This is a genomic window from Kitasatospora sp. NPDC051984 (assembly GCF_044593455.1).
Lineage (GTDB): Bacteria > Actinomycetota > Actinomycetes > Streptomycetales > Streptomycetaceae > Kitasatospora.
This window is the reverse complement of the sequence record NZ_JBIUCB010000010.1, coordinates 92,422-149,439: the sequence shown is the minus strand read 5'-3', so window position 1 is coordinate 149,439 and position 57,018 is coordinate 92,422. Positions and strand designations below refer to the sequence as shown.

The window sequence follows — 57,018 nt, the reverse complement described above, 5'->3', positions numbered from 1 at the left end:
GACCAGTGGCACGGTCTCCGGCGCGCTGTCGGAGATCCTCGATCGCGCCCTGCATGCGGCGTGAGCGCCGGGCCGGCCGCACGGGGGCGCCGGACTCGGGGATGGTCACCGCCGAGACAGCGGTGGCCCTGCCTGCCCTGGTGCTGCTCGCGGCGATGCTGATCTGGGGAGTGGTTGCCGCCGGTGCCCAGATTCGCTGTGTGGACGCGGCCCGGGCGGGCGCCCGGGCCGCCGCCCGCGGGGACGGCGACGCGGCAGCGGTTGCCGCGGCAGCCGCCCCGGAGGGCGCGAAGGTTGCCGTCGCGCTGGACGCGACCACCGCCCGGGTCACCGTCGAGGCCCCCTGCCCGGGCCCAGGCCGCCTCGCCGCCCTCCTGTCGGTCCGCCTCACCGCCACCGCGGTGAGCGCCCGCGAGGACGTGCTGACCGACGAAAGCTGAAGTCGAGAGGAGGTAGCTGCCGTGCGAGAGCGACACCGTCTGCCTGCCGAGGCCGCCGCGTCCGACCGTGGGTCGGCGACGGTGTGGCTGGTCGCGCTGGGCCTGCTGGGCGTGGTGGTTTTCTCGGCCTGCCTGATGGTGGGTCAGGTCGTGGTCGCCCGCCACCGTGCCGAGTCGGCGGCCGACCTGGCCGCGCTGGCCGCCGCCGACCGCCTACTGCTCGACCCGGACGGCGGCTGTGGCCGGGCAGCCGAACTGACCCGGGCCCAGGAGCGAGCCGACCTCGTCTCCTGCCGCGTCCTGCCGGACCGGGACGCGGTGGAGGTGGTCGTCCAGGTCCCGATCCGGGGCCTGCCCGTCCCGCTCGGGCCGGCCCGAGCCCGCTCCCGGGCCGGCCCGCTGTGGGCCTGGGGCGACAACGCCGCTGAAACGGACGGGCCGTCAGTCGAGCGGGCCGGCCGCGCCGTCGCCGGAGGCATCGGGGGCGTCGGAGGGGCCGAGAGTGTCGGTGCTGTCCGGCCGGTCGGGAGCGTGGGCGAGGAGAGTGGTGAGCAGGCGGATGGCGGCGGCCTTGTCGAGGGGATCGTTGCCGTTGCCGCACTTGGGGGACTGGACGCAGGACGGGCAACCGCGGTCGCACTCGCAGGCGGCGATGGCGTCCCGGGTGGCGGTCAGCCACTCCACCGCGCGGCGGAAGCCGCGTTCGGCGAAGCCCGCGCCGCCGGAATGGCCGTCGTAGACGAAGACCGTGGGGAGGCCGGTGTCGGGGTGCAGCGGTACGGAGACGCCCCCGATGTCCCAGCGGTCGCAGGTGGCGAACAGCGGAAGGAGGCCGATCGAGGCGTGTTCGGCGGCATGGGCCGCGCCGGGGAGCTGGTCGAACGGGATGGTCGCGTCGAGGAGTTGGTCCTCGGTGACGGACCACCAGACGGCGCGGGTGCGCAGGGTGCGGGGCGGCAGGTCGAGCTTGCTCTCGCCGAGGATCTCGCCGGTGGAGATCCGCTTGCGCAGGTAGCCGACGACCTGGTTGACCACCTCGACCGAGCCGAAGCTGAGCCGGGCCTCGCCCCACTCCTCGGTGGTGTCGGTGGAGAGGATCGAGATCGAGGTGACGTCCCGAGCGGAGGTGGTGTACGGCGGATTCGCGGGGGAGACCAGTGCGACCGAGGACTCCAGGTCGAACTCCCGGACCAGATAGGTGCGTCCCTGGTGCAGGTGGACGGCGCCGGTGTGCACGGTGGTGTGCGCGGCCTCCGCGTCCACGGTGCCGAGCAGCCGTCCGGTGTCCGCCTCGACGATCTGCACGGGGCTGCCGCCGCTGCCGCGCAGGTCCACGCCGTCCACGGCGCGCTCCCGGCGGGTCCAGTACCAGGAGCCGTCGCTCCGGCGGCGCAGCAGTCCGCGTCGCTCCAGTATCGGGAGCAGCGGCTCGCTGGACGGGCCGAACAGTTCCAGGTCGGCGTCGGTGAGCGGGAGTTCCGCGGCGGCGGCGCACAGGTGCGGGGCGAGCACGTGCGGGTTGTCGGGGTCGAGGACGGTCGCCTCGACGGGGGTGGCGAACAGCGCGTCGGGGTGGTGGACGAGATAGGTGTCCAGCGGGTCGTCGCGGGCGATCAGCACCGCCAACGCGCCCTGGCCCTCGCGTCCGGCGCGTCCGGCCTGCTGCCAGAGCGAGGCCCGGGTACCGGGGTAGCCGGCCAGCAGGACGGCGTCCAGGCCGGAGACGTCCACGCCGAGTTCCAGTGCGGAGGTGGACGCCAGGCCGAGCAGGCGCCCGGTGTGCAGGTCGCGCTCCAGGGCCCGCCGCTCCTCGGCCAGGTAGCCGCCGCGGTAGGCGGCGACCCGGGCGGCGAGCGGTTGGCCGAGCTGCTCCTGGGCCTGCAGGGCGACCAGTTCGGCGGCCCGGCGGGAGCGGACGAAGACCACCGTCCGGGTGCCGCCGTGGACCAGGTCGGTGAGCAGGTAACCGGCCTCGGCGGTGGCGGAGCGGCGGACGGGCGCGCCGTGCTCGCCGACGTTCTCGGTCAGCGGCGGCTCCCACAGCGCGAACACCATCGGGCCGCGTGGCGAGCAGTCCTCGGTGACGGCGGTCGCGGGCAGGCCGGTGAGCCGCTGCGCGGTGACGGCCGGCTCGGCGGTGGTGGCGGAGGCCAGCAGGAAGGTCGGCGACGCGCCGTAGCGGGCGCACAGCCGCCGCAGCCGGCGCAGTACCTGGGCGACGTGCGAGCCGAACACCCCGCGGTAGGTGTGGCACTCGTCGATCACCACGTACTTCAGCGCCTTCAGGAAGGACGACCAGCGTGGGTGGGCGGGGAGTATGCCGCGGTGCAGCATGTCGGGGTTGGTCAGCACGTACGACGCGTACTGGCGGACCCACTCGCGCTCCTGCGGGGGCGTGTCGCCGTCGTAGAGCGCCACCCGGACCCGGTCGGGGACGAGTTCGGCGGCGCGCCGGCGCTGGTCGGCGGCCAGCGCCTTGGTGGGGGCGAGGTACAGCGCGGTGGCGCCGCGCCCGTTGCGGGCCTCGGTGCCGGTCAGCAGGTCGCTCAGCACGGGGGCCAGATAGCCCAGCGACTTGCCCGAGGCGGTACCGGTCGCGATCACGGTGGTCCGCCCGGTCGCGGCCAGATCCATCGCCTCGGCCTGGTGCGCCCAGGGCAGCAGCACGCCGAGCTGGGCGGCGGCCGCGACCACCTCCTGACGGATTCCTTCCGGCCAAGGCGCATAGCGCGCCTCGCGTGCGGGCAATTGCTCCGTATGGGTGAGGCGATCCGACCTGCCGCGCTCGGTGGAAAGCGTCGCGAGCAGGGCCTCGGGCTGGTGGTGACGGGGCGGCATGAAGACCCAGTGTGTCACCGGCGTGACGGAGAATCGCTGTTAACCATCGTGCGCCCATGGTCGCAAGTGGTTGAATGAAGCCCGTGACGGCCGCATGGCCGAGGGCCGCAGAAACCGAGGCTCCGACCTGCCGGTTTGCCGCGCCCTGGGCCTGCGACCGCGTGGTCGCAGCCGTGGGGCTGAAGATCGCAATGACGTAGCAAGGCAAGGTGCTGGAGGTTCCGTGGACCTGTCCCTGTCGACCCGTACTGTCGGCGATCGCACGGTCGTCGAGGTTGGCGGCGAGATCGATGTGTACACCGCCCCCAAGCTGCGCGAGCAGCTTGTCGAGCTCGTCAACGACGGCAACTACCACTTGGTCGTGGACATGGAGGGCGTGGACTTCCTCGACTCCACCGGCCTCGGTGTGCTGGTCGGTGGCCTGAAGCGGGTGCGCGCGCACGAGGGTTCGCTGCGCCTGGTGTGCAACCAGGAGCGCATCCTGAAGATCTTCCGGATCACCGGTCTGACCAAGGTGTTCCCGATCCACAACTCGGTGGACGACGCCGTCGCGGCGACCGACTGACCTTCCGTTCGGTCCGCCGTTCCAACCGAATCTTCTCGATCGACCGCCGCCGGTCGGCCGGGCACTGCGCCCTGCCCGGCCGGCGCGGTCGGTGTTCCCGCCTCCGCCGTGCGGGCCGGTGTGCCCGGCGGTGGGGAGCAACCCCGGAGGGGAGACATGGCAACCGTCGAACTTCGATTCAGCGCACTGCCCGAGCACGTGCGGACCGCCCGTTTGGTGGCCGCCGCGGTGGCCAGACGTGCGGGGGTGGACGAGTCGGTGCTCGACGAGTTGCGGCTCGCGGTGGGCGAGGCCTGCTCCCGCGCGGTGGCGCTGCACCAGCGCAACGGCGTCGACGGGGCGGTCCGGGTCGCGTTGATCGAGCAGGAGAAGCGTTTTCTCATCGAGGTCGCCGACGAGGCCGGCCCGGCGCACGCCGCCGGTGCCGCGGGCGGCGGCTCCGAGGACGAGGACGCGCTCGGCCTGGCGGTCATCACCGGCCTGGTCGAGGACGTCGAGGTCGGCACCGGCGACGACGGCGGTGTGATCCGGATGAGCTGGTCGGTCGCCCCGGCCGACGCCGACGCTTGAGGCCCGCCCGGCGCCTGAGATCCGCCCGACGCCTGAGACCCGTCCGTGCGCTCCCGCCTGGAGTCCCTGCGCCGGGCCGGGCCCGCTGAGCTGCCCGGATGTCGCTGGCCGCGGCCTTCCGCGCAGCCAGGGGCGGGCGGCCGTGTAGGTTCGCTGGTCGATGCCCGGGACCGGGTGTCAGCGACCGAAAGGGCCCCGGTGAAGAAGCGACTGGTCACCGTCTCCACGCTCGGCGCGCTGCTCGCGCTCGCCGCCGTCGGCTGTTCCGCCGACGATTCGGCGAAGAAGCTCGACGGCTGGGCGAAGAACGTCTGCGATGCCGCGCGGGACCCGATCTCGCAGTCCCGGGCGGCGCTCGCCGACACCGGGAACGTCAAGGACGGCGAGTCCCCCGTCGACCTGCAGAAGCGGCTGTCCACCGACCTGGCCGCGCTGGCCACCACCAACCAACAGTTGGCGGACGCGGTGGACAAGGCCGGCGTGCCGAAGATCGACAACGGGGCGAAGGTCCAGCAGGACGCCGTCAACGAGCTGAAGCAGGTCGCCCAGGGCTACCTGGACGCGCAGAAGAAGCTGGACGGGCTGACCAACGCCGATCAGGCCAAGTTCGCGGACGGCCTGCGCAGCGTCGGCGACCAGGTGCAGCGCCTGTCCCAGGTCTCCACCGGCGCGCTCGCCACCCTGCAGAGCGGCGACCTCGGCGAAGCGATCAAGAAGCAGCCCGGCTGCAAGGCGGCCGGCGCCGGCGCACCCGCCGCCGACCCGTCCGGCAGCGCCAACCCGTCGTCCGGCGCCAACCCGTCCGGCAGCGCCAGCCCGTCCGGGTCCGCGTCGCCCGGCGGCAACGGTGCCCCGTCATCCGGTGCGCCGTCCTCGGGGGCGCCCGACCAGGGCGCCGGATCGGCTTCGCCGAGCAAGAGCTGACGACCGGTCGGCCCGTCGCCGGGTGCGGTGGACGGGCCGCGCCGGTGGACGGGGGAGAATGGCGGGGTGACGAACAGCCCCGTTCTTGATACCGCCCGGACGGCGGAACTGCGGGAGGCGCTGCTGAAGGCCTCCTTCACCGCCGATGGATTGCTCGACCTGCTCGGCCCGGCCGCGTACGCGGCGCTGGCCCGCAGCGAGGCCGTCCCGGCGCTGCGGGCGACCCGCGGCGGCTCGCCGCTGGAGACCCTGGTGCGGCTGTTCCTGCTGCAACAGCCGGTGCCGGAGGCCGCAGCCGCAGCCGCCCTGCCCGTCGAGGGCCTGCTGACCGACGGCTGGCTGGTGCGCGACGGCGCCGAGCTGCGCGCCACCGTGGACGTGCGGCCGTACGCCGACGAGGTGGCCGGCCTGCCCAGCGCGGACGCCTGGGTGGTCTCCGACCTCGGCTGCGCCGTGGGCGGCGCGGGCGGCATCGGCTCCGGGCGGACGGACGCCGGCGTCGAGCGCCGCGACCTGGTGCTCGGGGTGGGCGGCGCGTCCACCACGCTGGCCAACCTGACGGTGCGCCGCCCGGTCCGCGAGGTGCTGGACCTGGGCTCCGGCTCCGGCGTGCAGGCGCTGCACGCGGCCCGGCACGCCCAGCGGGTCACCGCCACCGACCTCAACCCGCGCGCCCTGCACTTCACCCGGCTGACCGCCGCGCTGTCCGGCTTCGACAACGTCACCACCGCCGAGGGCAGCCTGTACGAGCCGATCGGTGAGCGGCGCTTCGACTTGATCGTCTCCAACCCGCCGTTCGTGATCTCCCCGGCCGGCCGGTTCACCTACCGGGACGGCGGGATGGCCGGCGACGAGCTGTGCCGCAGCGTGGTGCGCGGCGCCGCCGACCACCTGGAGCCCGGCGGCTACTGCCAGCTGCTGGCGAACTGGCAGCACGTCAAGGGCGAGGACTGGCGCGACCGGCTGGCCGGCTGGGTGGCCGGCACCGGCTTGGACGCCTGGGTGGTGCAGCGCGAGGTGCAGGACGTCGCCCAGTACGCCGAACTGTGGCTGCGCGACGGCGGCGACCACCGCGGCGACGAGTACCGCACCCGGTACGAGGAGTGGCTGGACAGCTTCGAGGCGGCCGGCGTGGAGGGCATCGGCTTCGGCTGGATCACCCTGCGGGCGTCCGGCGCGGCCGACCCGGTGGTGCGGATCGAGGAGTGGCCGCACCCGGTGGAGCAGCCGCTCGGCCCGCACATCGAGGAGTGGTTCGCCCGCCAGGACTTCCTGCGCGGCCACGACGACGCCGGGCTGCTGGCCGCCCGCTACCTGCTCGCCGACGAGGTGGTGCAGGAGCAGATCGGCGCACCCGGCTCCGAGGACCCCGAGCACGTGGTGCTCCGTCACAACCGGGGCATGCGGCGCGCCACCAAGGTGGACACCGTCGGCGCGGGCTTCGTCGGCGTCTGCGACGGCACGCTGGCCGCCGGGGAGATCGTCGACGCGATCGCCCAGCTGCTCGGCGAGGACGCGGCGCAGCTGCGGGCCCGGGTGCCCGAGTCGCTGCGGCTGCTCACCGAGCAGGGGTTCATCGAGCCGGTCCGCTGAACCGGCCGAGGCTGAACCGGCCCTGAGCGGAGCCGGTTGAGGCTGAACCGGCCCTGAGCGGAACCGGCCGAGGCTGAACCGGCCCTGAGCGGAGCCGACCGAGGCTGAACCGGTCGTTGTCCGGGCGGTGACATTGGTCACCTGAAGTATCGGCATGACACGTCCGCGTGGTCGGTGCTTCGGGTGACCTGTGCGGTCCGGCCGCGTTGGACACCGAAGGCCCCGGTCGGCGGCCGTGTTCACCCGGGCGTTCCCCGGGGGTGGCCCCTCGGACGCCGGGAGTCCGCCGCAGGTTGTCCACCGGGTGCCAGGGTGCTGTCCACAGGCTGTGGGCAGTGCGGGGGAGGACCTGGTGGAGACGCCGACGACGCTGGTGGGCGGGGTGGTCCTGGTGGTCTTCGGGAGCGCGCTGCTGCTGTGGTGCGCCGTGGAACTGCGCCTTCGCCACCGTCTGCGCCGGTACGGCGCGCCCGCCACCGCCCAGGTGGTCGCCGACCGGGACCGGACCGACGCGATGGACAGCAGCCCGCTGCTCTCCTACTCCGTGGACACCGCCGGCGGGTTCGTCGAGGCCGGGCTCGGCACCGTTCACGAACTGCACCCCGATCCGCTGGGACACCTGGTGCTGGCCCGTCCGCGCGGGCACACGCCGCTGCGTCGCCCGCCGCAGCTGGCCGTTGGTGCGGCCGTTCAGGTCGCGTACGACCCGAGCCGGCCGGAGCGGGTGGTGCTGGCCGCGCACCAGGAACTGCCCTCGCTGCCCGCCGACCTGTTCTGGGCGCTGCTCGGCACCTCGGCGCTGGCGGGTGGCCTGTCCCTGCTCGCGCTCGCCCTGCGCTGACCCCGCCCTGCGCCGACGAACCGGCGAGGGCCCCGCCCGATTACGGAGCGCACTGTTCCGCTCCTCTTTTCTCCGCCGCCGTCCGGTCCGCTTTCCGCGGTGCCCGGAGTGCGCGGAAACCCGCCCGGACCGCCCGTGGACGCGCCGGTCCGGGCCCGGTGGAAGGCCTGTTTGCCCCGGAAAGACATGCCCGAAGAGCGGCCATCGGGTTACCGTTCGAGTGGCGTCGGTCGGCCTTGCCGGTGAAAAAGCGGCATCCGTCCGTTTGACAAGGGTGGCCAGGGTACGGTCACACTCCGCTGGTGGGACCGTCGCGGTGCGACAGCCCAGGAGCTTTGGTTTACGACCGGGAGAGAAGAGCGAAGGTGTCCCCGAGCAGCGAGACCGCGCACGGCAAGCGACTCGTCATCGTCGAGTCGCCGGCCAAGGCCAAGACGATCAAGGGCTACCTCGGCCCCGGCTACATCGTCGAGGCCAGTGTCGGTCACATCCGCGACCTGCCCGGCACGGCCGCCGAGGTTCCGGACGAGTACACCGGCGAGGTGCGCCGCCTCGGGGTCGACGTGGACCACGACTTCGCGCCGATCTACGTGGTCAACCCGGACAAGAAGTCCCAGGTCACCAAGCTGAAGTCGCTGCTCAAGGAGTCCGACGAGCTCTTCCTGGCCACCGATGAGGACCGCGAGGGCGAGGCGATCGCCTGGCACCTGCAGGAGGTGCTGAAGCCGAAGGTGCCGGTGCACCGGATGGTCTTCCACGAGATCACCAAGGACGCCATCCAGGAGGCCGTGCGCAACCCGCGCCACCTGAACAAGCGCCTGGTGGACGCGCAGGAGACCCGCCGCATCCTGGACCGCCTCTACGGCTACGAGGTCTCCCCGGTGCTGTGGAAGAAGGTCATGCCGAAGCTGTCGGCGGGCCGCGTCCAGTCGGTCGCCACCCGCCTGGTGGTCGAGCGCGAGCGCGAGCGGATCGCCTTCACCTCCGCCTCCTACTGGGACCTGGTCGGCACCTTCGCCACCGGCCGCACCGCCGCCGACGCCGCCAACCCCGAGAACTTCGGCGCCCGGCTGGTCTCCGTCGACGGCAAGCGGGTCGCCACCGGCCGCGACTTCGGCACCGACGGCCGACTGAAGAACGCCGCGAACACCCTGCACCTGGACGAGCAGGCGGCCCGCACGCTGGCTGCCGCGCTGGAGCAGACCGCGTTCAGCGTCCGCAGCGTCGAGTCCAAGCCGTACCGCCGCTCCCCGTACGCGCCGTTCCGCACCACCACGCTGCAGCAGGAGGCCAGCCGCAAGCTGGGCTTCGGCGCCAAGCGGACCATGCAGGTCGCGCAGAAGCTGTACGAGAACGGCTTCATCACCTATATGCGTACCGACTCGACCACGCTGTCGGAGACCGCGATCGTCGCGGCCCGCGCGCAGGTCACCCAGCTGTACGGGGCCGACTACCTGCCGTCCGCGCCGCGCACCTACGCCTCCAAGGTGAAGAACGCGCAGGAGGCGCACGAGGCGATCCGCCCGTCCGGCGACCGGTTCCGCACGCCCGCCGAGACCGGGCTGTCCGGCGACGACTTCCGGCTGTACGAGCTGATCTGGATGCGCACCGTCGCCTCCCAGATGAAGGACGCGGTCGGCCAGTCCGTCACCGTCAAGGTCGGCGGCCGTTCCGCCGACGGCCGGGACGCCGAGTTCTCCGCCTCCGGCAAGATCATCACCTTCCACGGCTTCCTGAAGGCCTACGTCGAGGGCGCCGACGACCCGAACGCCGAGCTGGACGACCGCGAGCGCCGGCTGCCGCAGGTCGCCGAGGGCGACCCGCTGGCCGCCGAGCGGCTCACCCCCGAGGGCCACGCCACCAAGCCGCCGGCCCGCTACACCGAGGCCTCGCTGGTCAAGGAGCTGGAAGATCGCGAGATCGGCCGCCCGTCCACCTACGCGTCGATCATCGACACGATCATCAACCGGAAGTACGTCTTCAAGAAGGGCACCGCCCTGGTGCCCTCCTTCCTCTCCTTCGCCGTGGTCAACCTGCTGGAGAAGCACTTCGGCCGGCTGGTCGACTACGACTTCACCGCGAAGATGGAGGACGACCTCGACCGGATCGCGGCCGGCCAGGCCGAGTCCGTGCCGTGGCTCAAGCGCTTCTACTTCGGTGAGGGCGAGGCCAACGGATCCGCCGCGGCCGGCGCCGCCGACGCGGGCAACGGCGACGGCGACCACCTCGGCGGGCTGAAGGAACTGGTCACCGACCTCGGCGCGATCGACGCCCGGGAGATCAGCTCCTTCCCGATCGGCGACGGCATCGTGCTCCGGGTCGGCCGGTTCGGCCCGTACGTGACCCGTCCGGCCGCCGTCGAGGGCGAGCCCGAGCAGCGCGCCGACGTCCCCGACGAGCTGCCGCCGGACGAGCTGACCGTCGAGCTCGCCGAGGAGCTGTTCGCCAAGCCCAGCGGCGAGCGCGAGCTCGGCACCGACCCGATCAGCGGCAACCCGCTGGTCGCCAAGGCCGGCCGCTACGGCCCGTACGTCACCGAGGTGCTCCCCGAGGGCACCCCGAAGACCGGCAAGAACGCCGTCAAGCCGCGCACCGCGTCGCTGTTCAAGACCATGGACCTGGACACCGTCACGCTCGAGGACGCGCTGCGCCTGCTCTCGCTGCCCCGGGTGGTCGGCACCGACCCCGAGGGCAACGAGATCACCGCGCAGAACGGCCGCTACGGCCCGTATCTCAAGCGCGGCACCGACTCGCGGTCGCTGACCAGCGAGGACCAGCTGCTCAGCATCACCCTGGACGAGGCGCTGGCCATCTACGCCCAGCCCAAGCAGCGCGGCCGGGCCGCCGCGGCCGCCCCGCTGAAGGAGCTCGGCAACGACCCGGTCAGCGAGAAGCCGGTGGTGGTCAAGGACGGCCGGTTCGGCCCGTACGTCACCGACGGGGAGACCAACGCGACGCTCCGCAAGGACGACGAGGTCGAGACCATCACCCCGGAGCGGGCGTTCGAGCTGCTCGCCGAGAAGCGCGCCCGCGGACCGGTGAAGAAGGCCGCCAAGAAGGCCCCGGCGAAGAAGACCGCCACGGCCGCGAAGAAGACCACGGCGGCCAAGAAGACCGCGGCGAAGAAGACCACCGCGGTGAAGAAGACCGCGGCCGCGAAGAAGACCGCCACGGCGAAGAAGACGGCGGCGAAGGAGTCCGCCACCGCGGAGAACACATCCGAGGAGAGCTGACGGACGCTGCGTAACGGGCCTGTTCGAATCCGGGCGGGCCCGTTAAGGTCGGGGCCGCGTACTCGCTACGCTGACGGTATGACGAGCGAGGAGCTGCCCCCCACCGCACGCGCCGCCCAGGTCGCCCCCGCGGGGACACCCGGTGAACGGGCCCGCGCGCTGCTCCGGCTGCGGCCCTACCGGAAGCTGTGGACCACCCAGCTGCTCGGCGGTGCCGCCGACCGGCTGTCCGTTCTGGTGCTCGTTCCGCTCACCGTGGTCGCCGCCGTGCTCGGCGGGCAGTTCGGGCACGGCTACCGCTCGCTCGCGCTGGCCGTCGCCGCCCTGTTCGCGGCCCGGCTGCTCGCCTCCGGCCTGTTCGGGGCGGCCCTGCTCGGCCCGGTGCACGCCCTGGTCGGCGGTCGGATCGACCGGCGCTGGAGCCTGCTCGGCGCGGACCTGGTCCGCGCCCTGCTGATCGGCCTCGCCCCCTGGTGGGTGGTCTGGTCGCCCAGCTCCGCCACGTGGGCGCTGCTCGGCTCGGTGTTCGTGGCCGGCGCCGCCGAACGGGTCTGGACCATCGGCAAGGAATCCGCCGTCCCCGCGCTGCTGGCCGTCCCCGAACAGGCGGGCCCGCCCGCCGCCGCCTCGCTGGACGCCGTCCGCACCCTCGACCTGCGCACCGGCTGGGCCGCCCTGCCGCTGGCCGCCACCGGCCTGATCGGCTTCACGCTGCTGAACAACGTGCTCGCCGCGGTCGGCCTGCACTGGCTGCGCGGCCACCAGCTCACCGTCGCCGCGCTCGGCGCCGCCGTGCTGTTCGCCGTCAACGCCGGGCTGCTGTACTTCCAGGAGCTGCCCGCCGGCGCCAACACCGCGCCGCGCTCCCCGTTGCAGGGCCTGCGCGCGCCCACCGATGCCACGCCCGGCCCGTCCCTGAAGAAGGGCCGTACCGGCTCCGCCCCGTACTTCACCTTCTCGATCGCCGCCGCCTACGCCTCGATGGCCGGCGTTGCCGCGCTCGGACTGCTCACCGCCACCGAGCACCTGGCCGGCCCGATCGGCTACGGCCTGGTGGTGCTCGCCGCCGCCGGCGCGCCCGCCGTCGGCATCCGGCTCAGCCGCGCCACCCTGCCGGGCCTGTCCCGCCGTCGGCTGCTCGCCCTCGGCCTGGTCACCGCCGGTGTGGCGCTGATCCTCGCCGGGCTGGTCCTCGACTTCGTCCTGGTGCTGCTGTTCACCGTGCTGGCCGGCCTCGCCGCCGGCGTGGTCATCGCCACCGGACGCGGGCTGCTCGCCCAGGAGATCGAGGAGATCCGCCTCGGCAAGGTCACCGAGCACCTGTACGCCGTGCTGCGGGTGGTCGTCGCCGTCGCCCTGATCGGCATGCCGCTGCTGGCCGCCGCCTACGGCGAGGTCTCGCTCGGCCACGTCGGCACCGGCAGCTTCACCTTCATCCACGGCGGCGCCGCGCTCGCCGTCTCCACCGCCGGACTGCTCACCCTGGTGCTCGCCGCCGTCGTCCTGCTGAAGACCGACGACCAGCGCGGCGTGGTCCCGTTCGGCCGCGAACTCGTCCAGGCCGTCCGCGGCGGCGCCGGGGCCGCACCGCACCGGGTGGCCGGCAAGGGCTACTTCATCGCCCTGGAGGGCGGCGACGGCGCCGGCAAGTCCACCCAGTCGCAGGCGCTCGCCGAATGGATCCGCGCCAAGGGCCACGAGGTCGTCGTCACCCGCGAGCCCGGCGGCTCCCCGATCGGGCAGCGGCTGCGCGCCCTCGTCCTGGACGTCGGCAACACCGGCCTGTCGCACCGCGCCGAGGCGCTGATCTACGCCGCCGACCGGGCCGAGCACGTCGAGAACGTGATCCGGCCGGCCCTGGAGCGCGGCGCCGTCGTCATCACCGACCGCTACATGGACTCCTCCATCGCCTACCAGGGCGCCGGCCGCGACCTGGCGGCCACCGAGGTCGCCCGGATCTCCCGCTGGGCCACCGGCGGGCTGGTGCCCGACCTGACCGTCGTCCTCGACGTCGACCCCACCGCCGCGCGGGATCGTTTCACCGAGGCGCTCGACCGGCTGGAGTCCGAGCCCACCGAGTTCCACCAGCGGGTCCGCTCCGGGTTCCTGGCGCTGGCCGCCGCCGACCCCGCCCGCTACCTGGTCGTCGACGGCAGCCAGACGCCCGCCACCGTCACCACCGCCATCCGGCACCGGCTCGACCGCGAGCTGCCGCTCTCCGACCAGGAGAAGGTCGCCAAGGCCGAGCAGGAGCGCAAGGCCCGCGAGGAGGCCGCCCGCAAGGCCGCCGAGGCCGAAGCAGCCCGCAAGGCCGCCGAGGAGGCCGAGCGCAAGCGCCTCGCGCTGCTCGAGGAACTGCGCGCCGAGCAGGCCGAGAAGGACCGCCTGGCCGCCGAGGAAGCCGCCCGCGCCGAGGCCGAGGCCGCGCGCAAGGCCGCCGAGGAAGCCCGCCTCGCCGCCGAGAAGGAAGCCGCCCGCAAGGCCGAGGAGGAGGCCGAACGGCAGGCCGCCGAACAGGCCCGCCTCGCCGCCGAGGCCGCCGCCGCCCGCCGGGCCGCCGCCGAGGAGGCCGCCCGCGCCGAACTCCAGCGCCAGCGCGACCTGCAGCGCGAGGAGCAGCGGCGGCGCGCCGAAGAGGCGCTGCAGCGTGCGGAGGAGGCCCGGAAGGCCGCCGAGGCCGAGGCGGACCGGACCGCGGTGCTCCCCAAGGCCGAGGAGCCGGCCGCCGAGTCCGACAGCGAGACCACCCGGGAGCTGCCGAAGCCGGTGATCGACGAGACCGCCGTGCTGCCGAAGGTGGACGAGACCGCGGTGCTGCCGAAGGTCGAGGACGCCGAGACCGCGGTGCTGCCAAAGGCCGAGCCGGCGCCCAAGCCCACGGCCGAGCCGGCGCCCAAGCCCAAGTCGGACCCGGGGCCCAAGCCCGAGGCCAAGCAGGTGCCGCCCGGGCTGTTCCGCGACGAGGACGACTCCTCCCGCACCCGCGAGCTGCGGCCCCGGCCGGACTGGGCGGAGGAGACCCCGCTCGACGACCTGCCCAGCCTGACCGACAGCCTGCTCGGCTCCCGCGAGGAGTGGGCCCGCTGGGAGGCCGAGGCCCCCGGGACGGCGCAGGACGAGCAGCCGAAGCGGGGCTGGCGCCGCCGTAAGGACTGACCACCGGCGGCAGGATTCGGTAGGGACGCGGGGAGCCGCGCGGCGCAGGACCGGCCGCGCAGCTCCCCGCGCCGCGTCCGGGGGGCGCCGTCGGTGTCTCCGCGTCGCCGTCGGTGTCTCCGCGCGGTCCGCGTCGCCGTCGGTGTCTCCGCGCGGCGTTAGGCTCGTCGGGTCGGTGTGGGCGAGGAGGAGCGCGGCGTGAGTGTGTGGGACGACCTGGTCGGACAGGACCGGGTGGTCGAACAGTTGCAGGCGGCCGCGCGGGCGGCCCGGGCCTCCGTGCTGGCGGGCCGCGGGGAGGCCCCCGAGGGCAACGCCTCGCTGATGACGCACGCCTGGCTGTTCACCGGACCGCCCGGCGCGGGGCAGGTGACGGCCGCCCGGGCCTTCGCGGCGGCCCTCCAGTGCACCAGCCCGGACCTGGACCTGGGCGGGACGCCCGGCTGCGGGTTCTGCGACGGCTGCCACACCGTGCTCTCCGGCAGCCACGCCGACGTCAAGCAGGTGCGGACCGACGGCCTGTCGATCGGCGTCGGCGACATGCGCGACCTGGTACTGCGGGCATCGAGCTACCCGACCGGCGGCCGCTGGTCGGTGATCCTGGTGGACGCCGCGCACCGGCTCACCGAAGCGGCCGCGAACGCGCTGCTGAAGGGCGTCGAGGAGCCGTCGCCGCGGACGGTGTGGCTGCTGTGCGCGCCGTCCGTGCAGGACGTGCTGCCGACCATCCGCTCGCGCTGCCGGCTGCTGGTGCTGCGCACGCCCCCCGCGGAGGCCGTCGCCGACATGCTGGTCCAGCGAGACGGGGTCGAGCCCGAGGCGGCCCGGCTGGCCGCGCTGGCCGGGCAGGGCGACATCGACCGGTCCCGGCGGCTCGCGGTGGACGAGCAGGCCCGGGCCCGCCGTGCCGAGGTGCTGCGGATCCCGCTGGAGGTCGCGGACCTGGGCGGCTGCCTGGCCGCCGCGCAGCGGCTGGTCGACACCGCGAAGGCGGACGCCGAGGCGCTGGCCGAGACCCAGGACGCCAAGGAGACCGACGACCTGCGGGCCGCGTACGGCGCGGCCGAGGGCAGCCGGGCGCCGCGCGGCATGGCGGGCGCGGTGAAGGATCTGGAGAAGCGGCAGAAGAGCCGGGCCACCCGGACCCGCCGGGAGACGCTGGGTGTGGCGCTCGGCGACCTGCTGGGCTTCTACCGGGACGTGCTGGCGATCCAACTGGGCTCGGGCGGAGCGCTGGCCAACGAGGACCAGCGGACGGCCGTGCAGCGGGTGGCCGGCGAGGGCGCGGCGGAGAACACGCTGCGCCGGATGGAGGCGGTGCTGGCCTGCCGGCGGGCGCTGGACCGGAACGTGGACCCGCTGCTGGCGGTCGAAGCGATGACGGTGGCGCTGCGGGCCGGCTGAGCTGCTGTGGTGGCTGTGGGGCCGGTTGTCGTGACCACGGACTCGGTTGCCGTGACCACGGACTCCGTTGCCGTGGCGATGGGCTCGGTTGCCGTGGCGATGGGTTCGGTTGCCGTGCCATGGGCTGAAGGCTTCGGGGGCCGTTGCCGTTAGCTCGTTCGAGTGAAGGTGGGGAGTCGCCCGTACCGCCCGGCGGTCCGCGGGCGCGCGGTCTTGCACCCTGTGCACTGGCCACGCGCCCGCGTCCGGCCGGTCCTTCCCCGAGGTGGTGCGTCCCCCATGCCCCGATCGCTCCTCTTCCTGTTGTTGCTGGTGGCTGCGGTGGCGGGCGGTTGGCTGGCCCGGTCGGCGATGTCGCGCTGGCGGGACCTGCGGGCCGCGCAGACGTACGAGCTGGCGGCGGAGGCGCGGCCGGTGCTGGTGCGGGCCGGGGCGGCGGTGGTGTGCCTGATGTGCGTGAGCGCGCTCGGGGTGGCGGTGCTGCCGGGGGCGGGCTTCGGCCGGGTGGCGGTACGGCAGGCGGGGGCGGTGGTCGTCGCGGAGCGGTCCGTCCCGGCGGCGCCCCCGGTGTCGGCTCCGGTGTCGGCTCCGGCGGTGCCGGCGTTGTTCAGCAACGTGAGCCGTCCGGCGGGCGGCGAGTTGCTGCAGGGCGAGGTGCCCGGCCCGGACGGGCGGCCGCGGGCGGTGCGGGTGTGGTTGCCCGCCGAGTACAAGGAGGAGCCGGCGGCCCGGTTCCCGGTGATCGTGGTGCACTCCGGGACGGCCGGGCGGACCGCCGACGAGGACGTGCCGGGCGTGTTCGACGGCGTGGCGTCGGCCGTCGAGCTGGGCAGGGCCCGCCCGTTCGTGCTGGTCGCCCCCGAGGCCCCGAGCGGCACCGGCCACCCCTGCGACCTGGTGGCCGCCGCCCCGCAGGCGGTCGCGGACGACGCGGCGCTGCGGGCGGCCGTCGGCGCGGTCTTCCGCACCCGGCCGGCCGGCCCCGACAGCTGGGCCGTGCTGGGCGTGGACGACGGCGCCCCCTGCGCTGTTGCGGCCGGACTGACCAGACCCGACCTGTACGGGGCGGCTGCGGCGGTGTCCGGCCGGTACGACGGGCGGGCGCTGGCGAGCGCCGCGGGCGAGGCGCCGGCCGGGTCGTCGGCGCGGCTGCTGCTGGCCGCGGCCAGGCGGGACTCGGGCGGGCTGGAGTCCGCCCGGGCGGTGCGGGAGGCGCTGCGGGACGCCGGGGTGCGGGCGGAGGTGCGGATCTCCGACATCGTCCAGGACTTCTCGGCGGACGGGGAACGGATGCGGTTGGTGCGGGTCGCGGTGCAGTACCTGGCGGAGCAGCTGCCGAAGCCCTGAGGGGCAGTTGGTCAGTGTGGTGATCGGATTTTGGGCACGGCGGCCGGTCGAGGTGGCGGCCGGGCGGCGTCCCGGGTGCGGTGGTTGCGGCCGCTAGGCTCGGGTGTTCCGGCGACGGCCGGGACGGTCGGCTCCCGGGTCGGCCCGCTTCCAGGGGAGAGGACCCACGTTCATGAGAGTCGCCCGGCCCCGCCGGCTCGTGCCCGCCGCCGCGCTGGCCGCCGCCGCGTCCCTGCTGCTGGCGGGCTGCACCTCGGGCCACCCGGCACCCACGGCGGGCGGCCCGTCCGGCCAGCCCGCCCCGGCTCCCGCGAACGGCGCCACCCCGCTGGAGCCGCTGCCCACCGACCTGCCGGCCGGCCTCGCGCCCTACTACGCGCAGCAGCTGAACTGGAAGCCGTGCACCACGGACTTCGAGTGCACCACCTTCAAGGTGCCGCTGGACTACGCCCACCCCGGCGACGGCCACGACGTGGAACTGTCCGCGATCCGCAAGCCCGCCACCGACAAGGCGCACCGGCTGGGCTCGCTGATGCTCAACCCCGGCGGCCCCGGCGGCTCGGCGACCGAGTACGTGCAGGCCATCGCGTCGCGCTACGACCCCGGGGTGCGGGCGAGCTACGACCTGGTCGGTTTCGACCCGCGCGGCGTCGGCAAGTCCGCGCCGGTGACCTGCCTCGCCGACGACCGGATGGACGCCTACGCGGCCGCCGACATCACCCCCGACGACCGGTCCGAGATCGACGCCCTGGTGGCCGTCGACAAGGAGTTCGCGGCGGGCTGCTCGGCCCGGGCCGGTGAACTGCTCGCCCACGTCTCCACCGTCGAGGCGGCCCGGGACATGGACATGCTGCGGGCACTGGTCGGCGACCAGAAGCTCCACTACGTCGGCAAGTCGTACGGCACCTTCCTCGGCGCCACGTACGCGGGCCTGTTCCCGAGCAAGGTCGGCAAGGTGGTGCTGGACGGCGCGATGGACCCCTCGCTGGACGCCCGCACCGGCAACCTCACCCAGGCCGGCGGCTTCGAGACCGCGTGGACGGCGTTCGCCAAGGACTGCGTCAAGCGCGACGACTGCCCCGTCGGCCACACCGAGCAGGAGGCCGGCGACCAGCTCACCGCGCTGTTCAAGAAGCTCGACGCGCAGCCGATGCCCACCGACACCAACCGCCCGCTCACCGAGGCCCAGGCGCTCACCGGCGTCGCCGAGGCGATGTACACCGAGGCCCTGTGGCCGCACCTGCGCACGGCCCTGGCCACCGCGCAGGGCGGCAACGGCAGCGGGCTGCTGCGGCTCGCCGACGAGTACTACAGCCGCTCCGAGGACGGCACGTACGAAAACCTGATGTACGCCAACATGGCCGTCAACTGCCTCGACCTGCCGGCCTCGTTCACCGACCCGGCGGCCGTCACCGCCGCACTCCCGGACTTCGAGAAGGCCGCGCCGCACTTCGGCCGCGACATGGCCTGGATGGCGCTCAGCTGCGCGTACTGGCCGGTCAAGCCCACCGGCGCCCCGCACACCGTCCGCGCGGCCGGTGCCGACCCGATCGTCGTGGTCGGCACCACCCGCGACCCCGCCACCCCCTACGCCTGGGCCAAGTCCCTGGCCGGGCAACTGGAGTCCGGGCGGCTGCTCAGCTACGACGGCGACGGGCACACCGCGTACGGGCGGCACAACACCTGCATCGACGACGCGGTGAACCGATACCTGCTCGGCGGGGCGGCGCCCGACAACGGGAAGGTCTGCAAGGACTGACGCCTGGACCGACCTGCCCTGCCGTCCGGATGATGGACGGTCACGTCAGGGGCGTATGTGACTGAAGGGGCTGGAGCTAACATGGCGCAGCCCCTTCGGCGTTCCTGCCTCCCGGACACCTTGGAGACCGCAGTGCTCGGCGTCCACGACCTGACCACCTACGTCCTCGGCGCACTGGTCATCGTCCTGCTGCCCGGACCCAACTCCCTCTACGTGCTCTCCGTCGCCGCCCGCAAGGGTGTCCGCACCGGCTACCGCGCCGCCTGCGGAGTCTTCCTCGGCGACCTCACCCTGATAAGCCTCACCTCGCTCGGCGCGGCCTCCCTGCTGCGCGCCAACCCCGCCGTCTTCGCCGTGGTCAAGTTCGGCGGCGCGGCCTACCTGCTGTGGATCGGCCTCGGCATGCTGCGCGCCGCCCGGCAGATGTGGCGCGAGCGGTCGGCCGTCTCCACCGCCTCCGCCGCCGACCCCACCGACGAGGACACCGAGCGGCCGTTCCGCCGCGCGCTGGTCATAAGCCTGCTCAACCCCAAGGCGATCCTCTTCCTGCTCTCCTTCTTCACCCAGTTCGTGGACGCCGGCTACGGCGCGCCCGCCCTCTCCTTCGCCCTGCTCGGCAGCGTCCTGCAGACCTTCTCCTTCCTCTACCTCTCCCTCCTGATCTTCGCCGGTACCTCCCTTGCCAACGCCTTCCGCCGCCGCAAGCGCCTCTCCGCCGGCCTCACCTCCTCCGTCGCCGTCCTCTTCGCCGGCTTCGCCGCGAAGCTCGCCGTCTCCTCCGCCTGACCCGCCCACCCAGCACCGCGTACGGACCACCCCCGGAAACTGTGTAGACTGACCCGCGTTGCCAATGCGACCCTGGGCCCACCGGCCCGGTTTCTCCCGGCAGCGGTGCCGCCTTAGCTCAGTTGGCCAGAGCAACGCACTCGTAATGCGTAGGTCATGGGTTCGAATCCCATAGGCGGCTCAAGGTGAACCCCAGGTCAGGCCTCTGACCTGGGGTTTTCTCGTTTCGTTGACCATGGGAATCGGGCAAATCGGGCACCTGGATTCGATGCATCGCAATGCGTAGGTCATTGGTTCGTTGATGCCATCGATTCCGCAGGTCATGCCTGTGACCTGTGGTTTTGTCGGCGATGGCGAGGCGGTCCACTCGGTGTCGGAGCGCCTCGGTGGACAGCTGGTGGACAAGCGTGCATTGGTGGTGCAGAAAGTGATCCTCGGCGGCCACAGGACTGCGGCCGGGACTGTCCGTTTCCGACAAGGCAGAGTCCATTAGCGTCAGAGGAAGTTTGGAGTCCATGTTGTGGGTCCCCAGCCATCGATGGACGGGTCGAGCCGCTGCTTGAACGCGGACGTTGAGATGGGGCGGACAGTGGTCTGATCATCGGCGGGTGATCGACGCGATCGTCGTAGGGCTGCGGCCCGGCGTGGAAGGACTGCTCGTAGGGGCTGAGGTCCTCGGAGCGGGCGAGCACGTCCAGGGGCTTGGCTGGCGGGGTGGACGGAGTGGGGCCGTGCGGCTGGCTCATCGACCTCCTCGACGAAGCCGGGGTGTTCGCTTGGGCACGGCGCGCGAGCGGTAGCGGTCTTCCGGCTGGGCTGGGCTGCTCGCCCTCTATTGCTCCTGTCGAAGGCTGGCGCGCGCAGGGTGCTGTTGCGTCAGGTCCAGCCGATACGCGTGGGCTTGCTGGCACCGTGTTGCCATGCGAGCAGCTGCTCCAGCTCCCAGGACGCCATAGTGGCTCTGGGGGCCGGTCCGTATTCCAGCCACAGCCGTACCCGCACGTTGCCGCAGTCGATCTGCTCCTCGATGGGGCGGTCGGCCTTGAACAGGGCGTGCGCGGCTTTGTCAACGGCGTTGGCGGCGAGCGAGCGCGATGGGCGGGTATCCCCGGAGTAGCCGCGTGCCAATTGGATGGTGGCGGAGGCCAGAGCGGCGGACTCGCTGTGGTAGCCGGTGGTGGTCAGGTGCAGCATTATCAGGTCGAGGAGGCCGAACGTGGTTGAGAGCTTGCTCTTTGCGTCCTCCCTCTGGGCGGTCCGTGATGCCGCGTCGGCAGCTGCCTGTGCTGCCTGCTGCGCGAGTTGGTGTCCGTTCGCCGGGCAGCCCTCGCCCACGCATGTGTGCCGTTTGGCCTTTCTGGCGATGCGCCAAGCCTGATGCAGCGACGGCACTGCGACTTCCTCTGCGTGTGTTTGCTTGCGGAACCAGGTCACAAGGTACCTCTGGCTTTCGGGAGTTGGGTCTGGCGCACGGCCATGTCCGATTACGGAGTGGTAGCGGGTACTTATCGGAGGCGCTGCGCCGGGGGCTGAACCAGCGAGCGGAATCCGCGCATGGGCATGCTGAAGCGCTCTCGATTCAAGTGGGACGAGCCTGCGACGACAACCGTGCACTCGGCAGTCGATCGGTCAGCTCCCCTCCAACGCATGGGGTTCAGGTGAAGACGCAGGATCGAGCACGCTCCCGGCCACCCGCGAGACGGGCACCGGATCAGCCGTGGCCACCACCGCAGTGGTGGAGGTGCTGAGCTCCGCCGACAACCGCGTGCCGAGGGCCTTGCTGAGCGGACCCGTGACGGTGAGGCCGAGGTCACGGGCGAGCTCGGCGGCATACCGCCGCACCATGGTCTCCTGGAGTACGGCGTTGGTCGCGGCGGCAGTCCGGAGCCGATGACGTGCGGTCAGGGCAATGCCCACGGCCAGCGGTGCGGCGGGCCACCACCAGACGGCCAGCATTGCGTAGAGGGCGGCCCAGCCGCCGAGCGCGGCGGCCCGGGAGAAGTCGGCACGTGCGGCGGTCAACTCGGCGCTTGCAGAGGCGGGAAGCGAGGGCCACAGCGCCGGCCACACCACCGGAAGGTACACGCCGGTTTCACGCTGCAGCCGGATCGCCGTGGCGTTCAGCCGGTCGCCGGTCCAGAACGGGCGGTCGGGCCGCTCCACCGCGATGTCGGACCAGGCGCGGTAGGCGTCCTCGGAGCCCCGCTCGGATCCCGCGCGGTATCGCGCACACGCCGCGTTCCACCGTCGCAACCGACGGTTCATCAGGTGCCCGGCCAGCGCCCGAGCGGGCCGCCACCAGTCGCGCCAACCCACCGAGAGCGCCACTACCTCCAGCGCCGAGCCCAGCGCCTGGGCCACCAGCCCAGCTGCTGCCGCGCCCAGCAGAAGCGCCACCAGCAGCACCGCCTGGCCGGCCGTACCGCTCGCCAGCGGCGACCGGGCCCAGGCCTCGACCTGGCCGACGAGCCGTCGGCCGTCCAGCGCGTGGGCGTGGCCAAGGGTGCCGGCCACGCCGAAGGCCACCGCCAGGTACAGCGCGCCGGGAACGGCGAGCATGGCGATCCAGCGCTCGGCAAGCTTCTTGCCGAGCTCCCCCAGGAAGTCGGCCACGGCTAGACCTGGACCAACTGGAGACTCAACCCACTGAGTCCGCAGACTGGGTCCTCGGAGCCCCGCTGCCAGGGACGTCCGGAACAACGCAGCTGCGGGCAGCGGTACACGAACTCGACCCGGCCCAGGCGGTGCCCGAGCGGCGCCACCTCCCGGGTGCTGCCGCCTTCCGCGTAGCCGAACAGCCCTTCAGGGTCCCCGGTCGCCTGGACAGCGGCGTGCAATGTATCCAGCGCGTCCGCCAGTTCCGGGCTGCCGGGCGGGAGGCCGATCACCCGCTGGAGCGGTGCGGGGTCATCCGCGAGGTCGTCTCGGATGTGCTCGTGCTGGTGACACACGATGGCCATCATCCGTTCGCTCCGACGGTCCCGATCGTCTGCCATCCAGACTCCTCATGGTCTGTGACGTGCACTCAACTCAGCGCTACTATCCCATAGTTGACGCTCCGCTGAGTGGAATTCGAGTTGGGGGACTCACGGTGAACTACGGCCCAACGGGGAAGGGCTCCGGATGGTTCGCCCGATGGCGGAGCACCTCGGAGGTGGTGTCGCATGCGATGGCGAAGCGGTACGAGGAAGCCGTCCGCCTGATGCGGCAGTGCCACGAGGACGCTTCACCGGAGCCGGCGGCGGCCGCCATCGCCGCCGTCCGTGACGTAGTGGACAGTGGCCTGTTCGATCGGGTGGTGGACGGGGACCACCTGCGGGCCTTGTTCATGTGCGAGCTGTGCTCGCTGCTGCGCAACCGGTTCGAGCACACAGGCAACGCCGACTACCTGACCGAGGCGGTGGAGTGGGGACGTGCCGGGACGGCTGGCGCACGCCCCGGCCGCATGCCCTGGGCAGCCGGCCCCGCAGTCCTGTCCCAGGCGCTCCGGGCACGGGCCGAACTCACTGGAGACCGAGCCGACCTCGCTGCAGCGGTGGACGCCGCCCAACTGGCCGTCGATCGGGCGGACCGCAACAGCGCCGAGCGGATCGACTACCTCGGCATCCTGGGCAACGCCCTGCAGGCCAGCTTTGAGCAGTCCGGCGCCGCCGCCGACCTCGACGGGGCCATCACCGTCCTCCAGGAACAGAACGCCGCGCCCGCCACCGGGATCGAGCGGAGTCGGCGGGCGAACAACCTCGGCAACGCGCTGCGCTGCCGTCACACCCTCACGGGCGACGAGCAGGCACTGGCCGCCGCCGTCGAGGCGTTCGATACGGCCGCCAAGTCCGCCCCGCTGGACCACAGCCAGCGCCCGCTGTTCCTGTCGAACCTCGCCTTGATTCTCTCAGAGCGCTTCGACCGACACGCCCGGACGGTGGACCTGGACCGCTCGATCCGGCTCCAGCAGGAGGCTGTCGATACCACCCCGGCGACCGCGGCGGCCCGGGGCAGGTACCAGTCCAACCTCGCAGGAGCCTACCTGCGCCGGTACGCCCGGCTCGGTACCCCTGCCGACCTGGACCGGGCGATCGACCTCGGCCAATCCACCGCCGCTGCCGCCGGCGAAACGCACCCGGACCACCTCGGTGCGCTGGTGAACCTCGGGGTGGCGCTGCACTGGAGGTTCGAACGCACTGGCAGTCAGGCCGACCTGGACCGCGCCGTGGAGTGTTACCAGGCCGCGGCGGCCGCAACACCCGAAGGACACCTGAAACGCCCGGAGCGCCTGGTCAACCTCGGCTCCGTGCTGCACGAGCGCCACCGGCGGATCGGTTCCACAGCGGACCTCGACGCCGCGATCAAGATCCTCAGGGCCGCGGTCCGGATCATCCCGGATCAGCACACCAACCGCGGCACCGGCCTGAACAACCTCGGCACCGCTCTACAGACCCGGTACTTCCTGGACTTCGACCAGGAAGACCTGGAGGAGGCATTCAACGCCTTCGAGGAGGCAGTCAACGCCGTCTCCGCAGGCCACCCCAGCCTGCCGATGTACCTGTGCAACCTCGGCGGCGCAGCCCACGCCCGGTACGGCCGCACGGGGGACCCGACCGCACTCGACATCGCCGTCAACGCCATCGAGGCGTCCATCAAGGCCACACCGCCCGACGACCACAGCCTCGCGATTCGGTTCTACTCCCTCGGCAGCGTGCTGCACTCCCAGTACGTGGTCGACCAGGAGCCGACCACCCTGGACCGGGCGATCGAAGCCCATCGCGGTGCACTCGCCGCCACCGCGGACGGCGACGGCGCCCACGCCCGACGGGCCGCCGCGCTCGGCCGAGCCTTCCAGGACCGGCACGCCCGGACGGGCCGTACTGAAGACCGCGACCAGGCCATCGCCGCCTTCGAGACGGCCGCCCGCAACGGCGCGGCCGGGGCGATAGTCCGGACCGAAACGGCCCGCCGGGCGGCCGGGCTACTGGCGTCCGACCAGCCGGCCCGGGCCGCCGACCTGGCCGAACTTGCGGTCCGGCTGCTGCCCGAGGTCACGCCCCGCCGACTCGCCCGTGGCGACCAGCAGCGGGCGCTCGGGGAGTTCGACGGGCTGGCCGGGGAGGCGGCGGAGCTCGCCCTGGCCTGCCCCGGCATGCCGGTGGATGCCCGCGCGGCCCGCGCGCTGAGGCTGTTGGAGGGCGGCCGGGCTGTCCTGCTCGGCCAGGCCATCGACGTCCGCACCGACCTGAGCGACTTGACGGACCGCCACCCCGCCCTGGCCGAACGCTTCACCACCCTGCGCGACCTGCTGGACGGGGTCGATACACCGAGGACGAGCGGCCCCACAGAACAGGAGGCGCGGGGCGGGTCAGTCGGCCAGCCCCGGCTGCCCGACGTCGACCCACGGCAGCGGCAGGCCGTCGAACTCGCCGCCGTCCTCGCCGAGATCAGGCAGTGCGACGGCTTCGCTGCCTTCGGCCTGCCGCCCACCGACGAGGAACTCGTCGCTGCAGCCGCGCACGGCCCGATCGTGGTGCTCAACGTCGGCCGGTACCGCAGCCACGCGCTGCTGGTGACACCGTCCGGGATCTCGGCGCTGGAGCTGCCCACGCTCACCCGCTCCGGGGTCCAGGCCCACAGCCGCGACTTCGCCGCCGCATTGGAGGCCTCCACGACGCCCGGACCGGCTGCCAAGGAAGGCCGGAAACGGGCGCAGACCGACATCCACGCGACCCTCGCCTGGCTCTGGGACTCCGTGACTGGCCCCGTACTGGCCACCCTGGGATTCCACTCAACCCCCGCAGCCGGGAGTCCCTGGCCTACCGTCTGGTGGATCCCAGGCGGTCTGTTCGGTGGGCTGCCGCTGCACGGGGCCGGGCACCACGCCGACCCGGCCGACGCCCTGGACCGGCGTGCCGTCCTTGACCGCGTCGTCTCCTCGTACAGTCCAACGATCCGGGCTTTGCGCCACGCCCGCCGTCCGCGCCGCTCCGCCGACCCCAGCGGTGCCGTCCGAGCGCTGGTGGTGGCCATGCCCAAAACCCCGGGCCAGTCCGATCTGAACGGTGTGGAGCAGGAAGCAGACCGGCTGGTGGACCGGCTCCCCGGAGCCGTGCTCCTGGCAGAGCTGCCCCAGGGCACCGGCCACGCACCAACCAGGGCCGCCGTGCTCGCCGCCCTGCCCGACTACCCGATCGTGCACTTTGCCTGCCACGGCTACAGCGACCCGGGTGACCCCTCCAACAGCCAACTGCTGCTCCAGGACCACGCGGACGCGCCGCTGACGGTCGGCAGCCTGGCACCGGTCAATCTTGAGCGCGCCGAACTCGCCTACCTGTCCGCCTGCCACACGGCGACGGTCAACTCCGAGGGCCTGCTCGACGAGGCGATCCACCTCACCTCCACGTTCCAACTCGCCGGCTACCCGCACGTGATCGGGACGCTCTGGGCCGTGAACGACGACCTCAGCGCGGACGTTGCCGACCACTTCTACGCGGCGCTGCTCGACGACACCGGCCCACCGGCACCCGGCCGGGCCGCGTACGCCCTGCACCAGGCCGTGCGCGCCGCACGAGCGGCCCAGCCCGCGCCCTCGCGCTGGGCCGCCTACCTGCACGCTGGCGCCTGACCGCACTGGCTCGTCCAACCTCGAGAGCGAACACCGCATGTCCGAGTCCCCGTTCCGGCCGGACGGACCGCTCGCGCGCGGCTTCGAACTGAGCGCCCGGGCCGAGGAATTCCTCACCGCCGGCCGCCGCAGCCGGGGCCCGCAAGGCCCGCGCCGCGTGGCGGGCGCTCGCTGCTGTTGTACCCTCCGGCCAGCCCAACGTCGCGGGAGCCGCGCTGGGCACGGCCCGGCGCGGTACTGTTCCAACTCGGTCACCTGGCCGAGGCGCACCAGGCATTGGCCACCGCGGCCGCCGAGATGAACCGGGCCCGGGACGCGGCACCGGGCGAGGTAGCGATGCACGCCTCCACTGCTGAGCTCTACGCGCACGCCTATCTGGTCGGCAAGCGCAGCGGACAGCCCGTCCCGGTGCTCATCGACCTGGTGGAGAACGCCGTCGACGCGCTCAAAGCCGCCGAACGCCTCGGTGCGGGCGACCCGGCCGGGCTGGCGCACACGATGTACGACCTGTCCGGGCTGCTGGAGGACGCCGGGCGGGCACCCGCCGCCCGGCACATCCTCGAAGAGGCACTCGACCACGCCCCCGACGACTCCGCCGAGCGCTGCCTGATCCTGGCGGGGCTCGCCCACGTCCACGGCCTCCACGGCGACGAGGCCGCACTCGGCTTCGCCAAGGACGCCGTCGACCTCGCCCCGGGCGTCGGGTGGCATGGTCACCGCCTACGCCGAACTCGGCACCGCGTACGACCGCCAGGGCGACCTCAGCAAAGCGTTGACGTGGCTCGGTATCGCCCTCGCCTCCTACGACGCCGAACCCGAGGCCTGCCCGGGCACCCGACGCGAGGTGCTGGAAGGACGGTTGCAGGCTCACCTGGCCATGACCAGTCCCGTGGACGCGGCGCTCACCATCATGCTCCAGCCAACCTTCGACGCGCGGCAGTGCGTGGACGCCGCGAAACGCAGGCTGCGCTCCGAGGACATGGCCACCGCCTGGGGCCTCGCCAAGCGCGCACCGGCCCGGCTGGACTCGGCCGAGTTTCCGGTGCCCGGTGCCGAGGAAATCCGGAAGGGCGCCCGGCTCCTTACACGATTGCCCGACTAAACCCGCCACCGGGCGGCTGCGGCTATGCCTGGTCGAAGCCCCGGCCGAATGGGGCCAGCGGACAGAACGGGCGGGGCTCGGGCGCATGATGTCCTCTCCTGGGTGACGGGCACGCGCGCCGCAGCCCGCGGAGCGGGCCTATCCTCGCCATAGCGGGGCGCATCACCAGGGAGGTCGGCGGCCTCCACCGGACAGAAGTCTGCTCCGTTTCCAGTCCCGCCGCTTCAAAGCGTGCATGCAGTTCTCGCACACACGGTCTTCCGACATCGTTCACCAGCTGGCATGGACCGTCGCCCCACGTACGTTCCCGGTGAGGCAGCGATCGATCGATCTCGCCGATTCGCTCAGGGCGGCGGAACTGTGTCGGGCGATCTGGTGAGCCTGAATGGGGGCCGCACCGTGCAGACCGTGGTCGGCATTGTATGGCTTTGACAATCCCTGAAACTGGGCTTCCGGTGCGGTCGGTGGCCTTCTCGGTGGACAGTCGGTGGACGGATGCCTTTGGACGGTGCAGCATGGGGCGGCATGGGCCAACCTGTTAAACGTGCTCTGATCAGGCAAAACGTCACGAGACAGCACGGCGCGGCACCACGCAACATGATCGCTCATGGTCTCGTAATGCGTAGGTCGCGGGTTCGAATCCCGCAGGCGGCTCCAAGATGAACCCCAGGTCAGGCCTCTGACCTGGGGTTTTCTCATTTCGTTGACCATGGGAATCGGGCAAATCGGGCACCTGGATTCGATGCATCGCAATGCGTAGGTCATTGGTTCGTTGATGCGATCAATTCCGCAAGTCATGCCTTTGACCTGCGGTTTTGTCAGCGATGGCGAGTTGGTCCACTCGGTGTCGGAGCGCCTCGGTGGACGGCCGATGGACAAGCGTGCATCGGTAGTGCAGATGGTGGCGCCGGGCGACCACGGGACCGCGGCCGAGGCTGTCTATTTCCGACAAGTCAGAGCCCCATCGGCTGCGCCACAGGCGGCTCAGGCTCGCGGCTGGTGGAAGTACAACGACCGTGCCGACAGGGTGGGGCGGCCAGTTCACTACGCACTCTTGGTTTTGCTGGCCACCCCCGAGGTCACGACGGACCTGTACACGGCGACCGCCGTGATGCTCGATGTGCCCGTCCCGACGGACATCGGCGTGCAGACGCAGGCGGTGACAACGCAGTTGTCGCTGGACTGGTAACCGCCGTATCTCGTTGTCTTCATGCAGGTCACCGGCTGTCCCTGGATTCGGGGAGAGCCGGTGAGGACTTGCGTCTTGTGAGACGACCACGCAGGCGCGAACCGTTGAGGCATGTCAAGGGCTTGCTGATCGACTTGCCACTCAACCTGACGCTCTTTCACAATGTGAGGCTCGATCGTTGCCTTGCCTCAACTCCTTTGATCACTGGCTCTCTTGGCTGTTCAGTGCGTGCGGGCGGGCCATCCTCGACAAACCGAACATGACAGGAGACTGCATGCGACTCGTGCCAGGGGAAGCCTTGTTGGGAGGGCGATACGAGATCCTCCAGCCGCTGGACTCGTTCTCGGACGAGGGGAGGCTGTGGACCGCCAACGACACCGACGAGTATGTGAAGCCGTACCTCATGAAGACCTGGCACTTTCCGGAGGGTGGGCCGGACCAGGTGCAACGGGCGCTGTGGGACTCGGAGTTGCGCTCCCTCTACCAGGTCAGGAGCACCCCCGGCTCGGAGCGCTCCTTGCTTCAGCTCCACAACGTGGGCATCGACCTCGAGCACCACTGTTTCGTGATGGTCTTCGAGACGGACGGCCATCGGACGCTTTCCTCTTTGCTCGCCGATCGTCCGGGTTGTTCATGGCTCTCTGGTCGCGGTTCCGACCGTCAGTCGGTCTGGAAGATGCTCGATCGGCTGGCATCCGGTCTGGACCTGCTCCACCGCCAACATGTTGTGCACCGCTGCGTGTTGCCGGAGATGGTGTTCCTGGATCCGGAGGCAGGTCCCGAGTCGGCACGGCTCGGTGGGTTCGAATGGAGCGTGCGGCTGGGGCGTCCGCCCGCGGCCGCACGCACGCGGCGGGGCTGGGAGACACCGCCGGAGTGGGCTTCTGGCCGGCAGGCCTTCGGCCCCGACGCCGATTGGTTCGCCTTCGGCATGCTGGTGGCACGATGCATGCTGGACATCGAGCACCTGGGCTCTACTACGGATCCGGCGGAGCGCTATCGGCTCGTCCGAGACCAACTGGGCCGAGGCGTGGGAGGGGTCAGGCGAAAGCGTGAGATCCAACCGGCTCGCGGCGGGAAGCTGACGCCCCTCGAACAGGAGGTTATCGGCCGGCTGATCGCCGAGGAGCCGACCGAGCGCCTGCGGCGCAGCGACGAGGTGCAGGCGCTTATTCGGGAGGTCATCGACTCGCTCGAGGAGCCACTCGAGAGCGCTGATGCTAATCAACGGCACTTCGTCGTGGTCAACGCCAAGAACCAGCGCCTGGTCGACGCGCTGGAAGCCCAAGGCCTTCGGGCCGCGCTCGGGCTGCAGCCCGGTGACGCCTTCAGTTCGATGGACCGGGACCACGTCGCCAAGCTGATCGGATTCCTCTACGACGACTTCTCCGACGGAGGCATGCTGTCCCCCGGCCTGACCGCTGGGACGGTGGTGCTCTCGGGCCGGACTCTGCACCTTGAGCTCGGCAAGCACGATGATGGAGGTATCAAGAGCTGGCAGAAGGCCTTCTGTCAAAGCGTTCGCGACGACTTCGAGACTGATCCGCGGCGGAGCAGGGAGATCGCTGCCCGAGAACTAGCCTTCATCACCACGAAGCGGCAGCAGCTTCTAATGCCCGCGCTGAGCTGGGATCTCAAGATCCCCTCCTCGGACGACACCAGCGAGCGGCAGAAGAACCAGGAGGATTTGGCCGAGTTCATTCGGTTGACGAATCAGATCGATCTGCTGATCCGTGATGCGGAGGTCTTCCGGTGCCAGGTCTCGGAGGTATGGCGGCGGGAGGACGGCAGCGTCGAGTGGATCGAGGTTCAGGAGATCCCCCGGCAGCAGGCGCCCTTGCCACTCTTCGCGGCCGACGGCGGCATGGCGGCGTTCCTGCTCCGAGACAAGTACAGCGGGAAGTGGGGCAGCAATGAAATCGAGCTGTGCTCACCGGAGTTCGAGGGCCTTCGTGGCGGTTCCCCGACCAATGGTCACTGGGAACTGGTCGAGGCCGATGTCGTGGACGAGACTGTCCGTCTTCGGCCCGCTGGTGCCCTGGCAGGTGGCGGTGGTCTCGCCGAACAACTCGATCCCGACACAGGCGGCCCCCGTCCGGGGCAGGAATACGTCCTTCGCACCAGGGGGCTGAGGCGGCAACTCCAGTTGGTCCGGCGCCGGAAGAAGGCGATCGAGCGTTTGGCGGACCACACCTACTTGCTGGAGAGCCTGTCGGCCCCGGGCCAGGTTTTCATGGATAGTGGGGCGCTGCCGACCACACTTGACGCTCGGAAGGTCGACGCCAGCAAGCGCGCCCAGATCGGCGCCATCATGGGCACTCGGCCGATCTACACCGTGCAGGGTCCGCCCGGGACGGGCAAGACGCACATGGCTGCGTGGCTGCTGCGGGAGATCCTGACCGAGGACCCGATGGCGCAGATTCTCATCACGGCGCAGGCGCACTCCGCTGTGGACGTTTTGAGGTCCAAGGTGGAGAGCGAGGCGTTCCGCGGGATCCCGGAGGAGAGCCGCCCGCTGTCGATCAGGTTGCGCCGGACCGTGGAACCACGTCAGAACGCGGTGGCGACAGACGAGCGCGGGTCGGTGCGGTACGTCGCGCGGGACCTTCTGGACAAGACCATCGGGAGGCTGGAGGCGCTGGGAGCGAAGGCGCCGCTACCGGTGGTGCCGGCCGAATGGCTGGAGGCCTGCAAGGAGATGCGCCGCGATCTTGACACGCAGAACGCCTCGGAGGCCCATGAATTCAGAGAGCTCGTCCGGCGGAGTGCCAGCATCACCTACAGCAGCGCGAGCGACGGGGACCTGGCGGGACTCGCGGGTGAAGTGAGCTATGACTGGTCGATCGTTGAAGAGGCCGGGAAGGCCCATGGCTTCGAGCTGGCCCTGCCGCTCTACCTCGGCCACCGATGGCTGCTGATCGGAGACGCGCAGCAGCTGCCGCCGTACCGCATGGAGGACTACCAGAAGGCGCTGTCGAACCTGGACCAGGTCGTTCAGGCGCTGCGGGACCTCGGGGGCGCGGATGGCTTGGTCGATCGGGATCTGTTCACCCGGTGGCGCGACAGGACCGAGGACGAGAAGACGTACTTCACCAAGTACTGCGCGCGGTGGCTGACCTTCTTCGGGCAACTGCACCGGCTGTGTACGGCGCACGAGCCCGAGGAAGGTCTGCTCACCGGGCAGTACCGCATGCACCCCGACATCGGTGATCTCGTGTCGCACACGTACTACGGCGGAAAGCTGCAGCACCACACCCATGATCGGGCCGCCCACGGCCTGACCGCCCCGGCGGACCTGAAGGACAAGGCGGTGGTGTGGCTCGACCTGCCAGCAGCTGCGGTCGACCTGCGGGCGGCAGAGACTGCGCAGCCGAAGTACCGCAACGAGGCGGAGGCCCATGCGCTCGAAGTGTTCCTGAGTTCCCTGCGTGGTGACCCGGAGCATCCCGCCACCCTCGCGCTCCTGTCGCCCTATGCCCAGCAGGTCGTAGTCCTGGGCCGACAACTCCGTACGCCGGAATTCCGTGCCGAGCTGCTGCGTCACGGGATTGCGCTGGCTCCCGATCCGCGCGGTGCCGGCGGTGCTTTGGCCGGAGCTGCGGGTGCTGCCGACAAGGGCGGTGTCTTCACCGTCGACTCGTTCCAGGGCAATCAATCGGAGATCGTGGCGGTGAGCCTGGTCCGCAACAACAGGAAACAGCCGGGACAAGGCCTCGGATTCCTCAAGGCGGCCTCGCGAATGAACGTCCTCATCTCGCGTGCCGAACGCCTGCTGGTCCTGGTGGGGTCGTGGGACTTCTTCCGCGCCCAGGTGGCGGACGTCCCACGCGACGAACGACAGTACGACGAACTCCGCCACGTGGCCGTTCTGGTGGACCAGCTGGAGAAGCTCTTTGCCGAGGGCCGGGCGGTTCGGGTGCCGGCGAACCTGACCGGACTGGACGTGCGCGTCCGGGACATCGAGGCACAGCGCACGAGCCACCACCGCGGGCAGGGCAAGAAGTCCGAAGGGGGACAACTGTGATCCACATTCTCTTGCCGCTAGACCTCTTCCGGGTCTCGTACGACGTCGCGGTGGGCCGCCCCTACAGTAGGTTAGAGCAGCTGCTGCTGCGGCTCATCGGCGAAGACCAGGGCGACGAGGGCCGCACCTTCGAGGAACTCCGCCAGGTCTTCCAGGTGCATGACCGGCTGCTGATCGAGGGTTTGGTTACGCTGCTCCGTGAAGGCTGGGTGGCCATGGTCCAGAGCGACCAAGAGATCCGCTACGTGGCGACCGCCGAGGGGCTGCTAACCACATCCAGCGGTCGACGGCCGGTCAGCCTGCGCGTCCAGCACAGGCAGCAAAACATCGTTCGTGAGCTGATGAGCTGTCAGCTCGCCCGGCAGTCGGATCTCGATCTGGTGACCGCACGTGATGTTCGGCGGAAGACCAACCGTGGAGCGCGGAGCTTCGCGCTCATGGCGCGACAGCACCGGAAAACCCTCAACGGCGGGGAGACCGAGTGGCTGCTCCCGCGGAACGCGGACGAGCAGCAGTGGATCCGCAGGATCGACAGCAACGCGCGTCTAGTTCGCGGAAGGTACTACCTGCCCCTGCGAGTGGATCTCGAAAAGGCGACGGTGCTGGGGTTGCCCGCCAACTGGAGCCACCTCACTCCGCTGATCCTGGAGGAGACCGAGCAGGAGTACCAGAACCAGAGCCTGGCCACCGGCCCGGCCGCGCAAGAGCGCTTCGAGAAAATGATCAAGGAATGGCAGTGGGGGCGCGATCGCGTCAGGCGCCCCTCCGTACAGGCAGCGGAACTCGTCACGGTGCCCTACGTCGAGACGGCACTGCTGGCTGGTGACAGCCGCCGGCTCGCAGAACGCGCCCTAGCGGACGCGACCACCCATGCGCTGATCGTCGTCTCGCAGCTGGACGACCAGCAGGTCGCGCGGGTGATCGAGGTCTCCGCAAATCTTCGTGGTCGCGGGGTGGGGGTGGACGTCCTCTGGTCGTGCGCCAACGACGAGGCATTGCGCAAGCGCCTAGTCAACGCTCTCGGTGCCACGCGGACGAAGGACCTGGCCGGAAAGGTTCTCTTCAATAGGACGCCGACGGATGCCCTGGCTGACCTCGTGCTCGCGACCACCGACACGGGACCAGTGGCTGTCGTGGGTACCGGGCTGCTGTCTGTGGCGGCACAAGACGAGGCGCTGAGCCCGGCCGTGCTCGTCCGCGATGCGCGGGGGCTGAGCAACCTGGCGTTGCTGGCCTCCGGCTGGTGGCAGGAGAGCCCGGACGACAATGCAGAACTGGCGGCCAGCCGCTGGCGCCACCTGTCTGAAAAGTGGGTCGAGGAAGCAGTGTTGAGCGGAGCCGCGCCGGGGACCGAAGAGGCGGAGACCTCCTGGGACATGCCGACGGTGGCCGTCCCTTCGTCGCCGTCGGTCAACGAGGATTCCGGTACTGCCACCTTGCTGATCGGTGCCGAGGGCCTCGCGGCCCGAAACAGGCTGACCGGGTCCAGCGTCGCGACAGTCGCATCACGTCGGCTCAGGAAGCCGTGGGATTCGGTAAGCCTGGTCGGGACGGCCGAGGAGTGGGTAGTCGGACCCGACAATCCGTCGGTCTCGGCGCTCGTCCTCCTCCTCCGCGGTCGCGTGGCCGCCGAACTCTGGGCGCAGGCAGGGAACGGGCAGGGATCCGACGAGGGCGGCGAGCGGCTCGCGGGCGCCGAGTCCTAACGGAGATGTCAAGCGGCGAGCGTGACGGGCGGCATGGGGCTGCAGGGGACGAGCGCGCCGGAAGACGACCCGACGCCGAACGACAGGCGATCTCCAAACGACGATCATCGTGATGAGCTGCGCGAGCGGGCCTGTCTGGCAGACTGTAGGGGGTTGACAACCGTCGCGGTCAGTCCCAAGGGCCCGACCTGGGCCGCCTCGGTGGACAGCCGGTGGACGGACGCCTTTGAACGACATAGCACGAGGCGACACGGACCAACCTGCCGCACATGCTCTGATCAGCCAAAACATCACGGGGTGGCACAGGGCGGCACCACACAACACGGATGCTCGTGGTCTCGTAATGCGTAGGTCATGGGTTCGAATCCCATAGGCGGCTCAGAGAGAGGCCCAGGTCATTCAGTGATGACCTGGGCCTTTTGGCGTTCCCCGGCCTGTGGGAAGGCGGCGGTGGTGTGTCGTAGGGGGCGCTGTGAGGTGCGGCTGAGGTGGGGAGGCGCGGCGTGGAGCCGAGGGTGCGGGTGGTCGGGCTGGTGCAGGGGTACCGGGGGCGGCGGGTGATCGAGGGGCTGGATCTGGCGGTCGGGGAAGGCGTGTTGGGGCTGCTCGGGCCGAACGGGGCGGGGAAGAGCACCCTGTTACGGACGCTTGCCACGGTGGCGCCGCCGCTCGGCGGGACGCTGGAGGTGTGCGGGGAACCGGTCGATTCGGAGCGGGCGGCGCGGGTGGCCCGGCGGCGGATCGGCTTTCTGCCGCAGGACTTCGGGTACTTCCCGGGGTACACGGTGGAGGAGTTCGTCCGCTACTGCGCCTGGTTGCGCGAGGTGCCCGACGCGCGGGCAGCGGAGGCTGTCCGGAAGGCGGTCGAGGCGGTCGGGCTCGGCGACCGGGCGCGGGCCCGGATGAAGTCGCTGTCCGGCGGGATGCTCCGCCGGGCCGGGATCGCTGCCGCGCTGGTGGGCGAGCCCGAGGTGGTGCTGCTGGACGAGCCCACGGTCGGTCTGGATCCGGCGCAGCGGCTGGAGTTCCGCGCCCTGATCCGTTCGTTGGCCGGGGCGGGCGTGGTGCTCAGCACCCACCTGGTGGAGGACGTCGCGGCGGTGTGCGACCAGGTCGCGGTGATGGACGGTGGACGTCTCGTCTTCCGGGGCACGCCGGGGGAGTTGGCGGCGTTGGCGCGTCCGGGCGATCCGGGTGACAGCCCGCTGGAGCGCGGCTACATGCGCGCCCTCGACGGGCGGCAGGCGGTGGGCCGATGAGCCGGGCGTACCGGACGGAGCTGCGCCGCTCGCCGCTGCTGGTGCTGTTCGGGCGGGACAGATCGTGGATCGGGGTGTGGTCGCAGGCCAGTGCGGCCGCGCAGATCCCGGCGTTCTACCTCGGGCCGGCGATGGCGGGTGCGGCGGCTTGGGCGGCGGCCGCCCGGCGCCGTGCCGGTGTGGTGGTCGGCTTCGCCGTGGCCCGGCCGTCGTGGCGGATCGAGGCCGTGCAGGTGGCGGCAGCCCTGACGTACGGTCTGGCGGCGTACGCGGTCGGCGTGTTGACCGCGGTCGCGGTGACGGTGCGCGACGGCGGGCCGAGTTTCTGGTGGCCCGGCTACGTGCTGCTGGGGGCGGTGCTGATCACCGGGTGCACGGCGTTGGGGCACCTGGCGGGGCGCGGGGGCCGGTCGCTTTTCGCCGTTCCGGTGGTGTGCACGCTGGGGTGCCTGGTGTTTCTCGGGCTGGTCGGTTCGTGCCGCAGGGCGCGTCACCGGGTGTCGGTCTCGTCGCGCTGTCCGGGTATCCGGCCCGGACGGTCGTGGCCTGGCCGCTGCTCGCCCGGGCTGCCGCCGCGCTGGCGCTGGTCGGGCTCGCCGTGGGTGCCGGACGGCAGGTGCGCACCGAGGGGCACGGGCCGAAGTGGCGCGGCAGGGCGTTCGGCACGGCGGGAGGGGTGCTGGCCCTGGCCGGTTCGCTGGTGCTGTGGGCGCTTGCCGGACCGCTGGTGGTGCAGCGGTCTGCGCCCTCCCGTCCGCTGTGCACCGACGGGGTGCCGAAGATCTGCGTGTGGCCGGAGAACCGGCGCTACCTGCCCGAGCTGCGGGAGCTGTCCGAGCGGGCGGCGGCGCTTCCCGCCGGGCGGTTCCGGGTGCCGGCGCAGTTCGCGGAGGAGGGGCTGGACGGGCGGGAGCTCGATCGCGGGAACGGGTTCGTCCTGCGGGAGGGCGAGGTCTGGGAGGTGGCGACGGCGATGGCGATCGGGACTGCCGCGGAGACGGTCCCGCTGTCGTGCGGGCGGGAGGGGGCCGGCCAGTGGGAGCTGATCGCCTGGCTGACCGCCCGGTTCGCGGGTCACGGCGTTCCGGCGAGTGTCCATGGCGGGCCGCCCGGCGTCGACCAGGAGGCGGTCGGGCGGCTGGTCGCCCAGCCCGAGGAGGTGCAGCTCGCCTGGGTGGACCAGCGGCTGCCGCGCGGCGGCGACTGTGGCTGAGAACGGGTTGATGCTGTTCGCGCGCCCGCGTCGGGCCGGCTGGGCGGCGCTCGCCGCCGCGGGGTTGACGGGTGCCCAGCTGTGGTTCGGCTCGGTCGCGATGGCGCTTCCCGGGGCGTACGGCGACAGCACCATGCAGCTGCGGATGGTGCTGGCCGCCGTCTGGGCGGCACTGGTGGCGGGATCACTGCACAGCGGGATGGACAGCTGGGAAGCGGTGGGCGGGCTCCGGATGCGGCGGGCCGAACGGGTCCAGCTGCTGGCCGCCGGGGCGGTGGCGCTGGGCCTGGCGGGCGGCGTGGAGGCGATCGTCTCCGGTCCGGCGAGCGCGGTCATGGTGGGGCGGGCCGTGCTGATCTGGTGCGGGCTCGCGGTGCTCTCGGGGCGACTGTTCGGGCGTCGGCAGGTCTGGGTCCTGCCGTTTGCCACCTTCTTCCCGCTGACGTACCTGGGCTGGGACGCGTCCGGAGCGGTGCGCTGGTGGAACTGGCCGTGGGCGGACCCGCGGAGTGCGGCCTGCTGGGTACTGGCGGCGGGTTCGCTCGCGGTGGGTGCGGCGGCCTGGTGGCTGACGCCGTGGCGGTGGCGGGCGCTGGCGCGCCGTCGGTGAGCGGCGGCGGCGGAACCCTGCTGAAGGCGCTGCGCGGTCGGCCGCATCAGGAGTGTTCCTGGACCGCTGATCGGGGCCGCACGGGAGGGTGGGTGCGGCCCCGGGGAGGTCAGGCGCGGCGGGTGGCGAGGTAGTCGGACCAGGTGGTGGTGCCGTCGGGGTGGGCGGGGGTGGTGAGGTGGCCCTGGCGGAGGGCGGTGCCGAGGCGGCCGGGGAGGTGGACGGGGAGGACGCGGCGGCGGCGGGGGTGGGTGGCGCGGAGCCAGCTGGCGGCGAGCTCGGTGGAGGGGTGGATCTCGGGGCCGCCGAAGTCCGGTGCGTGGCCGGCGGGTTGGCCGAGGGCGAGGGTCACCAGGCGGTCGGCGACCTCGGCGGGGTGGACGGGCTGGCAGGGGGTGCCGGCGAGCATCGGGAGGACGGGCAGCCGGGCGAGGGTGGTGAGCATGCTCTCCAGGAGCTGGGGGAACTGGGTGGCGCGCAGGTTGGTCCAGCCGAGGCCGGACTCGGCGAGCAGGCGCTCGACCTCCAGTTTGACGCGGTAGTACTTCAGCGGGACCTGGTCGATTCCGACGATCGAGATGTTGACGACGTGTCGGACGCCGGCCCGGCGGGCCGCGTCGAGCAGGTGGCGGAAGGCCGGCAGGTCGTCCTTGGGGCGGCGCGGGTCGCTGGCGCAGTGGATCACCGTGTCGACGCCGATCAGGGCGGCGTCCAGGCCGACGTTGGTGACGAGGTCGCCGGTGCGCCAGTCGGTGCCGGTCGCGCCCGGGAGGTCCGGCGGGGTGGTGCGGCGGGTCAGGGCGCGGACCGGGCAGCCGGTTTCGTGCGCCCGGCGCAGGATTTCGCGGCCGAGTACGCCGGTCGCGCCGGTCACCAGCAGGGTGCGGTCGTTCATGGTGGTGGTTCCTTCCAGGAGGGTCGGTACAGGAAGGAACCGGGCGGTCAGGCGTTCTGTGACAGCGGGCGGTGGTGGGCCGCGAAGTGGGCGAGTTTGTCGGGGTTGCGCAGGATCCGGACGGTGGTGACGCCGTCCGGGCCGACATCGATGGAGCCCAGCGAGGTGAGCCGGTCGCCCTCCCAACCGAGTATCGCCGGAAGCCCGTTGGCCTCGGCGGCCTCGAACCGGACGCCGGTGGTGAAGCGGGCGAACAGCCCGGCAAGGAACCGGGAGACGTTGTCCCGGCCGGTCACCGGGCGCAGCGCGGATCGGACCTTGCCGCCGCCGTCCGCCCACACCACGACCTGTTCGGCGAGGAGTTGTTCGAGCCGGTCGAGTGCGCCGTCGGCCGCGGCGGAGAGGAAGCGTTGCAGCAGGGCGGCGTTCTGGGCCGGGTCGGGTGCGGGCTGCGGGGCGTCGTCGGTCAGGTGCCGGTGGCCGCGGTGGTAGAGCTGGCGGGCGGCGGGCTCGGAGCAGTCCAGGACACCGGCGATCTCGCGGTGGCTGTAGCCGAACGCGTCGCGCAGCACCACCGAGGCCCGCTCGGGCGGGGTGAGCCGCTCCATCAGGGTGAGGACCGCGAAGGACACCGCCTCGCGCTGCTCGGCGTGCTCCATCGGCCCGAGGGCGCCGGCGCCGGTGGCGACCGGTTCGGGCAGCCAGGTGCCCGGGTACTCCTCGCGCCTGGCCCGGGCGGAGGTGAGGCGGTTCAGGCACAGGTTGGTGAGCACCTTGTTCAGCCACGGCCCGGGCGCGGCGATCTGCTCCCGCAGCGCCCCGTGCCAGCGCAGATAGGCGTCCTGCACGGCGTCCTCGGCCTCAGCGGCGGATCCGAGCATCCGGTACGCGAGCGAGAACAGCCGCGGCCGGTGGGTCTCGAACTCCTGTGCCGCGTTCATGCCGCCCACGGTAGCGGGGCCGTGCGCACGGCCGAGCCGGGGCCTGCCGCGGTGGCGGGCCCCGGCGGAGGTGCGGCCGTCAGGCGGAAGTGGCGGCGGTGAAACGGGTGGTGACGTCCTGCCAGTTGACGACGTCCCAGAGGCGGGTGACGTAGTCGGGGCGGACGTTCTTGTACTGCAGGTAGTAGGCGTGCTCCCAGGCGTCGAAGGCGAGCAGCGGGACGGTGCCCTGGCCGACGTTGCCGTGGTGGTCGTAGACCTGCTCGACGATCAGGCGCTTGCCGAGCGGCTCCCAGGAGAGGATGCCCCAGCCGGAGCCCTGGACGCCGACGGTGGCGGTGGTCAGCTGCTGCTTGAACGCCTCGAAGCTGCCGAAGTGCTCGGCGATGGCGTCGGCGAGCGCGCCGTCCGGGCGGTCACCGCCCTCGGGGGAGAGGTTCTGCCAGAACAGCGAGTGCAGGACGTGGCCGGACAGGTTGAAGGCGAGGGTCTTCTGCAGGCCGACCAGCGAGCCGAACTGCTCCTTGTCGCGGGCCTCGGCGAGCTGTTCCAGCGTCAGGTTGGCGCCGTTGACGTACGCCTGGTGGTGCTTGGAGTGGTGGAGCTCCAGGATTTCGGCGGACATCGCCCGCTCCAGGGCGGAGTAGTCGTAGGGCAGGTCAGGCAGCGTGTAGGCACCCATGGGTGAGCAGCCCCTCTCGGTCGACGGATGATCCGTTGCGAGGGCCACCCTATTGCAACTTGCTTGCAAGAGCGATGATGGGGCATTAAGGGCGGGTTTCGTTGGGGCTCCTCCGATGCCATGGGCCGTCAAGGAAGCAGCGCTGCAACCGACTCCACCGTGTCCGCCTCGGCCGCGCGCTTGTCCTCCCGGTAGCGCAGCACCCGGGCGAAGCGCAGCGTCACCCCCTCCGGGTAGCGGCTGGAACGCTGGACGCCGTCGAAGGCGATCTCCACCACCAGCTCGGGCCGCACCACCACACCCCAGCGTTCCTCGCGGACCGCCAACTCCCGCAGCCGCGCCGTCTGCCACTCCAGCAGACTGTCGGTGAGGCCCTTGAACGTCTTGCCGAGCATCGCGAACGTTCCGTCCGGCCGCCGCGCCCCGAGGTGCAGGTTGGACAGCCGGCCGGTGCGCCGCCCGTGCCCCCACTCGGCGGCCAGCACCACCAGGTCGAGGGTGTGGACGGGCTTCACCTTCAGCCAGGACGAACCGCGCCGCCCCGCGCTGTACGGCGCGTCCAGCGACTTCACCACCACCCCCTCGTGCCGGTGCTCGGCGGTCGCGGCGCGGGTGAACTCGCGGGCCAGCTGCCGCTGTTCGGGATCGGACGGGTCGTCCACCCGGAGGTGCCGGACCCGGGCGGATTCCGGGACCAGGGCGGCGAGTTCGGCGCGGCGTTCGGCGGCGGGGGCGCCCAGCAGGTCCCGGTCGCCGGTCAGCAGCAGGTCGAAGAAGACGGCGGACAGCGGGAGTTCGGTGTGCTCGCCGTGCGAGCCGACCCGGCCGGACGTCTGCTGGAACGGCCGCGGCAGCCCCTCCTCGTCCAACGCCAGCAGCTCGCCGTCGAGGATGAGCCGCTCCTGCGGCAACTCCCGTACCAGCGCGACCACTTCGGGCAGCCGGGCGGTGATCTCGGCGAGCGTCCGGGTGTAGAGGCGCACCGTGTCGCCGTGCCGGTGCGCCTGGATCCGGATGCCGTCCAGTTTCTCCTCCACCGCGCACGGGCCGAGCCGGTCCAGAGCCTCGTCGACGTCCTTCGCGCTCTGCGCCAGCATCGGCTGCACCGGGCGGCCGACGGTCAGCCGGAAGGCGTCCAGCGCGGCCGGGCCCTGCTCGACCAACCGGCCCGCCAGCGGCCCGAGTTCGCCCGACAGCATGAGTGCCCGCCGAACCGCCTCCGCCGGTGCGCCGACGGCTGCCGCCAGGCCCTCCACCGCCACCGCGTCCAGCGCGCCCTGGCGCAGCTCGCCGGAGAGCAGCCCGAGCAGGAAGTGCTGCTCCTGCCCGGTGGCCAGCGCCATCAACTCGCCCACCTGGCGTCGGCGTTCGCGCTGCGAGCCGGGACCGGCGAGGGCCGCGAGGGCGGACAGCCGGCGGTCCAGCTCCAGCACCCCGAGAGTCGCCCCGGCGGCGGGCTCCGGCCGCTCCCGCAAGGTCTGCCACCCCACCCCGACCTTCCGCTGCGGCAACCGCCCCGCCAGGTACGCCACCACCAGCGGCGCCTCCTCGGCCGACACCCGCCCGAACAGCTCCGCCAGCACCCGTACCTTCTCCGACCGTGCCGCCGTCCCCGCCAACCGCGCCGACGCCCCGGCCACCTCCGCCACCAGCATCCCGACCACCTTCCACCACACGGGCCCCACCGACCACCGTACGAGCGCACCCGGGGCGCACGCGCTCCGCGCGGGTGCGAGACCCGCCGCTCCAAAGGTGACCGTTATGCGGGGTTGCGCCGGATACTGGTGGTATGCGCCTGAATGCGGAGAACCCCGAATACCCCGAGGACGTCGACGAGCCGACCCCGACCGTGCTGGATGCGGGGGACGCGGAGCGGGAGGCGGTGGAGCCGGAGGTGGATGACCTGGAGGTGTTGCGGCGGCAGCGTGAGCTGGGGGCGGCACCGGCGGCCGAGGGGGACGCGGTGGAGCAGGTCCGGGAGGTCGCGGTGGGGGACGAGGACCACCGGGGCGAGTGACCGGAGCGGGTCAGATCGCCCGGCGGCGCTTCAGCCAGGTGAACGCCGCCCAGCCCGGCAGGACCGGCAGGATGAAAGTGAGCAGCCGGTACAGCATCACCGCGGCGAACGCGGTGCCGTAATCGAGGCCCGCGGTCGCCTTGAGCATGCCTGCGGTCAGACCCTCCACGCCGCCCACGCCGCCCGGCGTCGGCACCACGTTGCCGGCCGCGTTGCCGGCCAGGAAGCTCACCGCGACGGCGTTGAACCCGGGGTGCTGGCCGACCGCACGGGTGCAGCAGTACAGACAGGCCACGAAGCACATCGACACCAGCAGCTGGCCGGCCACGCCGGTGGCGAGCCTGCCGGGCCGCTGGGCCAGGTCGAGCAGGCGCGGCAGTACCTCGGCGCGCAGCGGCCGCAGCAGGGTCTGGGCGCGCCGCCGCAGCGACGGCACTGCGGCGATCGACACCGCGACGACCGCGGCGGCCAACCCGGCCAGCCACACCACCCAGCCGCCGGTCAGGGCCGAGGAGTCGTCGCCGGACGTGGTGTCCACGCCGACCAGGGCGCTGAACACGGCGAGCTGCATCATGTGCAGCACCAGGCCGAACAGCTGGCTGACGCCGATGCTGGACATCGCCTGCGCGGTGGGGATGTTCGCGCACTGCAGGTAGCGGGTGTTCAGGGCGAGGCCGCCCACACCGCCCGGGGCGGCCACCTTGACGAAGGCGCCGGCGACCTGGGCGGCCAGCGTGGAGCGGAACGACAGTTTCTCGGGGACGAAACCGCTGAACGCGAAGGTCGCGACGGGGTAGCTGGCCGCGGCCCAGAGCACCGCGCCGGCCAGCCACAGCGGGTCGGAGTCGGCGACCAGCGTGACCGGGTTGACGTTGGTGTTGAACAGGAAGTTCAGCAGCGCGTACCCGACCGCGACCCCGGCGACGATGCTGAGCAGCGTGCGCGGGCGCACCCGCTCCAGCCGGACGGGTTCGGTGGCGGCCTGCGGCATCTGCCGCTGCACCTCGGCGCGCAGTTCGCCGGCCAGCTGCTTGTGCTGGGCGAGCGCGGCGCGGGTGTCGCGGGCCAGGGCGATCGGCTGCAACAGCGGCAGCGCGGCGCCGACCGGGCCCCGGCCGAGCACGTCGATCGCGGCCCGCACCGCCCGTTCCGGCCCCGCGTGCACGGCGAGGACGGCGAGCATGCCGGCCACGTCCAGGCGCAGCAGCAGGTCACTGGCCGCGATCTCGCCGCGGGCCAGGCCGACCAGGTGGACCCGGCCCTCGGCGTCCAGCAGGACGGTCTGCGGGGAGATCGAGCGGTGCGCGATCCGGCGGCGCTGCAGCAGCGCCAACTGCTGCCAGGCGTCGCGCAGTTCCGCGTCGGTGGGGGTGATCTCGGGCTCGGCGGCCGGTTCTGCACCGGCAGCGGCCGGGGTGCACTCGGTGAACAGTTCGGCGAACGGCCGGGCGTCGATCCGCCGGTAGGCGACCAGCGCGGCGTCCGGGCCCAGCTCGACGGCGGCGACGGGCGTGCGGGTGCGCACGCCCGCGGCGGCCGCGGCGTGACCGAGCAGGGTCTGGTGCTCGAGCCCGGCGCGCAGCGGGCGCAGGCCGAGCGGGCGGGGCGCGGTGCGCAGGCGCAGCGCCAGCCACAGGTGGCCGAGCAGTCCGCTGGCCTGGACGTGCCGGTCGAGCAGATGGACGTCCAGGTCGGGGCGGCCGTCGTGCTGGGTGACCAGGTAGCGGCTCGGGCCGAGCGCGAGCACCGCGTCGGGGCGAACGCCGCAGGCGGTCAGCGCGGCGGCGATCTGGTCCTCGGTGGGCGTGCCGACCGGCTCGCCGACGGCGTACCGGGTGGCGTGCGCGGTGGTCCAGCCGAGCAGCAGCGACAGCACCAGCGACAGCGGGGTGGCGTACCCGGTGATCAGCCCGGACAGGCCGGACAGCGTCAGGGTGACGGCCAGCGCGCTGCGCCAGCGGCGCATGCCGGTGGTGCCGATCGCGGTCATGAACGCCAGCACCGGCGCGAGGTGCCCGTACACCGGGTCGGTGCGGCCGTCGCCGCCGGACAGCGGGTGGGTGAGCGTGGTGAGGTCGCCGGCCAGCAGGTCCAGGAGAAGCGAGAGGCCGTACGCGACGACGGCGGCGAGGACACCGTCCGCGACCCGGCGGCCGTCGGCGTGCAGCAGCCGGTCGACGGCGTAGCCCAGCGGCACCAGCAGCAGGGCGCCGCCGCACAGCGCGGCCGCGAGCTTGACCGGCGGCCAGGGCATCTGGTCGGTGACGCGCGAGACGTCGGTGTCCAGACCGAGCGCGGAGGAGCGGGCGTAGCCCGCCAGCAGCAACACCAGGGCGATCCAGCACAACCCGGAGACCAGGCGGATCAGGGCGGCCGGGTGCCGGACCCGGTCCGTCTGGCCGCCGCGCGGGGCGGATTGTGCGGTGCGCTGTTCCTGGGATTCGTCGGCTTGTATCACCGTGGCCACGGGGCATGGTCCCATATCGCGGGGGGCCTGAGCTGGCCTTTCGGTAAAGGGAGTTCAAGGCGTCGCGAGGGATACGGGCCGATAATGGGCATATCGGGCTGACGAAGCCGATGAAGGGAGGCCGGCGATGACCAAGCAACCGACCGACGGGATGATCAGGCTCCGCGAGGGCAGCCATCAGGTGCTTCAGGACCGCACCATGGAGGCCGACCCGGCACCTCTCGCGCCGCAACTGCACACCGACACCACGCGCGCCGCCGAGACGGCTGGTTACCCGGGCGACGCCGTGTTCAGCCACGGCGGACGCCGGACACCCGCCACGGCGGGCCCGGCCGACGGGCCCGCCGCACACACCGAACTGCCCGGACACCGGCACCGCGGCGCGGAACGGCACTCCGAACACTGAGCCGTCCGGCGCGGGACCTCGATGCACGCGCCTCGGAGGGGGTGGGAGAGTGGGGCCGCACGCCCCCACCCCCGCCGAAGGAGTGACATGGCCGACGCCCCCGAGTTCGCCTCCCGTGAGGACTGGCTCGCCTCCCTGCCCCGCGTGTACGCCGCCGCGGGCTGCCTGATCACCGACCCCGACGGACGGGTCCTGATCGTCAAGGCCGGCTACCGGGACGCCTGGCAGTTCGTCGGTGGCACCGTCGACCTCGGCGAGAACGCGCAGCAGTGCGCCACCCGCGAACTCCACGAGGAGACCGGGCTGCACCGCGAGGCGGGCGACCTGCTGGCCGTCGCCTGGACCCACCCCAGCGGCGAACTCGGCCACCCCGCCTGCCACTTCCTCTTCGACCTGGGCGTCTTCCCGGCGGACACCCCCATCGCGCTGCCGGCCGGCGAGTTGGACGCGTACCGGTGGGCGACCGTCCCCGAGGCGATGGCCCTGCTCGGGCCGGCGAGGGCGCTCCGCTTGGAGGCGGGGCTGGCTGCGAGGGCGGATGGGCGGACGCGGGTGGTGACGGCGCCGAACTCGGGGTTCTGAGCGGGTCTGGACGGTCGCGAGCGCGTGCAAGTCATTGTTCGGCGTCACGATCTTGCGGTTGGGTCCTTCCGCTTCGCGCAGTTCTCCCCCAGCCCTAGGGGGCTGGGAGGTGCCCCCACGCGCCCCTGGGTTCACGCTTGCCAGACGTAGGCCGCCGAGACCGGCTGGCCGCGGTGGCGGGACCACTTGGGCTTGAGGGCGATCCAGTCGTCGCCGACGGTCTGTTCGCGCATTTCGGCGAGGTGCCAGCCGGCGGCGAGGCCGGCGGTGAGGTGGTCGCTGACCAGGTGGACGTGGGTGGTGATGGCGACGGGGCCGTCGGGGCCGTCGTAGTGGGTGGGCATGCCGGCGGACATGATGAAGGCGGGGTGGAGGCCGACCAGGACGAACAGGCCGCCGGGCCGGACCAGGCGGTGGGCCTCGCGGTAGAGGGGGGTGAGGTCGGCGAGGTGTTCGTCGACCAGGGAGCAGGCCGCCAGGTCGTACGCGGCGGTGGGCAGTCCGGTGGCGGCGAGGTCGGCCTCGGTGAGGGTGCGGTGGGCGCCGCGTTCGCGGGCGCGGGCGAGCATCTCGGGGGTGAGGTCGACGCCGTCGATCGCGCCGACGCCGCGGTCGCGCAGCCAGGCGCCGGTGCGGCCGGTGCCGCAGCCGAGGTCGACGGCGGTGCGGGCGCCGGACCAGGCGGGGACGGCGAGTCGGGCCAGGACGTCGAGGTCCATCGCATCCTGCACGGTCTGTTCGTAGCTGTCGACCCAGCCGGCGTAGCCGGTGCGGACGTCGACGGTCGGGTAGCCGCGGGTGTCGAAAACGGAGAAGTCCACCATGCGGCGCAGTATGGTTCGCGCCCGCCGTGGGGCGCGAACCATTTGATGGGGTGTCAGTTGGCGGAGAGCAGGCGGGTTCGGAGCGCGGCGACGTCGGCGGCGGGCAGCCACTGCGCGGCGTCGAATTCGGTGAGCACCGCGTGCAGGGCGCCTTCGGCGGTGGTGCCGGCGTCGGCGAGGACGCGGGCGATGTCGGCCTCTTCGCAGGGGCGGTCGAGGAGGGTCCACAGCGGCCGCAGGTTCGCGGCGGACAGCAGGTAGTCCTCGGCGATCGCGGCGGGTTCGACGCCGGCGAGGGCGAGCAGGACGAGCGCGGCCAGGCCGGTGCGGTCGCGGCCGGCGCCGCAGTGCACGACGATGCCGCCCTCCCGGGCGTGGGCGACGGCGGTGACGAGTTGGGCGACGGCGTCCCGGCAGTGGTCGAGGTAGGGGCGGAAGGACAGTGGGGTGCCGTCGAGGGCGCCGAAGCGGGCCCACCAGTCGGGGCCGGCCAGTGCGTCGAGCGGGACGCGGACCAGGTCGACGGTGTCGGGGGTGGGCAGCAGCGGCCGGTACTCGACGGGGTTGCGCAGGTCGATGACGGTGCGCACGCCGTAGTCGAGCAGGGCGCTGCGGCCCTCGGCGGTGAGCCGGTCGAGGTTGTCCGCGCGGACGATCGCGCCGGTGCGGGTGAGCCGGCCGTCGCGTGTGGGCAGGCCGCCCAGGTCGCGGACGTTCAGGCAGCCGTCCCAGTCGAGTCGGCGCTGCTCGTGCGACAGTGTCGGCGCGGACGTCGTGGCGGTCCCCGTCATGTGCTTCCCCCCGGAGGTGTTTCTGTGCCGGCGCGTGCCGGTACTGAGAAGGACTCAGTCCGCTTCGCCGTGGTTCCCGGCCGGGAACTCCCACAGCGGGCGGCCGAGGGTGTCGAGCGCCCGGACCAGCCGGAACCGCCGGTCGCGGACGGACAGGAAGCCGCGGGCGGCGCCGGCCAGGACCTGCCGGGCGGCCGGGTCATGGCGGCTCCACGCGCCGTGCAACTCGAGGACGTGGCCGGTGAGTTCGGCGCGCTGGATGCGGGCGACGCCGGCGATCGCGAGGGCGTTGTTGACGCCGTCGAGGGCGGCCGGCAGCAGGTAGGGCCCGCGGTCGTCGGGGCGCAGCCGGCGGCGCAGTTCGGGCAGCGCGTAGCCGCGGACGGCGGCCACCGAGTCCTCGACGGCGACCAGCCAGCGCGGGCCGGGCGCGACCTCCCACCAGACCTCGCCGCCGACCGGCATCACCTCGCCGATCGGGGCGCGCCAACGCTCAAGCCCCGTAGGGGTGTTGGCGCAGGGGCGGATGCTCCGCCGGTCCCAGGCGGCCTTGTCGGTGACGGAGAGGTTGACGGTGTAGCGCACCCGCCCGTCCGCGTGCACCGCCTGCACGCCGAGCACCGCCCACCGGTCGCGGTCCGGCAGCGAGAACGAGTGGCGCCAGCCCTGGAGGCCCAGGGCGCGCAGGGCGGGCGCGAAGTGCTCGCGGATTCCCGTCGTGTACAGCTCCTGGGCGGTGCTCATGGCGTCTCCCGGTTCGATGGCTCGTGCAGCGGAGCGGGCGGGCGGCCGCCGGGCTCCGGATCGGGACGGAATGTCCCTATTTGCACCGTATGGCGGGGGAGTGGGGCGAATCCGCGGGCGAACGACAGCAGCCGGCGGGACGAAGGTCGGCCCGGGCCGGGTCCTTGGTCCCGAAGCTGACGGCCCGTCGGCCTGCACCGCGCGCACACCCGGCGGCACCCGGCCCCACACCGGGCAGCCACCGCTCCGTCACCGCCCGTGCCACGCCCCGCGGCTGGGCCGGGCACCCGGATGGCGCATCATGTGGCGGGTGCACAGTGCTGAACACCACGGGGCGGGCGACGGCGACCGGCGCGGCCGTCCGGACGCGCCGGACCGCCCGGCCGGCCGGCGGGCGGATCTCGCCGCCGCCGTCCTGGCCGCCCAGGACGGCGACGAGGAGGCGTTCCGGGTCCTGTTCCGGGCCGTCCAGCCCGGGCTGCTGCGCTACCTGCGGGTACTGGTCGGCGGCAAGGCCGAGGACGCCGAGGACATCGCCTCCGAGGCGTGGCTGCAGATCGCCCGTGACCTGCCGGGTTTCCGGGGCGACGCGGACGGCTTCCGCGGCTGGGCCGCGACCATCGCCCGCAACCGCGCCATGGACCACCTGCGCCGGGTGCGCCGCCGGCCGGTCGCCGACCTGCCGGTGGAGTACCTGGCCGAACTGGCCGCCGTCGAGGACACCGCGGGCCAGGCGATGACCACCGTCGCCACCTCCGACGCGCTCGCGCTGATCGCCTCGCTGCCGCCCGACCAGGCCGAGGCGGTGCTGCTGCGGGTGGTGCTCGGGCTGGACGCGGAGAGCGCCGCGAAGGTGCTGGGCAAACGGGCCGGCAGCGTCCGGATGGCCGCGCACCGGGGGCTGCGGCGGCTCGCCAAGACGCTTGACCAGACCGGGGGAGCGGTCGCCGGGCTGCCCCGTCGGGGGGCCGGGAAAAAAATCTCCGCGCAGGGTGTGACACCGGCGCAGGTGCCGACGCTGAGGGATATGAGATGAGCACCAACCGATCCCGCCGGATCGATCGCGCCGCCGCGGAGCAGCTGCTCCGCGGCACGACGGTCGACCCGGAGGCCGGTCAGGACCCCTCCGCCGGGCAGCAGCCCGCGCCAGGACGGCCCGAGCTCGCCGCACTGCTCGCCGCCGCCGCGGCGACCGGGCCGGCGGACGACGGTCCGCTGCCCGGCGAAGAGGGGGCCATGGCCGCGTTCCGGCAGGCTCGTCGCCAGCCGGCCCCCAGTCAGCACCGGAGACGAAAGATGGCGGACACCGCGCTCGCGCGGGCCCTCAGCGCGAAGGCCATGGCCGTCGCGCTGGGCGTGACCGCCGTCGGCGGAGTCGCCGTCGCCGCCGGGACGGGCCGGCTGCCCGAGGTCCTGGGCGGTCCCGCCCCGGCCCCGCCGGCCGCCGCCGCGCCCGCGTCGTCCCCGAACGCGCCGGACGGATCGCCGACCGGCACCCCGAGCCGCACCGCCAAGCCGTCCAACGCCGCCACCCGCCCGGGCGGCGCGTCCGACCGGCCGTCCGGCCCGGCGTCCGCCGACCCCGGGCAGGCGCCCGACCTGGCCACCCTGTGCCGGGGCTTCACGACGCGGGTCTCGTCCGGCGCCAAGCCGAAGGAGGCCGCCGCCGACCCGGCGCTGGCCGAGCTGCTGCGCGCGGCCGGCGCCGCGGAGAAGGTGACCGGGTACTGCGCGCAGCTCGCCGCCCACGGCGGCGACCGGAACGACGGCGACCGCACCGGCAGCGGCCAGACCGGCAACGGGCAGAACGGCCAGACCGGTAACGGCCAGAACGGCGACGGCCGCGGCCGTCCGTCGGCCGGCCCGTCCGGGTCCGCGTCGGCCCCCTGGTCGGGGCGGCCCGGTCGCGGCGGCAACCAGCAGTCCAGGGGCGGGGGCGACGACCAGGACTGACACCGACTCCGGACGGCCGGCGGATTCCCCTGTGTCCGCCGGCCGCCCGGACCGCACTCCGGACGGGCGACATGGCTCCCCCGGGCCCCGCCCGTCCGGAAACCCCTCCGGTCGGCCCATGGACTCCCCCGGGTCCGCGGCCGTCCGGAACCGCTCCGGACGGACGGCTGAACTCCCCCGGGTCCACCGTCCGTCCGGGGCTCACCCCGGCGTCCCGCCCGAAACCTCTGGAGTCCCCGGTGACCGACCTGACGCACCGCCAGGCGAGCTGGCGATGAGCTTCCCGCGTACCTCGCCCCGCGCCGAGCGCGCGGCCCGGCTGGCCGTGCACGGCTCGCCGCGGACCGCCCGCGCCCTGCTCACCGCCGCGCTGGCCGCCCTGATCGCCGCCCTGCTGGTCCAGCGCCCCTGACCGACCCGGGCGGGCCGTAGCCGGACCGGTACAGCGCCCGCGGCACGACGCGGGCGGGTGCCCGCTATGGTTCACGGGAGCCCGACCGAGGTGAGGGGAGTATCCGATGATCGGACGCGCGCTGAACGGGCGCTACGAGCTCGGCGAGATACTCGGCGTCGGCGGGATGGCCACCGTCTACCGGGCCCTGGACCACCAGTTGGGCCGCCCGGTCGCGGTGAAGGTGCTCAACGGCGGGCTCGCCGACGACCCCCGGTTCGCCGAGCGGTTCGCCCGCGAGGCCCGGCTGGCCGCGCTGCTGTCGCACCCGCGGATCGTCACGGTCTTCGACTCCGGCCTCGACCAGGGCTCCCCGTACCTGGTGATGGAGCTGGTGCACGGCGACACCCTGGGCAAGCTGATCGCCGACCTGGGCACCCTGCCGGTGGAGCGCGCCGTCGGCATCGCCGCCGCCGTGCTGGACGGGCTGGCCGCCGCGCACGCCCAGGGCCTGGTGCACCGCGACATCAAGCCCGGCAACATCATGATCACCCACGACGGCGGGGTGAAGGTGGTGGACTTCGGCATCGCCCGGGTCGGCTCCTCCTCCGGCCAGCAGCTCACCCAGGCCGCCTCGGTGGTGGGCACCGCCGCCTACCTCTCGCCGGAGCAGGCCACCGCCGGTGAGGTCGACGCCCGTGCCGACCTGTACGCCGTCGGCTGCGTGCTGTTCGAAATGCTCACCGGCGCACCGCCGTTCACCGCCGACACCCCCGTCGCGATCGCCTTCAAGCACGTCACCGAGTACCCGGTGCCGGTCACCGCCGTCCGCCCCGACGTGCCGCCGGCGCTGGACGCCGCGATCCTGCGGCTGCTCGCCAAGCACGCCGCCGAACGCCCCGCCGACGCGAACGCGGCCGCCGCCGAGCTGCTCGCCGCCGTCCCGGCCACTCCCGCCGACCGCACCGCCGAACTGCTCGGCGCCGCCACCCAGGTGCTGCCGCCCGTCCCCGGGGCCGTGCCGCCGCCCCCGCAGCACCGGCCGTGGACCGAGCAGCACCGCACCTCGGTGCTCCCGCCGATGCCGATGCCGATGTCCGCCCGCCGGGAGGAGGAGCCGCCGCCGCCCCGGCGCGGCCGCAACCCGCTGGTGTACGCGGGCGTCGGCGCCGCCGTGTTCGCCTGCGTGGCCGGCATCGCCGCGTTCTCGCTCAGCGGCGGCGACTCCACCCCGGCGGCCCAGCCCGCCACTTCCGCTTCGCCGCCCGCCGCGAGCAGCAGCGCCCCCGTGGCCTCCCCGTCCACGAGCGCCTCGGCCAAGCCGTCCGCGAGCGCCAAGCCGTCCACCAGTGCCAAGCCCACCGTGGCCTCCCAGATCGCCCAGCTGCGCGCCGACATCGCCCAGGCCGCCTTCGCCCGCGAACGCGACCGCCAGGACACCCTGACGAACCTCCTCGACCAGGCCACCCAGGCCGTGGGCGACCACCGCCCCGACGACGCCGAGAGCACCCTCAAGGACGCCCAGCGCGTGCTGCGCGACCTCGGGAAGCACAAGGCCGTCGACAACTCCACGCTGAACGGATGGAACAACCGCCTGAACGCGCTGATCTCCGCCGTGCACTCGCAGGCCTCCCGGGACGAGCAGTAGGCGGAAGGCTCAGCCGTTGCGGGCCCGCTTGATGGCCTGGGTCTTCACCTGGCGGGACAGCGCCGTCACACCCGTGGTCAGGAACACCAGGGTGTACAGCAGTTGGAGCATCACCACGATCCTGGCCACCTGCCCGGACGGGTGGATGTCGCCGTAGCCGACGGTCGCCATGGTGATCACCGTGAAGTACAGCGCGTCGACCTTGGTGTCCAGGCCCACCAGCTCGCCCGGCTGCTTGGACATCCCCAGGTACGCCGCCGAGAACACCACCAGCGCTCCGGAGAGCAGCGTCAGGATCACCGGGGCGTGCCGCCCCGGCCGGCCCAGCATCTGCTGCCGCGCCTCGCGCAGCAGGCCGACCCCGAGCAGCGTGAGCAGGACTCCGAAGGTCAGCCAGCTGAACAGGGGGTGCTTCGGTCCGAACCGGTCCAGCGGCACCGCGAAGTAGGCCGTCAGCAGCAGTACCGGCCCGCCCAGCAGGGCGAGATAGATCCGGGCCAGCGCCTTCATGCCGGCGCGGCCTTCCCGTCGCCGTCGCCGTCACCGGGGTGGTTGGCGGCTTCGTCGGCCGGGGTGTCGAGGAACTCCAGCACCGCCAGCCCGGCCAGCAGTACCACCGCGATCCAGAGCACCACCGCCGCTGTCGGGTAGCCCCAGGTGAGCAGCACGATCGCGGCCACCGCGACGGCGCCCCAGCCCAGCCAGGCCTTCCGCCGGTGCACGAACCGGCCGACCGGGCCGAGCCGCATCCCGATGCCCTCGGCGGCCCGCCGGACGGCGCCCAGGCCGGCCTGCCACAGCTGCCGCACCCAGCCGGCCCGCCGGCCGGAGCCGGTCAGCCAGGCCGCCAGCGCGATCACGATGCCCAGCGCCAGCAGCATCCGGACGGCGGCCCGCAGGTAGCGCACCAGGGTGTCGTAGACCGCCATCGCGGCGGCCTGGTCGACGTCGGCGGGCAGCTTGTCGAGGTACAGCGCCCGGAACACGGTCAGTCCGATGCCGAGCAGTACCGCCGCGAAGGCCATGCCGAGCGCCGCCCCGACGGTGGCCCGGCGGTGGTGCACCGCCAGCAGGATGCCGCCGACGGCGCACAGCACCGCCAGCACCGGCACCCAGAGCCCGGCCACGTCGAGCAGCCGCAGCCCGGTCTGGGCCTTCTTCACGGCGTCCGACTGCACCAGGACGAAGTCGGTGTGCGTCTCGGGGATCTTCGCCGCCAGCCCCACCCCGTTCGCCACCAGCCGGTCCTTGACCTGGGTGATCACCGGCGCCAGGTCGAGGGTGACGGTGTCGCCCTTGACCTGTACGGCGCCGCCGCCCTGCCCGGTCAGCACTTTGGTGAACGTGGCGTGCGCGTTGCGCAGGATGTTCTCCCAGATGCCGGCGAACGCGTCCGACTGGACGACGTTCAGCACCTGGTCGTGGACGAACCCGGTCAGCCCGTCGGTCAGTGCCGGCCCGATCCTGCCCAGTGCGGCGTTCAGGGCCGGCCGGTCGGGGGGCGCCACCTCGTTCAGCAGGTCGGAGATCGGCAGCTGCTGCATGATCGCGGTCGTCGCCCGGTTGGCGACCGCGCCCTGCACGGCCGGGTCGGACGCCAGCGGGGCCAGCGTGGCCACGAACCGGTTGGTGTCGGTGACCTGCGCCCGGCTCCAGGAGGCGACCACCGCCAATGGGGTGAGCAGCGCGGCCAGCACGATCAGCACGACGGCGAAGAACGACCGGACCCGGTGCCGGTGGGGCTTCTCCTGCGACTCCAGGGAGGCGACCCTGGCGCGCAGGGCGGCGACTTCGTTCTCGTCCGGGGACTCGGCCGTCATCAGTGTGCTCCCAGGTGATCCGCCGTCAGGTGAATACCAGGAGATACCCGAACAAAACCGCCAGCCACTCGGAGTGCGCCGACATGCCGGAACCCCCGGACCGCCGAGGGGCGGTGCGGGGGCTCCGGAAGACCTTGTGGCGTCGGCCCGGGGGGCCGGCGGGCGTCAGGCCGTGGTCGACTTGGGCGTCTCGGTGGCCTTGGTGACGACGGTCGGCTCGACGGCCTGGCGGGGCGCTTCGGCCTGCGAGGCGGCGGTGCCGTTCTGCGCCTCGGCGGCGGGGGCGTCGTCCTCGCGCAGGGCCTTCGTCTCGGCCTTCAGGATGCGCATCGACTTGCCGAGGCCGCGGGCCATCTCGGGCAGCTTCTTCGAGCCGAACAGCAGGACCAGCACCACCACCATGATGGCGATGTGCCAGGGCTCAAGACCGTTACGGAACATCCCTGACCACCGGTCCTTTCGTGGAAGTTCTCGCTGTGACGTCTGGGCCGGACGGAACGCCCGACTCGGCCAGTATGCCTGGCGTTATCGGCGAACGTATACACCCGCTGGCAAACAGCGGCCGAAATGCAGGTGATACGGGTCATGTGGTCTGTACCACCTGGGAGTTCCTCGCGGCGGGCTGCCCGACGGGGCGCAGGTGGCGCATCAGCAGGTGGGCGGCGAGGGCGGCGCCGAGCATCACCAGGACTCCGACCACCGCGGCGACGTGCATTCCGGCGGTGAAGGCGTCGCGGGCGGTGGCGAGAAGTCGGTCGGCGGCGTCGGCGGGCAGCCGGGCGGCGGTGGTGACGGCCCCGCCGAGGGTGTCGCGGGCGGCGTCGGGGGCGGAGCCGTCCATCCGGGCCCGGTAGATCGCGGCGCCGGCCGCGCCGAGCACCGCGATGCCGAGCGAGCTGCCGAGTTCCTGGGCGGTCTCGGAGGTGGCCCCGGCGGCGCCGGCCCGTTCGGCGGGGGCGGCGGAGAGCACCATTTCGCCGGTGATGCTGACGGTGCCGACCGCGCCGGCGGCGATGATCCCGGCGGCGACCAGCGGCAGGGCCAGCGAGGAGCCAGGGACGACGAAGGCCATCGCGGCGAAGCCGACGGCGCTGGCCAGGAAGCCGCTGGTGAGCAGGATCGCGGGCCGCACCCTGCCGGCCAGGGCGCCGAAGCCGCCGACCGCCGCGCCGACCCCGACGCTGGGCAGCAGCGCCCACAGCGAGGCGGCGAGCGGGCCGTAGCCCTTGACCAGTTGCAGGTACTGGGAGGTGAAGAGGCAGAAGCCCATCATGGCGAACATCGCGATGGTGTTGACGGTGATCGCCCCGCTGTAGGTGCGGATCCGGAACAGCGAGAGGTCGAGCAGCGGGTTCGCGGCGGTGCGCAGCCGCACGGCGAGGCCGGCGCCGATCAGCAGGCCGGCGACGAGGACGAGCACCGGGAGCGGGCTCCAGCCGTCCACCGCGAGGGTCTTGATGCCGTAGACGACCGGCAGCACCGTGCCGATGGACAGGGCGGCGCCGAGCAGGTCGAAGCGGCCCTCCTGCGGCGCGCGGTACTCGGGGAGCAGGAACGGCGCGGCGGCCATCACCAGCAGCATCACGGGGACGGCGATCAGGAAGGCCGAGCCCCACCAGTAGTGCTCCAGCAGCAGCCCGCCGACCACCGGCCCGAGGGTGGCGCCGGCCATCATCACGCCGCTCCAGGCGCCGATCGCGGCCTGCCGCTGCTTGGCGTCCGGGAACATGTTGCGCACCAGGGCCAGGGTGGAGGGCCCGAAGACCGCTCCGGCGATGCCCAGCAGGGCCCGGGCGGCGATCAGCTGGTTCGCCCCGTCCGCCCAGGCGGCCACCAGCGAGGCGGCGGCGAAGGCGGCGGTGCCGCCGATCAGCAGTTTGCGCCGGCCGATCCGGTCTCCCAGGGCGCCCATCGGGATCAGCAGCCCGGCCAGCAGGAACGAGTACATGTCCATGATCCACAGCTGCTGGGTGCCGCTGGGCCGCAGGTCGGTGGCGATGAACGGGACGGCGAAGAACAGCACGCCCATGTCCATGGCGAGGACGAGGGTCGGCAGCAGGAGGAGGGCGAGGCCCAGCCATTCGCGTCGGCCGGCGCGGCCGTGGTCGGAGGTCATGCCGAGGACTGTACGGACGTCTTGCACGGCTGTCTAGTACAAGCGTCTAAATCGAATGTGCCAGACGTTCGAGCAAGACAACCGTCTTGGACTGCCGTAGCATCGGCGCATGGGAAATCGCGAGGACCTGCTGGCCAGCGCCAAGCACTGCCTGTACGAGAAGGGCTACGGGCGCACCACCGCCCGGGACATCGCCACCGGGGCGGGCGTCAGCCTCGCCGCGATCGGCTACCACTACGGCTCCAAGGACGCGCTGCTGATCCAGGCGCTGGTGGAGGCGATGGGGGAGTGGGGCAGCGCCATCGGCTCCGCACTGGCCTCCTCGGCGGACATCGCCGACCCGAAGGAGCGGTTCGTCCGCTCCTGGGACGCGATGCGGGACAGCTTCGCCACCCACCGGGGCCTGTGGACGGTGCAGTTCGAGATCCTCGGGCAGCTGGAGAACCTGCCGAAGCTGCGCGAGCAGCTGGCCGAGGCGCAGAAGCTGGGCCGGCTCGGCCTGGCCGCGCTGTTCCAGGGGAAGGCCGAGCACGAGGACACCCCGGACGAGCTCGCCAAGGGCGTGTTCTACCAGTCGCTGCTGCTCGGCCAGGCCGCGCACTGGCTGATCGACCCGGACGGGGTGCCCGGCGGCGAGGACTACCTGCGGGCGATGGCGCTGGTGTCCGGCGAGGTGCTCGGCCGGCCCTGAGGCGGCGTCAGGCGGTGACGGCGGTGAGCAGCACCACCGCGTCGGTGTGGGCGAGCAGGCCGTGCCGCTCCTGCGGGACGGAGTGCAGCTCGCCCGCCGACGCGTCCTGCTGCCGGCCGGCCACGGTCAGCGCGACCCGGCCGCGCAGCACCTGGAGGCTGGCGGCGACCGGGGCGTTGTGCTCGTCCAGCGAGGCCCCGGCACGCAGCGCGATCACCGTCTGCCGCAGGACGCCGTCGTGCAGCAGCAGGTGGGCGCTGCGGCCGTGCGGGCTGGTGGCGGCCTTGGCGGCGTGCTCCTCGGCCAGCGCGTTCAGGTCGATCCGGGCCGGCTGCTCGGTCATCGCGTTCTCCTCCTTCGGCCCCCGGGGCCGACCCTAGGCAGGGTTGGCGGGCGGCGCGCGCTGGGCCACGCGCAGGGGGCAACGCGGGGCCCGTTCGGCGTGCGGGGCCCGGGAGGCGGCCCGATGGTGGTGCTATGGCGACCAATCAGAAATTCATCGACGGTTTTCAGGTGAACCGCGGCATGCTCACTGTCGGCGTGGCCCTCACGGGCATCGGCGCCCTCGTAGGACTGACCGGCACGGTCCTGGTCTGCGTGACCCTGGCGAACGCGGGCCGGGGCTGGATCCAGCAGCTGGAGACCCATCCGGCCGCGCTCGCGCAGCGCACCCTGCACCAGGCGAAGGCCGCGTCGGCGGCCGGACTGGAGGCCTGGCGCTCCAGTGCGAACTGACCGCGGACGTGGGGGGGGGGGGGGGCCCCCCCGGGGGGCCGCCCCCCCCCCCCCCCGGGGGGGGGCGGCCCGCCCCCCCGCCCCCCCCCCCACCCCCCCCCCCCCCCCCCCCCCCCCGGGCGGGGCCACGACCCCCCAGCAAACAG

47 protein-coding genes, 1 tRNA gene and 1 pseudogene (1 of these 49 only partly in view) are annotated in these 57,018 nt (G+C 72.7%); 32 read left to right on the top strand and 17 right to left on the bottom strand.

What is annotated here, in order from left to right:
* From ACIHEI_RS21280 to ACIHEI_RS21270, 3 genes and pseudogenes are all read left to right on the top strand, one after another.
* Window positions 1-64, top strand: partial view of a DUF4244 domain-containing protein gene (locus ACIHEI_RS21280; protein WP_392949383.1) — the final stretch only. The gene continues 188 nt to the left of window position 1, outside the view; 64 of the gene's 252 nt are visible here — the last part of the coding sequence; its start codon lies off the left edge, out of view; its stop codon occupies window positions 62-64.
* The gene (locus tag ACIHEI_RS21275; protein ID WP_396607698.1) at window positions 54-440 is read left to right on the top strand and encodes a TadE family type IV pilus minor pilin; all 387 of its coding nucleotides are present in this window, start codon (window positions 54-56) and stop codon (window positions 438-440) included. Before ACIHEI_RS21280 ends, ACIHEI_RS21275 begins: the two co-directional genes overlap by 11 nt.
* 21 nt (window positions 441-461) lie before the next feature.
* Window positions 462-779 (top strand): annotated as a pseudogene (locus ACIHEI_RS21270) (Rv3654c family TadE-like protein); the annotation flags it as partial.
* 102 nt (window positions 780-881) lie between these two features.
* Here the strand turns inward: ACIHEI_RS21270 and ACIHEI_RS21265 are convergent.
* Window positions 882-3,278 carry a DEAD/DEAH box helicase gene (locus tag ACIHEI_RS21265; protein ID WP_396607697.1) on the bottom strand — a complete coding sequence of 799 codons (2,397 nt, stop codon included), beginning with the start codon at window positions 3,276-3,278 and terminating at the stop codon, window positions 882-884.
* Window positions 3,279-3,501: 223 nt separating this feature from the next.
* Here ACIHEI_RS21265 and bldG point away from each other — a divergent pair, with 223 nt between their 5' ends.
* From bldG to ACIHEI_RS21205, 12 genes are all read left to right on the top strand, one after another.
* Window positions 3,502-3,843 (top strand): anti-sigma factor antagonist BldG, encoded by a 342-nt coding sequence (bldG, locus tag ACIHEI_RS21260; RefSeq protein WP_073807489.1) that lies wholly within the window; start codon window positions 3,502-3,504, stop codon window positions 3,841-3,843.
* Window positions 3,844-3,999: 156 nt separating this feature from the next.
* Window positions 4,000-4,413, top strand: coding sequence for an ATP-binding protein (locus ACIHEI_RS21255; protein WP_396607696.1), 414 nt, complete (start codon window positions 4,000-4,002; stop codon window positions 4,411-4,413).
* Window positions 4,414-4,611: 198 nt separating this feature from the next.
* Window positions 4,612-5,337: a small secreted protein gene (locus tag ACIHEI_RS21250; RefSeq protein WP_396607695.1), complete on the top strand. Its 726-nt coding sequence runs from the start codon at window positions 4,612-4,614 to the stop codon at window positions 5,335-5,337.
* Window positions 5,338-5,403: 66 nt separating this feature from the next.
* Window positions 5,404-6,930 carry a methyltransferase gene (locus tag ACIHEI_RS21245; protein WP_387860810.1) on the top strand — a complete coding sequence of 509 codons (1,527 nt, stop codon included), beginning with the start codon at window positions 5,404-5,406 and terminating at the stop codon, window positions 6,928-6,930.
* A gap of 352 nt (window positions 6,931-7,282) precedes the next feature.
* Window positions 7,283-7,771, top strand: coding sequence for a DUF3592 domain-containing protein (locus ACIHEI_RS21240; RefSeq protein ID WP_396607694.1), 489 nt, complete (start codon window positions 7,283-7,285; stop codon window positions 7,769-7,771).
* A gap of 365 nt (window positions 7,772-8,136) precedes the next feature.
* Window positions 8,137-11,004, top strand: a complete 2,868-nt coding sequence (gene topA, locus ACIHEI_RS21235; protein WP_396607693.1) for a type I DNA topoisomerase — start codon at window positions 8,137-8,139, stop codon at window positions 11,002-11,004.
* Window positions 11,005-11,082: 78 nt separating this feature from the next.
* Window positions 11,083-14,160: a dTMP kinase gene (gene tmk, locus ACIHEI_RS21230; RefSeq protein WP_396607692.1), complete on the top strand. Its 3,078-nt coding sequence runs from the start codon at window positions 11,083-11,085 to the stop codon at window positions 14,158-14,160.
* Between the two features lie 198 nt (window positions 14,161-14,358).
* Window positions 14,359-15,564 (top strand): DNA polymerase III subunit delta', encoded by a 1,206-nt coding sequence (locus ACIHEI_RS21225; protein WP_387860814.1) that lies wholly within the window; start codon window positions 14,359-14,361, stop codon window positions 15,562-15,564.
* A 279-nt stretch (window positions 15,565-15,843) separates the two neighbouring features.
* Window positions 15,844-16,911 (top strand): hypothetical protein, encoded by a 1,068-nt coding sequence (locus tag ACIHEI_RS21220; protein ID WP_396607691.1) that lies wholly within the window; start codon window positions 15,844-15,846, stop codon window positions 16,909-16,911.
* Between the two features lie 172 nt (window positions 16,912-17,083).
* A complete protein-coding gene (locus tag ACIHEI_RS21215; RefSeq protein ID WP_396607690.1) occupies window positions 17,084-18,670 on the top strand; it encodes an alpha/beta hydrolase in 1,587 nt (528 codons plus the stop codon).
* Between the two features lie 132 nt (window positions 18,671-18,802).
* Window positions 18,803-19,456: a leucine efflux protein LeuE gene (leuE, locus tag ACIHEI_RS21210; RefSeq protein WP_387640677.1), complete on the top strand. Its 654-nt coding sequence runs from the start codon at window positions 18,803-18,805 to the stop codon at window positions 19,454-19,456.
* Between the two features lie 107 nt (window positions 19,457-19,563).
* Window positions 19,564-19,637, top strand: a tRNA-Thr gene (locus ACIHEI_RS21205).
* 695 nt (window positions 19,638-20,332) lie between these two features.
* Here the strand turns inward: ACIHEI_RS21205 and ACIHEI_RS21200 are convergent.
* From ACIHEI_RS21200 to ACIHEI_RS21190, 3 genes are all read right to left on the bottom strand, one after another.
* Window positions 20,333-20,848: a hypothetical protein gene (locus ACIHEI_RS21200; protein WP_396607689.1), complete on the bottom strand. Its 516-nt coding sequence runs from the start codon at window positions 20,846-20,848 to the stop codon at window positions 20,333-20,335.
* Window positions 20,849-21,085: 237 nt separating this feature from the next.
* Window positions 21,086-22,069 (bottom strand): hypothetical protein, encoded by a 984-nt coding sequence (locus ACIHEI_RS21195; protein WP_396607688.1) that lies wholly within the window; start codon window positions 22,067-22,069, stop codon window positions 21,086-21,088.
* Between the two features lie 2 nt (window positions 22,070-22,071).
* A complete protein-coding gene (locus ACIHEI_RS21190) occupies window positions 22,072-22,452 on the bottom strand; it encodes a hypothetical protein (protein WP_396607687.1) in 381 nt (126 codons plus the stop codon).
* A gap of 173 nt (window positions 22,453-22,625) precedes the next feature.
* Here ACIHEI_RS21190 and ACIHEI_RS21185 point away from each other — a divergent pair, with 173 nt between their 5' ends.
* The 8 genes from ACIHEI_RS21185 (at window position 22,626) to ACIHEI_RS21150 (ending at window position 37,169) form a co-directional block, all read left to right on the top strand.
* On the top strand, window positions 22,626-26,066 hold the full coding sequence (locus ACIHEI_RS21185) for a CHAT domain-containing protein (protein WP_396607686.1): 3,441 nt from the start codon (window positions 22,626-22,628) through the stop codon (window positions 26,064-26,066).
* Window positions 26,067-26,775: 709 nt separating this feature from the next.
* Window positions 26,776-27,168 (top strand): hypothetical protein, encoded by a 393-nt coding sequence (locus ACIHEI_RS21180; RefSeq protein ID WP_396607685.1) that lies wholly within the window; start codon window positions 26,776-26,778, stop codon window positions 27,166-27,168.
* 871 nt (window positions 27,169-28,039) lie between these two features.
* Window positions 28,040-28,357: a hypothetical protein gene (locus ACIHEI_RS21175; RefSeq protein WP_396607684.1), complete on the top strand. Its 318-nt coding sequence runs from the start codon at window positions 28,040-28,042 to the stop codon at window positions 28,355-28,357.
* Between the two features lie 274 nt (window positions 28,358-28,631).
* Window positions 28,632-32,381: an AAA domain-containing protein gene (locus tag ACIHEI_RS21170; protein ID WP_396607683.1), complete on the top strand. Its 3,750-nt coding sequence runs from the start codon at window positions 28,632-28,634 to the stop codon at window positions 32,379-32,381.
* A complete protein-coding gene (locus ACIHEI_RS21165; RefSeq protein ID WP_396607682.1) occupies window positions 32,378-34,087 on the top strand; it encodes a hypothetical protein in 1,710 nt (569 codons plus the stop codon). The genes ACIHEI_RS21170 and ACIHEI_RS21165 overlap by 4 nt, the downstream gene beginning before the upstream one ends.
* Before the next feature lie 503 nt (window positions 34,088-34,590).
* Complete coding sequence (locus ACIHEI_RS21160; protein WP_396607681.1) at window positions 34,591-35,346, top strand: ATP-binding cassette domain-containing protein; 756 nt, start codon at window positions 34,591-34,593, stop codon at window positions 35,344-35,346.
* Window positions 35,347-35,821: 475 nt separating this feature from the next.
* A complete protein-coding gene (locus ACIHEI_RS21155; protein WP_396607680.1) occupies window positions 35,822-36,559 on the top strand; it encodes a hypothetical protein in 738 nt (245 codons plus the stop codon).
* Window positions 36,560-36,569: 10 nt separating this feature from the next.
* The gene (locus ACIHEI_RS21150; protein ID WP_396607679.1) at window positions 36,570-37,169 is read left to right on the top strand and encodes a hypothetical protein; all 600 of its coding nucleotides are present in this window, start codon (window positions 36,570-36,572) and stop codon (window positions 37,167-37,169) included.
* A gap of 109 nt (window positions 37,170-37,278) precedes the next feature.
* Here ACIHEI_RS21150 and ACIHEI_RS21145 read toward each other — a convergent pair whose 3' ends face one another.
* The 4 genes from ACIHEI_RS21145 to ACIHEI_RS21130 form a co-directional block, all read right to left on the bottom strand.
* Window positions 37,279-38,064, bottom strand: coding sequence for an SDR family oxidoreductase (locus tag ACIHEI_RS21145; protein WP_396607678.1), 786 nt, complete (start codon window positions 38,062-38,064; stop codon window positions 37,279-37,281).
* Window positions 38,065-38,111: 47 nt separating this feature from the next.
* Entirely contained in the window at window positions 38,112-39,005 is an 894-nt protein-coding gene (locus ACIHEI_RS21140) for an RNA polymerase sigma-70 factor (RefSeq protein ID WP_396607677.1), read from the bottom strand.
* 79 nt (window positions 39,006-39,084) lie between these two features.
* Entirely contained in the window at window positions 39,085-39,687 is a 603-nt protein-coding gene (locus tag ACIHEI_RS21135) for a superoxide dismutase (protein ID WP_387638965.1), read from the bottom strand.
* Between the two features lie 128 nt (window positions 39,688-39,815).
* Window positions 39,816-41,342 (bottom strand): ATP-dependent DNA ligase, encoded by a 1,527-nt coding sequence (locus tag ACIHEI_RS21130; RefSeq protein ID WP_396607676.1) that lies wholly within the window; start codon window positions 41,340-41,342, stop codon window positions 39,816-39,818.
* 134 nt (window positions 41,343-41,476) lie between these two features.
* Here ACIHEI_RS21130 and ACIHEI_RS21125 point away from each other — a divergent pair, with 134 nt between their 5' ends.
* The gene (locus ACIHEI_RS21125; RefSeq protein ID WP_387638959.1) at window positions 41,477-41,704 is read left to right on the top strand and encodes a hypothetical protein; all 228 of its coding nucleotides are present in this window, start codon (window positions 41,477-41,479) and stop codon (window positions 41,702-41,704) included.
* 10 nt (window positions 41,705-41,714) lie between these two features.
* Here ACIHEI_RS21125 and ACIHEI_RS21120 read toward each other — a convergent pair whose 3' ends face one another.
* A complete protein-coding gene (locus tag ACIHEI_RS21120) occupies window positions 41,715-44,171 on the bottom strand; it encodes a YbhN family protein (RefSeq protein ID WP_396607675.1) in 2,457 nt (818 codons plus the stop codon).
* 127 nt (window positions 44,172-44,298) lie between these two features.
* Between ACIHEI_RS21120 and ACIHEI_RS21115 the strand changes: the two genes are divergently transcribed.
* Together ACIHEI_RS21115 and ACIHEI_RS21110 are read left to right on the top strand one after the other, a co-directional pair.
* Window positions 44,299-44,577 carry a hypothetical protein gene (locus tag ACIHEI_RS21115; protein WP_387638954.1) on the top strand — a complete coding sequence of 93 codons (279 nt, stop codon included), beginning with the start codon at window positions 44,299-44,301 and terminating at the stop codon, window positions 44,575-44,577.
* A gap of 87 nt (window positions 44,578-44,664) precedes the next feature.
* On the top strand, window positions 44,665-45,159 hold the full coding sequence (locus ACIHEI_RS21110) for an NUDIX domain-containing protein (RefSeq protein ID WP_387638951.1): 495 nt from the start codon (window positions 44,665-44,667) through the stop codon (window positions 45,157-45,159).
* A gap of 131 nt (window positions 45,160-45,290) precedes the next feature.
* Here the strand turns inward: ACIHEI_RS21110 and ACIHEI_RS21105 are convergent, their stop codons facing one another.
* Genes ACIHEI_RS21105 through ACIHEI_RS21095 form a run of 3 tightly spaced genes read right to left on the bottom strand, consistent with a single transcriptional unit; the run spans window position 45,291 to window position 47,518 of the window.
* A complete protein-coding gene (locus ACIHEI_RS21105; protein ID WP_396607674.1) occupies window positions 45,291-45,983 on the bottom strand; it encodes a class I SAM-dependent DNA methyltransferase in 693 nt (230 codons plus the stop codon).
* Between the two features lie 53 nt (window positions 45,984-46,036).
* The gene (locus tag ACIHEI_RS21100; RefSeq protein ID WP_396607673.1) at window positions 46,037-46,774 is read right to left on the bottom strand and encodes a tyrosine-protein phosphatase; all 738 of its coding nucleotides are present in this window, start codon (window positions 46,772-46,774) and stop codon (window positions 46,037-46,039) included.
* Between the two features lie 54 nt (window positions 46,775-46,828).
* Window positions 46,829-47,518 carry a hypothetical protein gene (locus ACIHEI_RS21095; protein ID WP_396607672.1) on the bottom strand — a complete coding sequence of 230 codons (690 nt, stop codon included), beginning with the start codon at window positions 47,516-47,518 and terminating at the stop codon, window positions 46,829-46,831.
* 301 nt (window positions 47,519-47,819) lie between these two features.
* Here ACIHEI_RS21095 and ACIHEI_RS21090 point away from each other — a divergent pair, with 301 nt between their 5' ends.
* From ACIHEI_RS21090 to ACIHEI_RS21075, 4 genes are all read left to right on the top strand, one after another.
* The gene (locus ACIHEI_RS21090; RefSeq protein WP_396607671.1) at window positions 47,820-48,554 is read left to right on the top strand and encodes an RNA polymerase sigma factor; all 735 of its coding nucleotides are present in this window, start codon (window positions 47,820-47,822) and stop codon (window positions 48,552-48,554) included.
* Window positions 48,551-49,471, top strand: coding sequence for a hypothetical protein (locus ACIHEI_RS21085; protein ID WP_396607670.1), 921 nt, complete (start codon window positions 48,551-48,553; stop codon window positions 49,469-49,471). The genes ACIHEI_RS21090 and ACIHEI_RS21085 overlap by 4 nt, the downstream gene beginning before the upstream one ends.
* Before the next feature lie 274 nt (window positions 49,472-49,745).
* Entirely contained in the window at window positions 49,746-49,883 is a 138-nt protein-coding gene (locus ACIHEI_RS21080) for a hypothetical protein (protein ID WP_387638937.1), read from the top strand.
* A gap of 106 nt (window positions 49,884-49,989) precedes the next feature.
* A complete protein-coding gene (locus ACIHEI_RS21075) occupies window positions 49,990-51,510 on the top strand; it encodes a protein kinase (RefSeq protein ID WP_396607669.1) in 1,521 nt (506 codons plus the stop codon).
* 9 nt (window positions 51,511-51,519) lie between these two features.
* On the opposite strand, the gene ACIHEI_RS21070 is transcribed toward ACIHEI_RS21075, so the two are convergent.
* The 4 genes from ACIHEI_RS21070 to ACIHEI_RS21055 form a co-directional block, all read right to left on the bottom strand.
* On the bottom strand, window positions 51,520-52,020 hold the full coding sequence (locus tag ACIHEI_RS21070; protein WP_396607668.1) for a potassium channel family protein: 501 nt from the start codon (window positions 52,018-52,020) through the stop codon (window positions 51,520-51,522).
* Entirely contained in the window at window positions 52,017-53,330 is a 1,314-nt protein-coding gene (locus ACIHEI_RS21065) for a hypothetical protein (protein WP_396607667.1), read from the bottom strand. The genes ACIHEI_RS21070 and ACIHEI_RS21065 overlap by 4 nt, the downstream gene beginning before the upstream one ends.
* Window positions 53,331-53,495: 165 nt before the next feature.
* Window positions 53,496-53,771 carry a Sec-independent protein translocase subunit TatA gene (gene tatA, locus ACIHEI_RS21060; protein ID WP_387860935.1) on the bottom strand — a complete coding sequence of 92 codons (276 nt, stop codon included), beginning with the start codon at window positions 53,769-53,771 and terminating at the stop codon, window positions 53,496-53,498.
* Between the two features lie 142 nt (window positions 53,772-53,913).
* Window positions 53,914-55,446 (bottom strand): MFS transporter, encoded by a 1,533-nt coding sequence (locus ACIHEI_RS21055; RefSeq protein ID WP_396607666.1) that lies wholly within the window; start codon window positions 55,444-55,446, stop codon window positions 53,914-53,916.
* 109 nt (window positions 55,447-55,555) lie between these two features.
* On the opposite strand from ACIHEI_RS21055, the gene ACIHEI_RS21050 reads away from it, so the two are divergent.
* Complete coding sequence (locus tag ACIHEI_RS21050) at window positions 55,556-56,137, top strand: TetR/AcrR family transcriptional regulator (protein ID WP_396607665.1); 582 nt, start codon at window positions 55,556-55,558, stop codon at window positions 56,135-56,137.
* Window positions 56,138-56,144: 7 nt separating this feature from the next.
* Here the strand turns inward: ACIHEI_RS21050 and ACIHEI_RS21045 are convergent, their stop codons facing one another.
* A complete protein-coding gene (locus ACIHEI_RS21045; protein WP_387638917.1) occupies window positions 56,145-56,480 on the bottom strand; it encodes a cupin in 336 nt (111 codons plus the stop codon).
* A gap of 134 nt (window positions 56,481-56,614) precedes the next feature.
* Here ACIHEI_RS21045 and ACIHEI_RS21040 point away from each other — a divergent pair, with 134 nt between their 5' ends.
* Complete coding sequence (locus tag ACIHEI_RS21040; RefSeq protein ID WP_396607664.1) at window positions 56,615-56,872, top strand: hypothetical protein; 258 nt, start codon at window positions 56,615-56,617, stop codon at window positions 56,870-56,872.
* Window positions 56,873-57,018 lie beyond the last annotated feature (146 nt).

What these genes read in the sequence shown, in the direction of transcription:
- ACIHEI_RS21275 (WP_396607698.1), top strand. Translation starts at nt 54, where the DNA reads ATGCGGCGTGAGCGCCGGGCCGGCCGCACGGGGGCGCCGGACTCGGGG.
- ACIHEI_RS21265 (WP_396607697.1), bottom strand. Translation starts at nt 3,278, where the DNA reads ATGCCGCCCCGTCACCACCAGCCCGAGGCCCTGCTCGCGACGCTTTCC.
- ACIHEI_RS21255 (WP_396607696.1), top strand. Translation starts at nt 4,000, where the DNA reads ATGGCAACCGTCGAACTTCGATTCAGCGCACTGCCCGAGCACGTGCGG.
- tmk (WP_396607692.1), top strand. Translation starts at nt 11,083, where the DNA reads ATGACGAGCGAGGAGCTGCCCCCCACCGCACGCGCCGCCCAGGTCGCC.
- ACIHEI_RS21220 (WP_396607691.1), top strand. Translation starts at nt 15,844, where the DNA reads ATGCCCCGATCGCTCCTCTTCCTGTTGTTGCTGGTGGCTGCGGTGGCG.
- ACIHEI_RS21215 (WP_396607690.1), top strand. Translation starts at nt 17,084, where the DNA reads ATGAGAGTCGCCCGGCCCCGCCGGCTCGTGCCCGCCGCCGCGCTGGCC.
- ACIHEI_RS21190 (WP_396607687.1), bottom strand. Translation starts at nt 22,452, where the DNA reads ATGGCAGACGATCGGGACCGTCGGAGCGAACGGATGATGGCCATCGTG.
- ACIHEI_RS21185 (WP_396607686.1), top strand. Translation starts at nt 22,626, where the DNA reads ATGGCGAAGCGGTACGAGGAAGCCGTCCGCCTGATGCGGCAGTGCCAC.
- ACIHEI_RS21180 (WP_396607685.1), top strand. Translation starts at nt 26,776, where the DNA reads ATGGTCACCGCCTACGCCGAACTCGGCACCGCGTACGACCGCCAGGGC.
- ACIHEI_RS21175 (WP_396607684.1), top strand. Translation starts at nt 28,040, where the DNA reads ATGGACAAGCGTGCATCGGTAGTGCAGATGGTGGCGCCGGGCGACCAC.
- ACIHEI_RS21170 (WP_396607683.1), top strand. Translation starts at nt 28,632, where the DNA reads ATGCGACTCGTGCCAGGGGAAGCCTTGTTGGGAGGGCGATACGAGATC.
- ACIHEI_RS21150 (WP_396607679.1), top strand. Translation starts at nt 36,570, where the DNA reads ATGCTGTTCGCGCGCCCGCGTCGGGCCGGCTGGGCGGCGCTCGCCGCC.
- ACIHEI_RS21145 (WP_396607678.1), bottom strand. Translation starts at nt 38,064, where the DNA reads ATGAACGACCGCACCCTGCTGGTGACCGGCGCGACCGGCGTACTCGGC.
- ACIHEI_RS21140 (WP_396607677.1), bottom strand. Translation starts at nt 39,005, where the DNA reads ATGAACGCGGCACAGGAGTTCGAGACCCACCGGCCGCGGCTGTTCTCG.
- ACIHEI_RS21135 (WP_387638965.1), bottom strand. Translation starts at nt 39,687, where the DNA reads ATGGGTGCCTACACGCTGCCTGACCTGCCCTACGACTACTCCGCCCTG.
- ACIHEI_RS21130 (WP_396607676.1), bottom strand. Translation starts at nt 41,342, where the DNA reads ATGCTGGTGGCGGAGGTGGCCGGGGCGTCGGCGCGGTTGGCGGGGACG.
- ACIHEI_RS21125 (WP_387638959.1), top strand. Translation starts at nt 41,477, where the DNA reads ATGCGCCTGAATGCGGAGAACCCCGAATACCCCGAGGACGTCGACGAG.
- ACIHEI_RS21115 (WP_387638954.1), top strand. Translation starts at nt 44,299, where the DNA reads ATGACCAAGCAACCGACCGACGGGATGATCAGGCTCCGCGAGGGCAGC.
- ACIHEI_RS21110 (WP_387638951.1), top strand. Translation starts at nt 44,665, where the DNA reads ATGGCCGACGCCCCCGAGTTCGCCTCCCGTGAGGACTGGCTCGCCTCC.
- ACIHEI_RS21105 (WP_396607674.1), bottom strand. Translation starts at nt 45,983, where the DNA reads ATGGTGGACTTCTCCGTTTTCGACACCCGCGGCTACCCGACCGTCGAC.
- ACIHEI_RS21100 (WP_396607673.1), bottom strand. Translation starts at nt 46,774, where the DNA reads ATGACGGGGACCGCCACGACGTCCGCGCCGACACTGTCGCACGAGCAG.
- ACIHEI_RS21095 (WP_396607672.1), bottom strand. Translation starts at nt 47,518, where the DNA reads ATGAGCACCGCCCAGGAGCTGTACACGACGGGAATCCGCGAGCACTTC.
- ACIHEI_RS21090 (WP_396607671.1), top strand. Translation starts at nt 47,820, where the DNA reads ATGTGGCGGGTGCACAGTGCTGAACACCACGGGGCGGGCGACGGCGAC.
- ACIHEI_RS21085 (WP_396607670.1), top strand. Translation starts at nt 48,551, where the DNA reads ATGAGCACCAACCGATCCCGCCGGATCGATCGCGCCGCCGCGGAGCAG.
- ACIHEI_RS21080 (WP_387638937.1), top strand. Translation starts at nt 49,746, where the DNA reads ATGAGCTTCCCGCGTACCTCGCCCCGCGCCGAGCGCGCGGCCCGGCTG.
- ACIHEI_RS21075 (WP_396607669.1), top strand. Translation starts at nt 49,990, where the DNA reads ATGATCGGACGCGCGCTGAACGGGCGCTACGAGCTCGGCGAGATACTC.
- ACIHEI_RS21070 (WP_396607668.1), bottom strand. Translation starts at nt 52,020, where the DNA reads ATGAAGGCGCTGGCCCGGATCTATCTCGCCCTGCTGGGCGGGCCGGTA.
- ACIHEI_RS21065 (WP_396607667.1), bottom strand. Translation starts at nt 53,330, where the DNA reads ATGACGGCCGAGTCCCCGGACGAGAACGAAGTCGCCGCCCTGCGCGCC.
- tatA (WP_387860935.1), bottom strand. Translation starts at nt 53,771, where the DNA reads ATGTTCCGTAACGGTCTTGAGCCCTGGCACATCGCCATCATGGTGGTG.
- ACIHEI_RS21055 (WP_396607666.1), bottom strand. Translation starts at nt 55,446, where the DNA reads ATGACCTCCGACCACGGCCGCGCCGGCCGACGCGAATGGCTGGGCCTC.
- ACIHEI_RS21050 (WP_396607665.1), top strand. Translation starts at nt 55,556, where the DNA reads ATGGGAAATCGCGAGGACCTGCTGGCCAGCGCCAAGCACTGCCTGTAC.
- ACIHEI_RS21045 (WP_387638917.1), bottom strand. Translation starts at nt 56,480, where the DNA reads ATGACCGAGCAGCCGGCCCGGATCGACCTGAACGCGCTGGCCGAGGAG.
- ACIHEI_RS21040 (WP_396607664.1), top strand. Translation starts at nt 56,615, where the DNA reads ATGGCGACCAATCAGAAATTCATCGACGGTTTTCAGGTGAACCGCGGC.